The 55589-nt window shown below is 59.4% G+C and carries 52 protein-coding genes and 3 pseudogenes; 25 read left to right on the forward strand and 30 right to left on the reverse strand.

The window, feature by feature from the left end; all coding sequences use genetic code 11:
* From CQ14_RS45855 to CQ14_RS07415, 3 genes and pseudogenes are all read right to left on the reverse strand, one after another.
* Window positions 1-373, reverse strand: a 373-nt coding sequence (locus CQ14_RS45855; protein WP_283807205.1) for a TCP-1/cpn60 chaperonin family protein, incomplete at both ends; no start/stop codon positions are given.
* A gap of 106 nt (window positions 374-479) precedes the next feature.
* Window positions 480-870: pseudogene (locus tag CQ14_RS45865) on the reverse strand (TCP-1/cpn60 chaperonin family protein); the annotation flags it as partial.
* A gap of 290 nt (window positions 871-1160) precedes the next feature.
* On the reverse strand, window positions 1161-1478 hold the full coding sequence (locus tag CQ14_RS07415) for a co-chaperone GroES (protein WP_057857355.1): 318 nt from the start codon (window positions 1476-1478) through the stop codon (window positions 1161-1163).
* A 1377-nt stretch (window positions 1479-2855) separates the two neighbouring features.
* Here CQ14_RS07415 and CQ14_RS07420 point away from each other — a divergent pair.
* The 11 genes from CQ14_RS07420 (at window position 2856) to CQ14_RS45870 (ending at window position 14727) form a co-directional block, all read left to right on the forward strand.
* Window positions 2856-3047, forward strand: a complete 192-nt coding sequence (locus CQ14_RS07420; protein WP_057857267.1) for a hypothetical protein — start codon at window positions 2856-2858, stop codon at window positions 3045-3047.
* 174 nt (window positions 3048-3221) lie between these two features.
* Entirely contained in the window at window positions 3222-4154 is a 933-nt protein-coding gene (locus CQ14_RS07425; RefSeq protein ID WP_057857268.1) for a class I mannose-6-phosphate isomerase, read from the forward strand.
* Entirely contained in the window at window positions 4151-6436 is a 2286-nt protein-coding gene (locus CQ14_RS07430) for a glycosyltransferase family 4 protein (RefSeq protein ID WP_057857269.1), read from the forward strand. Before CQ14_RS07425 ends, CQ14_RS07430 begins: the two co-directional genes overlap by 4 nt.
* A 33-nt stretch (window positions 6437-6469) precedes the next feature.
* The gene (locus CQ14_RS07435) at window positions 6470-7768 is read left to right on the forward strand and encodes a glycoside hydrolase family 130 protein (RefSeq protein WP_057857356.1); all 1299 of its coding nucleotides are present in this window, start codon (window positions 6470-6472) and stop codon (window positions 7766-7768) included.
* A gap of 50 nt (window positions 7769-7818) precedes the next feature.
* On the forward strand, window positions 7819-8019 hold the full coding sequence (locus tag CQ14_RS07440) for a hypothetical protein (RefSeq protein ID WP_057857270.1): 201 nt from the start codon (window positions 7819-7821) through the stop codon (window positions 8017-8019).
* 249 nt (window positions 8020-8268) lie between these two features.
* Entirely contained in the window at window positions 8269-8466 is a 198-nt protein-coding gene (locus CQ14_RS07445) for a hypothetical protein (RefSeq protein WP_245320241.1), read from the forward strand.
* A gap of 47 nt (window positions 8467-8513) precedes the next feature.
* Window positions 8514-8648 carry a hypothetical protein gene (locus CQ14_RS47555; RefSeq protein WP_283807206.1) on the forward strand — a complete coding sequence of 45 codons (135 nt, stop codon included), beginning with the start codon at window positions 8514-8516 and terminating at the stop codon, window positions 8646-8648.
* A gap of 1396 nt (window positions 8649-10044) precedes the next feature.
* Window positions 10045-11619 carry an alpha-amylase family glycosyl hydrolase gene (locus tag CQ14_RS07450; RefSeq protein ID WP_082649755.1) on the forward strand — a complete coding sequence of 525 codons (1575 nt, stop codon included), beginning with the start codon at window positions 10045-10047 and terminating at the stop codon, window positions 11617-11619.
* Window positions 11620-11642: 23 nt separating this feature from the next.
* Window positions 11643-12650 carry a glycosyltransferase family 4 protein gene (locus CQ14_RS07455; protein WP_057857273.1) on the forward strand — a complete coding sequence of 336 codons (1008 nt, stop codon included), beginning with the start codon at window positions 11643-11645 and terminating at the stop codon, window positions 12648-12650.
* Between the two features lie 365 nt (window positions 12651-13015).
* A complete protein-coding gene (locus CQ14_RS07460) occupies window positions 13016-13228 on the forward strand; it encodes a hypothetical protein (protein WP_057857274.1) in 213 nt (70 codons plus the stop codon).
* A gap of 1310 nt (window positions 13229-14538) precedes the next feature.
* Window positions 14539-14727, forward strand: coding sequence for a response regulator (locus tag CQ14_RS45870; RefSeq protein ID WP_057857275.1), 189 nt, complete (start codon window positions 14539-14541; stop codon window positions 14725-14727).
* A 236-nt stretch (window positions 14728-14963) separates the two neighbouring features.
* Here CQ14_RS45870 and CQ14_RS43380 read toward each other — a convergent pair whose 3' ends face one another.
* The 7 genes from CQ14_RS43380 to CQ14_RS07490 all read right to left on the reverse strand — a co-directional run bounded on the left by CQ14_RS43380 (window position 14964) and on the right by CQ14_RS07490 (window position 18339).
* Entirely contained in the window at window positions 14964-15266 is a 303-nt protein-coding gene (locus CQ14_RS43380; RefSeq protein WP_156434748.1) for a hypothetical protein, read from the reverse strand.
* Between the two features lie 61 nt (window positions 15267-15327).
* Window positions 15328-16254 (reverse strand): RNA polymerase sigma factor RpoH, encoded by a 927-nt coding sequence (rpoH, locus tag CQ14_RS07470; protein WP_057857276.1) that lies wholly within the window; start codon window positions 16252-16254, stop codon window positions 15328-15330.
* Between the two features lie 192 nt (window positions 16255-16446).
* Window positions 16447-16773, reverse strand: coding sequence for a hypothetical protein (locus CQ14_RS43385; protein WP_156434749.1), 327 nt, complete (start codon window positions 16771-16773; stop codon window positions 16447-16449).
* A gap of 67 nt (window positions 16774-16840) precedes the next feature.
* The gene (locus CQ14_RS07475; protein ID WP_057857277.1) at window positions 16841-17290 is read right to left on the reverse strand and encodes an Hsp20 family protein; all 450 of its coding nucleotides are present in this window, start codon (window positions 17288-17290) and stop codon (window positions 16841-16843) included.
* 362 nt (window positions 17291-17652) lie between these two features.
* The gene (locus CQ14_RS07480; protein ID WP_245320242.1) at window positions 17653-17919 is read right to left on the reverse strand and encodes a response regulator; all 267 of its coding nucleotides are present in this window, start codon (window positions 17917-17919) and stop codon (window positions 17653-17655) included.
* A gap of 20 nt (window positions 17920-17939) precedes the next feature.
* Entirely contained in the window at window positions 17940-18125 is a 186-nt protein-coding gene (locus CQ14_RS07485) for a hypothetical protein (protein WP_057857279.1), read from the reverse strand.
* A complete protein-coding gene (locus CQ14_RS07490; RefSeq protein WP_057857280.1) occupies window positions 18118-18339 on the reverse strand; it encodes a hypothetical protein in 222 nt (73 codons plus the stop codon). Before CQ14_RS07490 ends, CQ14_RS07485 begins: the two co-directional genes overlap by 8 nt.
* 451 nt (window positions 18340-18790) lie before the next feature.
* Between CQ14_RS07490 and CQ14_RS07495 the strand changes: the two genes are divergently transcribed.
* A complete protein-coding gene (locus CQ14_RS07495) occupies window positions 18791-19102 on the forward strand; it encodes an Hsp20 family protein (protein WP_430650149.1) in 312 nt (103 codons plus the stop codon).
* A gap of 160 nt (window positions 19103-19262) precedes the next feature.
* On the forward strand, window positions 19263-19493 hold the full coding sequence (locus CQ14_RS07500) for a hypothetical protein (protein WP_057857281.1): 231 nt from the start codon (window positions 19263-19265) through the stop codon (window positions 19491-19493).
* Between the two features lie 167 nt (window positions 19494-19660).
* Here CQ14_RS07500 and CQ14_RS07505 read toward each other — a convergent pair whose 3' ends face one another.
* From CQ14_RS07505 to CQ14_RS07525, 5 genes are all read right to left on the reverse strand, one after another.
* Window positions 19661-19903, reverse strand: a complete 243-nt coding sequence (locus CQ14_RS07505; RefSeq protein WP_057857282.1) for a DUF6894 family protein — start codon at window positions 19901-19903, stop codon at window positions 19661-19663.
* Window positions 19904-20102: 199 nt separating this feature from the next.
* A complete protein-coding gene (locus CQ14_RS07510) occupies window positions 20103-21188 on the reverse strand; it encodes a trypsin-like peptidase domain-containing protein (RefSeq protein WP_057857283.1) in 1086 nt (361 codons plus the stop codon).
* Window positions 21189-21288: 100 nt separating this feature from the next.
* Window positions 21289-21615, reverse strand: a complete 327-nt coding sequence (locus tag CQ14_RS07515) for a hypothetical protein (RefSeq protein WP_057857284.1) — start codon at window positions 21613-21615, stop codon at window positions 21289-21291.
* A gap of 80 nt (window positions 21616-21695) precedes the next feature.
* Window positions 21696-22187 (reverse strand): Hsp20/alpha crystallin family protein, encoded by a 492-nt coding sequence (locus tag CQ14_RS07520; RefSeq protein WP_082649756.1) that lies wholly within the window; start codon window positions 22185-22187, stop codon window positions 21696-21698.
* An 83-nt stretch (window positions 22188-22270) separates the two neighbouring features.
* Complete coding sequence (locus CQ14_RS07525) at window positions 22271-22732, reverse strand: Hsp20 family protein (protein WP_057857285.1); 462 nt, start codon at window positions 22730-22732, stop codon at window positions 22271-22273.
* Window positions 22733-23185: 453 nt separating this feature from the next.
* Here CQ14_RS07525 and CQ14_RS45875 point away from each other — a divergent pair, with 453 nt between their 5' ends.
* Entirely contained in the window at window positions 23186-23404 is a 219-nt protein-coding gene (locus CQ14_RS45875; protein ID WP_082649757.1) for a hypothetical protein, read from the forward strand.
* 307 nt (window positions 23405-23711) lie between these two features.
* Here the strand turns inward: CQ14_RS45875 and CQ14_RS07530 are convergent, their stop codons facing one another.
* The 3 genes from CQ14_RS07530 to groES form a co-directional block, all read right to left on the reverse strand.
* Window positions 23712-24035 carry a hypothetical protein gene (locus tag CQ14_RS07530; protein ID WP_057857286.1) on the reverse strand — a complete coding sequence of 108 codons (324 nt, stop codon included), beginning with the start codon at window positions 24033-24035 and terminating at the stop codon, window positions 23712-23714.
* Between the two features lie 204 nt (window positions 24036-24239).
* The gene (groL, locus tag CQ14_RS07535; RefSeq protein WP_057857287.1) at window positions 24240-25862 is read right to left on the reverse strand and encodes a chaperonin GroEL; all 1623 of its coding nucleotides are present in this window, start codon (window positions 25860-25862) and stop codon (window positions 24240-24242) included.
* A 43-nt stretch (window positions 25863-25905) separates the two neighbouring features.
* Window positions 25906-26220 carry a co-chaperone GroES gene (groES, locus tag CQ14_RS07540; protein WP_057857358.1) on the reverse strand — a complete coding sequence of 105 codons (315 nt, stop codon included), beginning with the start codon at window positions 26218-26220 and terminating at the stop codon, window positions 25906-25908.
* A gap of 408 nt (window positions 26221-26628) precedes the next feature.
* On the opposite strand from groES, the gene CQ14_RS07545 reads away from it, so the two are divergent.
* Both CQ14_RS07545 and CQ14_RS07550 read left to right on the forward strand, forming a co-directional pair.
* Window positions 26629-27162 (forward strand): MarC family protein (locus CQ14_RS07545; RefSeq protein ID WP_245320243.1); only part of this gene is annotated, 534 nt, incomplete at its 3' end.
* Window positions 27163-27423: 261 nt separating this feature from the next.
* Window positions 27424-27642, forward strand: coding sequence for a hypothetical protein (locus tag CQ14_RS07550; RefSeq protein ID WP_156434751.1), 219 nt, complete (start codon window positions 27424-27426; stop codon window positions 27640-27642).
* 37 nt (window positions 27643-27679) lie between these two features.
* On the opposite strand, the gene rpoH (CQ14_RS07555) is transcribed toward CQ14_RS07550, so the two are convergent.
* The gene (gene rpoH, locus CQ14_RS07555; RefSeq protein WP_057857289.1) at window positions 27680-28576 is read right to left on the reverse strand and encodes an RNA polymerase sigma factor RpoH; all 897 of its coding nucleotides are present in this window, start codon (window positions 28574-28576) and stop codon (window positions 27680-27682) included.
* 351 nt (window positions 28577-28927) lie between these two features.
* The gene (locus tag CQ14_RS07560; protein ID WP_057857290.1) at window positions 28928-30061 is read right to left on the reverse strand and encodes a glycosyltransferase family 4 protein; all 1134 of its coding nucleotides are present in this window, start codon (window positions 30059-30061) and stop codon (window positions 28928-28930) included.
* A gap of 520 nt (window positions 30062-30581) precedes the next feature.
* On the opposite strand from CQ14_RS07560, the gene CQ14_RS07565 reads away from it, so the two are divergent.
* Window positions 30582-31034 (forward strand): Hsp20 family protein, encoded by a 453-nt coding sequence (locus CQ14_RS07565; protein ID WP_057857291.1) that lies wholly within the window; start codon window positions 30582-30584, stop codon window positions 31032-31034.
* Between the two features lie 163 nt (window positions 31035-31197).
* A complete protein-coding gene (locus CQ14_RS41990; protein WP_283807207.1) occupies window positions 31198-31671 on the forward strand; it encodes an NADH dehydrogenase ubiquinone Fe-S protein 4 in 474 nt (157 codons plus the stop codon).
* 683 nt (window positions 31672-32354) lie between these two features.
* Here CQ14_RS41990 and ftsH read toward each other — a convergent pair.
* From ftsH to CQ14_RS45885, 6 genes and pseudogenes are all read right to left on the reverse strand, one after another.
* Window positions 32355-34196: an ATP-dependent zinc metalloprotease FtsH gene (ftsH, locus tag CQ14_RS07570; protein ID WP_057857292.1), complete on the reverse strand. Its 1842-nt coding sequence runs from the start codon at window positions 34194-34196 to the stop codon at window positions 32355-32357.
* A 384-nt stretch (window positions 34197-34580) separates the two neighbouring features.
* Window positions 34581-35165, reverse strand: a pseudogene (locus tag CQ14_RS48135) (SGNH/GDSL hydrolase family protein); the annotation flags it as partial.
* Between the two features lie 3 nt (window positions 35166-35168).
* Window positions 35169-36254 carry an OpgC family protein gene (locus CQ14_RS07580; RefSeq protein ID WP_057857294.1) on the reverse strand — a complete coding sequence of 362 codons (1086 nt, stop codon included), beginning with the start codon at window positions 36252-36254 and terminating at the stop codon, window positions 35169-35171.
* 212 nt (window positions 36255-36466) lie between these two features.
* The gene (locus CQ14_RS07585) at window positions 36467-38191 is read right to left on the reverse strand and encodes a response regulator (RefSeq protein ID WP_057857295.1); all 1725 of its coding nucleotides are present in this window, start codon (window positions 38189-38191) and stop codon (window positions 36467-36469) included.
* On the reverse strand, window positions 38178-39022 hold an 845-nt coding region (locus tag CQ14_RS45880), incomplete at its 5' end, for an ATPase domain-containing protein (RefSeq protein ID WP_245320244.1). The genes CQ14_RS07585 and CQ14_RS45880, both read right to left, overlap by 14 nt.
* Window positions 39023-39076: 54 nt before the next feature.
* Window positions 39077-39694: pseudogene (locus CQ14_RS45885) on the reverse strand (ATPase domain-containing protein); the annotation flags it as partial.
* A 509-nt stretch (window positions 39695-40203) separates the two neighbouring features.
* On the opposite strand from CQ14_RS45885, the gene CQ14_RS07595 reads away from it, so the two are divergent.
* The 6 genes from CQ14_RS07595 (at window position 40204) to CQ14_RS07620 (ending at window position 47236) form a co-directional block, all read left to right on the forward strand.
* Window positions 40204-41613, forward strand: a complete 1410-nt coding sequence (locus CQ14_RS07595) for a Do family serine endopeptidase (RefSeq protein WP_057857296.1) — start codon at window positions 40204-40206, stop codon at window positions 41611-41613.
* Between the two features lie 143 nt (window positions 41614-41756).
* Window positions 41757-41957 carry a DUF2905 domain-containing protein gene (locus tag CQ14_RS07600; protein ID WP_057857359.1) on the forward strand — a complete coding sequence of 67 codons (201 nt, stop codon included), beginning with the start codon at window positions 41757-41759 and terminating at the stop codon, window positions 41955-41957.
* Between the two features lie 405 nt (window positions 41958-42362).
* On the forward strand, window positions 42363-43802 hold the full coding sequence (locus CQ14_RS07605) for an MFS transporter (protein WP_245320245.1): 1440 nt from the start codon (window positions 42363-42365) through the stop codon (window positions 43800-43802).
* 371 nt (window positions 43803-44173) lie between these two features.
* The gene (locus CQ14_RS07610) at window positions 44174-45355 is read left to right on the forward strand and encodes an NEW3 domain-containing protein (RefSeq protein WP_057857297.1); all 1182 of its coding nucleotides are present in this window, start codon (window positions 44174-44176) and stop codon (window positions 45353-45355) included.
* Window positions 45352-46293: an ABC transporter ATP-binding protein gene (locus CQ14_RS07615; protein WP_057857298.1), complete on the forward strand. Its 942-nt coding sequence runs from the start codon at window positions 45352-45354 to the stop codon at window positions 46291-46293. Before CQ14_RS07610 ends, CQ14_RS07615 begins: the two co-directional genes overlap by 4 nt.
* Window positions 46244-47236, forward strand: a complete 993-nt coding sequence (locus tag CQ14_RS07620) for an ABC transporter permease (protein ID WP_245320246.1) — start codon at window positions 46244-46246, stop codon at window positions 47234-47236. Before CQ14_RS07615 ends, CQ14_RS07620 begins: the two co-directional genes overlap by 50 nt.
* A 343-nt stretch (window positions 47237-47579) precedes the next feature.
* Here the strand turns inward: CQ14_RS07620 and CQ14_RS07630 are convergent, their stop codons facing one another.
* From CQ14_RS07630 to CQ14_RS07645, 4 genes are read right to left on the reverse strand one after another with little or no spacing between them, the layout of a single operon-like run.
* The gene (locus CQ14_RS07630; RefSeq protein WP_057857301.1) at window positions 47580-49913 is read right to left on the reverse strand and encodes an ATP-binding protein; all 2334 of its coding nucleotides are present in this window, start codon (window positions 49911-49913) and stop codon (window positions 47580-47582) included.
* Between the two features lie 9 nt (window positions 49914-49922).
* Window positions 49923-51974 carry an AAA family ATPase gene (locus tag CQ14_RS07635; RefSeq protein ID WP_057857302.1) on the reverse strand — a complete coding sequence of 684 codons (2052 nt, stop codon included), beginning with the start codon at window positions 51972-51974 and terminating at the stop codon, window positions 49923-49925.
* A gap of 5 nt (window positions 51975-51979) precedes the next feature.
* Window positions 51980-53512 carry a primase-helicase family protein gene (locus tag CQ14_RS07640; RefSeq protein ID WP_057857303.1) on the reverse strand — a complete coding sequence of 511 codons (1533 nt, stop codon included), beginning with the start codon at window positions 53510-53512 and terminating at the stop codon, window positions 51980-51982.
* Window positions 53513-53567: 55 nt separating this feature from the next.
* Window positions 53568-54125, reverse strand: a complete 558-nt coding sequence (locus tag CQ14_RS07645; RefSeq protein ID WP_156434752.1) for a hypothetical protein — start codon at window positions 54123-54125, stop codon at window positions 53568-53570.
* An 815-nt stretch (window positions 54126-54940) separates the two neighbouring features.
* Between CQ14_RS07645 and CQ14_RS43390 the strand changes: the two genes are divergently transcribed.
* A complete protein-coding gene (locus tag CQ14_RS43390) occupies window positions 54941-55315 on the forward strand; it encodes a hypothetical protein (RefSeq protein WP_156434753.1) in 375 nt (124 codons plus the stop codon).
* The last annotated feature ends 274 nt before the right edge of the window (window positions 55316-55589 follow it).

Consider the following 55589-nt stretch of genomic DNA (forward strand, 5'->3'; position numbering starts at 1 on the left):
AACGCGCGCCTCGATGTCGGCCTTCTTGCCGGCGCCGTTGACGATGGTGGTGTTCTCCTTGTCGATGATCACCTTCTTGGCGCGGCCGAGCATCGAGAGGTTGACGTTCTCGAGCTTGATGCCGAGGTCTTCCGAGATCGCCTGGCCGCCGGTCAGGATCGCGATGTCCTGCAGCATGGCCTTGCGGCGATCGCCGAAACCGGGAGCCTTGACGGCAGCGACCTTGAGGCCGCCACGCAGGCGGTTGACGACCAGGGTGGCGAGCGCTTCGCCTTCGACATCTTCCGCGATGATGACGAGCGGCTTGCCGGTCTGCACCACGGCTTCGAGCAGCGGCAGCAGTTCGTTCAGCGAGGAGAGCTTCTTCTCGTTGNCGTAGGCGTCTTCCATCTCAACGCGCATCTTGTCGGCGTTGGTGACGAAGTACGGCGAGATGTAGCCGCGGTCGAACTGCATGCCCTCGACGACGTCGAGTTCGNCTCGAGCGACTTTGCTTCCTCAACCGTGATGACGCCCTCGTTGCCGACCTTCTTCATGGCGTCGGCGAGGAACTTGCCGATTTCGGCGTCGCCGTTGGCGGAGATGGTGCCGACCTGGGCGATTTCCTCGTTCGAGGTGACCTTCTTGGAGTTCTTGACGAGATCGGCGACCACGGCGTCCACCGCCAGGTCGATACCGCGCTTTAGATCCATCGGGTTCATGCCGGCGGCAACCGCCTTGGCGCCTTCGCGTACAATGGCCGCGGCCAGCACGGTCGCGGTGGTGGTGCCGTCGCCCGCGGCGTCGGCCGCCTTGGAGGCCACTTCGCGCACCATCTGTGCGCCCATGTTCTCGAACTTGTCCTCAAGCTCGATTTCCTTGGCGACGGTGNATCCTTGGTGATGCGGGGAGCGCCGAACGACTTGTCGAGCACGACGTTGCGGNGGGGCCGAGCGTCACCTTCACCGCGTTGTTGAGAATTTCGACGCCGCGCAGCATGCGGTCGCGGGCATCGACGCCGAATTTGACTTCCTTGGCTGACATAATGATCTCCCTATGCCCATAACCCAAGGGCCGCGCGACTGGGCGGATTCCTGAGGGATGAGATTTCGATTGCAGGCCTCTTCCTTCGAGACGCCGGCTGCGCCGGCTCCTCAGGACGAGGGAACGGGCTAAAGCGCTTAAGCGGCCTTCTTTTTGGCGGCGGGAACGTCAGTGAGAACGCCCATGATGTCGCTTTCCTTCATGATCAGAAGCTCCTGACCATCGAGCTTGACCTCGGTGCCCGACCACTTGCCGAATAACACGCGGTCGCCGACCTTGAGGTCGATCGGGATCAGCTTGCCGGATTCGTCACGGCTGCCCGGACCAACGGCGATGATCTCGCCCTGCGAGGGCTTTTCCTTGGCACTGTCCGGAATGAGGATGCCGCCTGCGGTTTTGTCTTCGGCATCGATGCGTTTGACCACGACGCGATCGTGGAGCGGACGGAACTTCATGCGATCCTCCATGGCTTTTGTGATTATTTCTGGATTGGCAGTCGCAAGGAGCGAGTGCTAGCCGCTCTTCACATAAGCTTGTAACACTGCGGCGCAAGGGCTTTGGCCCACGAGGTTGCTAATTCAATTCCCATCGTGACCCGGAGCGGACAGCAGGGCTCGAAAGCGGTCGTGTGCCGTCTAACGTGTTCAGGAAATGTCCTAGATTTCGGACCTGTATTTTACCCGGCGGTACTGTCCGTATTTAAGCCCCGGTGTCCTAAGCTGAATTTGGAAGTGTCCTAATTCCGATTCGCGGCGCATAATGAGCAAATGGAAGAAACCCGTCACAGAGCCTGTATTTGCGGAGCGGTCTACAACCGCACCGAATCTATGGCTGCCGAACGCCAGATCAGCAGCTTCGAGTGTTCGGTCTGCGACCAGACCATGGAAAGCTGGAACACGGCCTGGGTGCCGTCCTACCGCCTAATCGCGGGTCCTGTTAGGCCGCTCCAGATCAGCTAGGAACGCTTTGGTTTCCTGACGTTCGACGTTGCTATGAAGCGATACTTTTTCGACTTGCGAGACGGTGGCGAACTGACCCGCGACGATGAGGGTCTATACCATGGAGGCTGTGCAAGAAGAGGCCGCGCATCCGCTGGCAGACATGGCGAGGGACGCGTCCCGCAGGCCCCACAATGCAGCGGGCACCTGATGGCTATCGATGTCAGGGACGACACCGGACCGGCGTTACGAGCCAAATTCACGTTCCAGATAGAAAGGGTCAAGCACTAAGGCGTCCTCGCTAGAGGATGCTGAAAAGGTAAGCCAGTTCGCGCTGATACCGCTCTGCTGATGAGCTAACCTGCAACCGCTTGCCCTCCACTCATGTGAAACCTGCCGATCTTGAGCTGAGAAATCGGAATGCTTTTCGCCCGCTGATACGGCCAGATGACGCAAAGTCGTCAGTAATTACGAACGAGTCCGCTGGATTATCGCGATCGAAAAGCTGCCGAATATTTTTCACAACGCGCGCTCAACATACATTCGAGAAGCGCGGGCAGGGGAAGCGCAAAGCTTTTGAACCCACCATTGTCATAACGATTCTGCACGATTCTCCTCGCTATTCGGCAGATAGTCACTATACTTGGCGCATCACCGCGCGCCCCGGGCTATTATCGGTGACTTAGAGCGTTGCGCTCCCGCCTTAACCAAAAAAGGCGGTCACATGTCTGATACCCTCAAATTCGATCTTCGTGATTGGCTGGTGCCTCCGGTGCTGTTGCCGATCTTTTTTGCGCTGCTGATCGCTGCCGCCGTGATTATTCAGTGGTAGTCCGCCTCAAGTGAGTTGCCGGCAACGGGAATCCGAGTGCTTAACATTAAGCAGGAGTCGGAATGGCAAATACGGCGATCATCAGAGACGCATACGGCGTTCCGGCAATGTTCGTTGATTCGAAAACCGGCAAGGATGATGCCGCCTTTGTCTTTATCAGGGTCGGCGATGAGGAACGCCGGATGCGGTGGGCCGAATGGGATGCGCTTCCCGCCTGGACTGGCGTTCGTCCGTCCTGGGCGACCAAACGCTAATGGACCCAGCAAGGTTGCTATCTGACGCCGGAGTACCCATGTGATCAGTTAGCCCAGCGGGATCGCGACAAACGCGAACATCCCGTCGCGACGCCTTAGCCACGCCAAATCAAATCAACGGTATCGACCAACGGCATATCGCTGCGATATGCGCGTTTCGGGTCAGGACAATCTATGGCCATCGAGCATGCCGCCGTGCAGATTGCGCGCAAACCGTGGGGGGTAGGCGATCTCAATCCATGGAGCAGCGTCGACGTTGCGGGCGATCCGGTTGGAGAGTTGTGGTTTCAGCGCACGCACAAGCATGCAGCCATCCCGGCCCTGCTGCTCAAATTACTGTTCACCAGCGAGCCCCTGTCGATTCAGGTTCATCCGGACGATGAATTTGCCCGCTCAATCGGCTTGCCGAACGGCAAGAATGAAGCTTGGTACATTCTCGCAGCAGCCCCGGGCGCGCGGGTTGCGCTGGGACTGAAGCGGCGACTCACGCCACAGGCATTGCGCGCAGCGATCAGGGACGGCTCGATTGCCCACCTCATGCAATGGCGTCCCGTCGCGAAAGGCGACATCATCTTCGTCCCCGCCGGCACGATCCACGCCATTGGCGCCGGTATCGTACTCGCCGAGATTCAGCAGCGCAGCGACACGACATTCCGCCTGTTTGACTATGGCAGGCAGCGCGAACTGCATGAAGAAAGCGCCGTCGCCGTTTCCGACGCCGGGCCGGTTCAGGCCCAATCCAGTCCACGACGCCTCACCGCAGCTCGAACAGCCCTGATCACAAGCCGGCATTTCGTCATTGAGTTGATCGACCTGCCGGCGAACTCGAATTGGGCACTCAATGCCGATCGGGAAACCTGGATCCTTGCGATCGAGGGCCGGGCGCGGATCGGGTCGACGAACATGTCGGTCGGTGATGCCGTCTTTATCGAGGACGATCGATCAGGCATCGAGGTCGGCGCGGACGGCATGCGCGGCCTGATGGCTTATCCGGGACCTGATCCCGTTGTTGCCTTACTTCAGGACACCGGAGAGCTGACCAAATATGCCGGCATGTCCGCCGGCGACGCGCCGAAATCAAGCGAGACTGTCGAGGTACAAACATGACGCCGCTCCGCCGCATCGCCGTTATCGGCAATTCGCTACCCCGCCGCTGCGGGATCGCAACCTTCACGACCGACCTGCAGCAGGCGATCTCGACGTCACGCCCGACTCTCGAGACCTGCATCGTGGCTATCACCGATCATGGCCAAACCTATGATTATCCCAAGGCGGTCGCTTTGCAGATTCAGGATAACAAGATCGAAGAATACATCCGTGCAGCAGACTTCCTGAATGCCGGCCGGTTCGACACCGTGTGCCTGCAGCACGAATTCGGAATTTTCGGTGGCGAAGCCGGCGGCCACGTCCTCGAACTGCTGTCGCGTCTCACCATGCCTGTCGTGACGACGTTCCACACCGTGCTTGCCAATCCGACCGCCGCGCAACGCGCGGTCATGGAGCGCATCGTCGATGCCTCGTCGAAGGTCGTTGTGATGGCCAACAAGGGCCGCGAACTGCTGCGCAGCGTCTATCAGGTGCCGGACGACAAGATCGAGGTCATAGCCCACGGCATTCCCGACGTCGCGCTTGTCGCGCCCGATGCGGCGAAGGCAAGGCTCGGATTTGACGGAAAGTCGATCATTCTGACATTCGGCCTGCTGTCCCCCAACAAGGGCATCGAAGTCATGATCGACGCCATGCCGTCGATTCTGAAGCGTCGCGCCGATGCGTTGTATGTCGTCCTTGGCGCAACGCATCCGAATCTAGTTCGAGACCAGGGCGAGGCGTATCGCAACAGACTGATGAGGCGGGTCCGCGAACTTGGCGTCGAGGACCACGTTGTGTTCCTCGACCGCTTCGTCGATCTGCCCACGCTGCTCGAATTCATCTCGATGTGCGACGTTTATGTCACGCCCTATCTCAACGAGGCGCAGATGACGTCGGGAACGTTGGCCTACAGCTTCGGACTGGGGAAGCCCGTCGTTTCGACGCCTTACTGGCATGCTCGTGAACTGTTGGCCAATGGACGCGGCGTCCTGGTGCCGTTCGGTGATGCGACGGCGATCGGCAGCAAGATTGCGGAATTGCTCACCGATGACGTTCGCCGGCAGGCGATGTGCCGGCGCGCCTATGCGGTCAGCAGAACCATGACGTGGGAACGCACCGCCGAGCACTACATGTCGGTTTTCGAGAGCGCGTCTCAGGGTCACTGGCTCAAGGTCATTGCGCCCTCCAACACAGGCGTTCCGGAGCTACGCAGCCCTGCGGCGCCGGAGATGCAAATCAGTCATTTCCTGTCGATGTGCGACGATACCGGCCTGTTCCAGCACGCTGTGCATTCGGTGCCCGATCGCTCGCACGGCTATTGCGTTGATGACAACGCCCGCGCGATGCTTTTGGCCTGCGCCCTCAATAGTCCGGGCGAACAGCCGCTGTCGGAAGTCTTGACGGCCCGCTTCGCCGCTTTCGTGCAGCATGCATGGAATCCTGACACCGGGCGGTTTCGCAACTTCATGGGCTTCAATCGAACCTGGCTCGAAGCCAGCGGGTCCGAAGACAGTCACGCGCGGACGCTTTGGGCGCTCGGCGAAACCGCGCGCAGCGACGCAACTCCGTCGCGGCGCCAGTGGGCGGCTGCCTTGTTCGCCGAGGCTCTGTCGGCTGTAGAGACCTTTCGCTCTCCGCGGGCGTGGGCGTTCACCCTGCTGGGTTTGGGCGCTTATTGCGCCGTGGCTCCCGATGATCTCCACGCCCAGGAGATCCGGCATTCTCTTGCCGACAGGTTGATGTCCTGTCTGGCTTCGGTCGAAACGCCGGACTGGGTGTGGTTCGAGGAAGGGTTGGCTTACGACAACGCGCGCCTGCCGCAGGCGCTGATGATGACAGGCGCGGCGACGCAAACGCCTGAATACGTGCAGGCCGGATTGAGGTCTCTGCGCTGGCTGATGATGCGACAAACGACGCCGGCAGGGCATTTCCGCCCCGTCGGCACCGCCGGCTTCGGCGAATTGCGGCAACTTCCCCGCGCATTTGATCAGCAGCCCGTGGAAGCGACGGCGACGATCGCTGCCTGCCTTACGGCATGGCGGGCGGATGGCGATGCGGAGTGGAAAGCGCTTGCGACCCGTGCCTTCACCTGGTTTCTCGGCAGCAACGACCTGTCGGTGGCGCTGGTCGATCCGCACACCGGCAGTTGCCGCGATGGACTGCACCCCGATCGTGCCAATGAAAATCGCGGCGGCGAGTCGGTGGTGTGCTATCTGCTTGGGCTTGCGGAGATTCGCCAGCTTGCGCGCTTCAACGCCAGCCTGACCAAACCCGCGGCACTGCGCGCCATGGGCGCCTGAATCTTGCCTCCTGCTCAAGCGATCGAGGACACCGTGTCACAGGGCATCTTCCTGAACCGACAGGCGCTTTATTTGCGTCCCGATCCAGCGCGGGTGATCGTGCGCCCGTTCAAGCCGGCGACCGAACCCCGCGATCTCAACCCGACTGACAAGACGCGTGCAAATCATATCGTCGACCGGGTTCTCGCCCTCGACACCGAAGCCGTTGCCTCCCAGCTCGCGGACGTCCTTGAAAATTTCCTCGGTCGGCATCGGAACCTGCTGGAGAGGTTCGAGGCCCGTGCGAACGAAATGGAGGAGGCTTTCGCAGCGCATGGAAGCTTTTCAAAAATTCAGCGCCAGTTGATCGGGGCCTATTTTCTCAATGAGTATTCCTTCGAAGCCTCTGCCTTGTTCAACCCCAGCATCGTGCCGCACCCCGACCAATCGGACGCGCCGAAGGGCGGCCTGCGCTTCATTCTCAGCCTCCGTGCTATCGGCGAAGGGCACGTGTCGTCGCTGACGTTTCGGGCCGGCACATTCGCAGCCGACGGCAGCGTGATCGTTGATCCGACGGCGCGGCTTGCCTCGAGTCCCCAGATTGGCCATCGCGCATCCGGACCGGACGGCGATCATGTCGAACTGGTCTTCAAGCCCGAGGAAGAGCTCAGCGAGCGCGTCATCTTTCCGGTCACCGAATCCCAGTCGAACGGCATTGAGGACGCCCGCTTTGTCGAGTTCAGCGATGGCGGCCGAAAAACCTACTACGCCACCTATACCGCCTATAGCGGGCGGGCGATCCGCTCCGAACTGATCGAGACCAGCGATTTCATGTCGTTCCGGTTGTCACCCTTGAGGGGCGCCGCGGCGCGCAACAAGGGAATGGCGCTGTTCCCGCGCAAGATCGACGGCAGATACGCCATGATCGCGCGGCAGGACAATGAGAACCTGTATCTGATCTATTCCGACGACCTCTACACATGGGAGGGCGGGCAGGCCGTGCTGAAACCGGAATTTCCATGGGAGTTTGTTCAGATCGGCAATTGCGGATCACCTATCGAGCTCGATGAAGGGTGGCTGTTGCTGACGCATGGCGTAGGCCCGGTGCGCAAATACTCGATCGGGGCGGCGTTGCTCGACAAGAACGACCCCTCGAAGGTGCTAGCCCGCTCCCGCGAACCGTTGCTGCGGCCCGAGCCGTCGGAGCGCGAGGGATACGTCCCTAACGTCGTCTATACCTGCGGGGCGATGCGGCACAACGACCAGGTCATTCTGCCATACGCGGTGTCGGACACCTTCTCCAATTTCGCGACCATCAGGATTTCGGCGCTGATGCAGGCGATGAAAAGGTGACCGCCGCTTGCGCGGCGCCAATCCGTCCGTTGGAAGGTCAGGGAGCCTGAATGAGCGAGCGACTTGAAACGCTGAAGAAAGCCCGTGAGCGCATGATCGAGGACAGGCACGCGCATGCCAAGGTGCTGGCTGCTCCTTTTGACCGGGATAAGGCCGAGCGGGCACGCAACAAGTTCATCGAGATTCAGGTGCTGGTCGATGCGCTCGATCGCGCCATCAGTGGAGAGGAAGTCATTCCGACAAAAGGCTGAGCCGCGGCGGCAGCAAGGCGCAGCATCAATTAATGCATGGCTATTCGGGGACAAAGGGAGCACAGTTGCACAATGCGAGTCTTCAGGTTGCGCCGAACGACCTTTCTGGTTCAAGGCATGGATCCTACCGCAGGAGATCAATGCAGGCTTGGCGCCATGTCCTTCCGGGCATCGGGCCGGACCTGAAGGGACGAGGTGATGCCTACGCTATCGAAACTCCTGCTTGAGAATGGTCTGCCCGATCTTCCGGTGTTGCTGATCGAGCCGCATCGCAACCACAGGGGAATCTGGCGCATCAAATTCAGCTATGAAATGGGAGAGCCGTTCTCCATGGCTGCGACCCAGGCATCGATCATGGCTTCCAGTCTGCATGAGATCGGGGAAGTCGAACTGGCCGAAGAGATCGATGACGCGATGAGAATTGCGGCGCGCTACGCGTCAATGTGAGATTCGCCGTTCAATGATGGCGTCATCATAACCCAAAGGAGATTGACATGGCCAAGGGCGAGCAAAGAGGAAATCGGGAAGTCAAGAAGCCCAAGAAAGAGAAGATCAAGACAATAGCTGCGGCGCCGAGCCAAAAGGCCGCGGGATGGCAACCGGGTTTCGCGTCTGGCAAGAAGAAATAGCAATGCAAGCGTCGAAGTAGGGCGATACGCTGGACTGACGCGTTCGAGCGCGTGCGCAAAAAAGCGCGTTCTCGCAGGGTTGCGCGATCGGGCGGCGCTGATTGGCCTATTGCTTCGTGGGGGGCGGCCAGCGCTCGCGGCCTGTTCTAATGGTGATACCACCCCAAAGGAAATCGGATGAAAATTACGCTCGCCGTATTGATGCTCTGCGCCTGCGCGCAAGGCGCTCTCGCCGCTGGACCGGAATGCCGCACGATCGAAAGCACGAGCGGGCGACTTGCCTGCTACGATGCGGCGTCTCCTCCAAGAATACAAAAGCCGGCAGCCATCGAAAGCGACGCGTCACGGCCGCCCTACAAAGACCCCTTCATCGCGGAAGACGCCCGAACCACCTCCAAGCTAAAGGGTATCTGCCGCGGCTGTTGAGATTGATGCTTTCCGGCCATGGGCGTTGCAGCAGGCCCGCTATCAAGGGGGACCGACGGGTTTGCGGCGCTTATTGGTGCCCTTGCCGGACCGAGCCCGGTAGCCCTTGCAGAACCCGATTTGAAGTTGCGCGCATCTACCGATCCGCCGCGCTTCCGTCCGCCAATGACCCGAATGTATGGTCCGGCGGGTGCGCTGCAAAGCGTGCTGAATCGGAAATGAAGATCGTGAGGTACCGCCAGTTGGTGGACCGGACCGCGGACGAGGAACTCGTGACGCGCATCAGGACTCAGATCGCGGAACTTGAGCAGAAGCTCCGGGAGATCGGCGAGTAAGGTCGCTTGATTGCCTCGGGTCGTTGAACCTTATTGCGCCTCCGCAGACAGATAATTGCCGGGGGATTGCACTGTCCGGATTCAACACAGCGCCACCAAGCATTATTCGGCTTGGGGGCGCTGTCTGCATTAGTAGCCCAGTTTGATCCAGCGATTGGCCGATTTCGGCCGGCACCGGTCGCTAGGTACTGTCCGAGTTTAACCCGAAATTGTCCTAGGCTGCGGGCAGTGTCCTGATCCGTCTTTGACAAGGGTTCGGAGCGTTAAGATCTCTTAAGTTGGCAAACGGACATAAAGGGAATCTACTCGACCTATCACCGCCCCGCCTTCGGCTTCCATCGGTGACTGAGAGTGTTGTGCTCCCGCCCGTTTCGGAGAGCCACCATGCCCCGCATCCAACGCAACCAACCCAAAGCGCCGTTACAAGACCGTCTGATGCTGGAGGCCATGCGCCTCAAGGACGAGGCGAACGAACTCCCGCCAGGTTCGTTGCGCGACGCCAGGATCAGAAAAGCTCGCCAAGCTGTAACCGCTTGCCGTGTGAATGAGTGGCTCTCGTCGCCCGGACTTAAAGCGCCGCGGTAGGGTCGCCTCAGTTGGCGGCCTCTTTCGGAGCACTCTGGTGGCGAACGGGTGTGATCTACCAGATATACCCGCGCTCCTTTCAAGATACGAACGCCGACGGCATCGGCGACCTCAAGGGAATCGAGCGGCGGCTCGACTATCTTGCCGGCCTTGGCGTTGACGCCATCTGGATCTCACCCATCTGCCCCTCGCCCATGGCTGATTTCGGCTATGACGTCACCGATTATTGCGACGTCGATTCGCGCTTTGGTGTGCTTGCCGATTTTGACAGCCTGCTTTCACAGGCCCATGCGCGCCGGCTCAAGATTCTGCTCGACTTCGTGCCCAACCACACATCCGACCGGCATCCCTGGTTCGTCGAGAGCCGCGCCTCGCGCGACAATCCGAAACGGGACTGGTACATCTGGCGCGATCCGGCGCCGGATGGCGGGCCGCCCAACAACTGGATCAGCGATTTCGGCGGCTCGGCATGGGAGTGGGACAAGGCCACCACCCAATATTACTACCACGCCTTCCTGAAGGAGCAGGCGGACCTCAACTGGCGTAATCCGGCCGTGCAGGCAGCGATGTACGACGTGATGCGCTTCTGGTTCGACCGAGGCGTGGACGGCCTTCGTATCGACGTGCTGTGGCACCTGGTCAAGGCGGCAGACTTCCCCGACAATCCGCCCAACCCTGCCTATCAGCCGGCGATGGGCGATATGCACCGCGTGCTCCAGCTCCATTCGACCGACCAGCCCGAGGTGCACGAGATCGCCGCCGACATGCGAGCCATCGCCGATAGTTACGGCGCCAGTGGACGGGGCGAACGCGTGCTGATCGGCGAAATCTACCTGCCGGTCGATCGGCTGCTGCGCTATTACGGCCGGGAACGGGCAGAGGTGCACCTGCCCTTCAACTTCCAGCTCATCGATGCGCCGTGGGAGGCGCGCTCCCTCGCGGCGCTGATCGCCAACTATGAGGCGGCGCTTCCGCCAGCCGCTTGGCCGAATTGGGTGCTCGGCAACCATGACCGGCCGCGCGTCGCAGCCAAGCGTGGGCAGGCCCAGGCCCGCGTCGCAGCGATGCTGCTGCTGACGCTCCGCGGCACGCCCACCCTCTACTACGGAGACGAGTTGGGCTTGAGCGATGTCGCGATCCCATCCGCCCTGGTTCAGGATCCGCGCGGGCTGCGCGAGCCCGCCCTCGCCTTGGGCCGCGATCCGGTCCGCACGCCGATGCCATGGGACGGGAGCGAGAATGCCGGCTTCACCACGGCTAAGCCGTGGCTGCCGCTCAATGTCGACTGGCCTATTCGCAACGTTGCGCGGATGGCGCAGGACCCTCATTCAATCCTGGCGCTTTATCGCCGATTGCTGGTCGCCAGGCGTGCACATCCGGTGTTGGCGATCGGCGACTTCACGCTGCTGGACACGGAGGGCGATGTAGTCGCCTATGAGCGTCGGCACGGCGCCGAGCGCTTGATCGTAGCACTCAATCTCGGGGGACATTCGCAGCGCCTGGAATTACCGGACTGGGCGAGCGATTGCCGGGTGCTTTTGTCCACTGTCGCCGATGCAACGCTGGCCGGAGACGGTGGCGTGCTGCTACGGGCAGACGAGGGCATGATTCTGACGGCCGATTAACGAAAGCAACGAAGGACAATCGCATGCGTATCGCCATGCTCGCTCCGATCTCCTGGCGCACGCCGCCGCGCCATTATGGTCCATGGGAGTTGGTGACGAGCCTGTTGACCGAGGCGCTGGTGGCGCGCGGCATCGACGTCACCTTGTTCGCCACGAAGGATAGCCGGACGGCCGGCAAACTGGCCGGTGTCTGCCCGGCGGCATATTCCGAGGACCCCACGATCGACGCCAAGGTATGGGAGATTCTCCACGTAGCCCATGTATTCGAGCGCGCGGGTGAGTTCGATCTCATTCACAACCATGCCGATTTCGTGCCGCTCGCATTCTCTCGGTTGGTGGAGACGCCGGTGGTGACGACGATCCACGGTTTCTCCTCGGAACGCATCCTGCCCGCCTTCAAGGCATACGAGGATCGCGTCCATTATGTCGCGATCAGCGATGGAGATCGCCATCCGGACCTGCGCTATGCAGCGACAATCCACCACGGGATTCGGCTGGAGGACTTTCCCTTCGACCCGCACGGCAGCGAAGACCTGCTCTTCTTCGGCCGCATCCACCCGGACAAGGGAGCGGCCGAGGCGATTGCGGCGGCACGTCGAGCGGGTCGACGGCTGATCATGGCCGGCATCGTCCAGGATCAGGACTATCACAACGAGCAGATCGTGCCCGCGCTGGACGAGCGCTCCGTGGTCTATCGCGGCCCAGTGGGCGGAGCGGCCCGCACGATCGCCCTCGGCTCGGCGCACGCGCTGCTCCATCTTATCAATTTCGACGAACCGTTCGGACTATCGGTCGTGGAGGCACTCGCCTGCGGCACGCCGGTGATCGCCTGCAACCGCGGATCGATGCCCGAGCTGATCGACGATGGCGTGACTGGCTTCCTGGTCAACAGCGTCGATGAAGCCGTAAATGCGATCAGCCGTGTCGGCGAAATTGATCGCGCCGTATGCCGAGCAGGGGTGTCTGAGCGTTTTACGGTCGACCGGATGGCTGATCGATATCTGGACTTGTACCGATCGGTCCTTGGCTGAGGACTTTCGGCTTCATTACTTAGCTTCGTCTGCTTGTGGGGCACAAAGCGAACATGCCTGATGTCTGAGTTGAGCCCGTTATGCGAGCACAAGCGGACAAGAATTATCCGCAGACAGTCCCGGCGGGGCTTAATTTCCCCTCCGGCATCCCCACATAGTATTGATGACGCAATGGCAAAAGACCTTCACGCGGGAACCCCCGAAGACCAAGGCTGAACTGCGCGAGATGTTGGCAGAGGCCGTCCGGAATACGCAGCCCGAGACGAAACGGCAGTCGAAGGCCAAAAGAGATCGCGACTAGGGCGGCGTCAGTTCATCATCCATTTATAAAAGAAGTCTAAGCGGCAACGATTGGGGCCGCGACTATGACTGATGTGAAACAGAGATACGATGCATCGACGGTCGCCGTCATGCGGCGGGCGTTGAACGAGGTCGTCACGGATCGTCGCTTCTTAGTACGGAAGTCTGTAACGCCGCTGGGAGTGGCGGAGCATATTCTTCAGCAGGCAGCGTCTGGCGAACGCGACCTCAGCCGTCTGAAAAGCTCTGCTTTCGAGAAGCTGAGTACCGCTGCCTGAAGCGGCGATCAAATGGTGGTGCGAAACGGCTGTCCGTTGTAGACATCGCGCGATGTCTGACTTGAGTCTGCTTTCGGGGGGATTGTGTTGCAAAAGTCGTTTTTCGCCGATGACCAAAATTCTGCGGGCTGCGGGCGCGACTTTCATGTACAGGATGTGAGGGACCTCACGGCCTTACGCAAAATACACAGGCGACTTCGGTAATGCGATTGAGGTCATACTAAGCAGCGATCGCTCGCTGCTTAGTGTTTTCGCGAAAAATTTTGAGCCCTGCAACTTTCGACTTTTGCAACACAATCGGGGGTAAAGCGGACATCACTGTCCCTTCCTAGGTCTGCTTTTCGGTGATGCGCGCAACTGTGGCGTTTTGTTAAACCCTAGGATCCCCGCAGCAACTTAAACGGCCCTTGAACTTTGAATTCAATCAAATTATTTCTGCCCGAGCTTAACCTTGAGAGGGTCAGGGTATCGAGCCCCGAGTCTGTGAGGTCCTGTGTACCACTGGCCTCTTGACCGCAGCGGCGGAGAGTATGGGTTGCGCAAGCCGCTGCAAGTATTGACATTTGATTTGGCTCGGAGCGCAGGGAGGGATTGCCGCGCCGGCAACAGAAAGCCAATAAAATCAGGCATTTCCTGCAAGCCCGATGAGGTCGTGTGTACCAGTCTTGTGCCCCGAAGTCGAGCCGCCTGGAGCTGACGCAACGACCTGCTTTTCCTGACGTTTAAGCAGCGTGTCCGGAGGCGGCCGACACGCTGGTTGATTTGGCCACAGGTGTGGAGCGGAGAACCGGAAACGCAAATTGGCTTGCAGTTGAGGTTAGAGATTCTCGGCCCAGTTCTGTAGGCTCGGACCCGCTTTGACGTCGCAAGCCGTACACATTGACGCCGCCTGATGATGACCTGCCCCTCCGACAAAGTTGCGGCTGGGTAGCCTCTTGGACGCTCGCTTGGCGGCGGATTTAGGTGCGGGCATGGCCTGCACGACTGGCTCCGCCGACCGGCTCGGGTGTTCTCACATAGGAACCATACGGGTCGAGGGGAATCGATTTTAAGCCGGCTGGCCTTGCCCTTCCTCAATGGCCGATCTGGCGAACGGCCTCGGCCCGTGTCACGTACCAGCTGGGGCGTCTCGATGTCGGCGAGCCCTACGCTTGGGTACGGGAGGCTCTTTTGAGCCGGCGCGCCTGTTAGGTTGTCACCTTACAAGTAGGGGGGCCGCGCCTCTCTTCCGGACCACGTCAACAAGACCGTCCAAAAGTGAACTCTTTCGCGCCTCGTTCCTTGGTCTTCGAAGTAGGGAGGTGTGCCAAGTGCCAACCTTCTTTGTCGTAGAAGATGAGTTTTTGGTCCGCGAAGTCATCCAGACTGAACTGGAGGATGCCGGCTACGAGGTTGTGGTTGCGGAAAACGCCGACGTTGCCATTGGAGCCCTGGAGGCGCGTTCGGATATCCATCTCGTGTTCACCGACATTGATATGCCAGGTCGATGGATGGTTTGAAATTAGCCGCCTATGTGCGCGATCGATGGCCACCGGTCCATAACAATTACGACCGGCAAACGATAAGCCCCGGGAGACCCCCGCCAACGCACTCTTCATTCCGAAGCCGTACGTCGTTCAGACGGTCGTGGATGCCGTCCGCACCTTTGAGCATATGTAGCTCCTTAAGGACCGGAACGTCCCGGAGCACCACAGCTTACGTAAGCGATAGCGCTCCGTGTCTGCGGCTGTGACTCTCATTCAGCTTTCGTCCCGCCCAATGGTGTTTCAACCTTACTATTTGCAAAGGCCGAGTTCCTCGATACGGGCGAAAAATTTAAATCAGGAAGCAGCAGCGTATCAATTCTCGGTCCCCTCAATTCCGATCCAAAGTTTATCCAAGGCATCGTATCGAGATGGGGAATCCGTGGGAGCGGAAGCTTTTCTGAAACTGAAGCTTGTCGCTCGCCATCATTATTGAGCTTGCTTTCGCTCGCTCGTCCGAGCTGGGGTGCCACGAGAGCGCCCGCCAGCAAAAGTGCCAACAGCCTTTCCGTCATGTCATCCTCCGTACAAGTTGAAGTCTGGTTCATTCCGATGTTGCGCACTCTCCCAAGTGGCTCATGAGCCGGCAGGTACTGCTTGCCTTTTCGAGTTGTTGGGTTGCGTAACACGTGTCGGCTGACCTGCCATCGCCTGCACCGCAGCCTTTACCTTTTGGAGCGCCCGCAGCTCTATTTGGCGGATGCGCTCACGAGATATTCCGTACTGGACCGCAAGCTCCTCGAGGTTCGGGGGATCGTCTGTTAGATGACGCGCTACAAAAATATGGCGTTCACGGGGTTTAAGCGTCTGAAGGGCAGCTCTCAGGGCTTGGTGGCGATGGGCGGATTCCTGCTCGTCGGCCAACCTGGTCTCCTGAGTAGGCGCGGGATCAACAAGCCAATCCAATGCTTCTCCGCTCTCACGCTCGTCATGGGTGGGTACGTTCAAGGAGACGTCGCCCTGTAGGCGGCGGTTCATATCCACGACTTCTCGTTCAGCTACCTCAAGGCGCTCGGCAATTAGCTTGACCTGCTCGGGCCGTAGCTCGCCATCCTGAAGCGCGGCGATCGCGCTTTTTGCCCGTCGCAGTTTGAAGAACAGCTTCTTCTGAGCGGCGTTTGCCGCAATCTTCACGAGTGACCATGATCGAAGGACGTAGTCTTGGATCATCGCCCTGATCCACCACATCGCATAGGTAGCAAGGCGGACACCCCGGTCGGGATCAAACCGCTTCACGGCCTGCATCAAGCCAACATTGCCCTCGGAAACGATGTCAGCGATGGGCAGCCCATAGCCGCGATACCGCATGGCGATTTTCGCAACGAGTCGCAGGTGGCTTGTCACCAAACGATAGGCGGCGTCACGATCGCCTTCGCAACGCCAGCGCCTGGCATATGTGGATTCCTCCTCGGGTGTAAGGATCGGAAATTTTCTGATTTCAGTCAGATAATGCGCCAATCCAGTCCCGATGGACGGCAGGGAACGAGAGACGGTCTGGTACATTTCAGCTCTCCAGAAATTTAGATTCTGAGCCCATAAGCCTGACTTGTTTCGATCACTGCAGAGACGGCGTACCTGTAAGGATGACCGTCAAAATAACCCCCATGCTGAGAAGGCAACCTGACATCCCGAGCAGCTTCGCAAGGTTTAGTCGTTCAAACAGCATTGTTGCTCGCTCCTCATCGCTGGCGACGATTACAGCGGTGGGGCCCCTCCGGATTCTTGAGCACTTGAGTGCTGTCCAGAGCCTTGAATAGGATTGACTCTCCGCTCCAGTTCAGAATCCAGGACGCGCAGCGCGTCCATGATGTCGTCGAATTTCACCGTGGCGGCGGGGAAAGGCTGACGCAGTTCGGGAACGTCCTCAACTGCGCAAGCATCTGACGCCCAAGACGACAAAATCGCCCTTTTTTCGTACAGCGTCAGATCACAGTCCCGGACAACGTCCATCGGATGACTAAATGCACGGGCTGGGTGTAGGAGCGCATCAATTTCCAGGGTAGGTGTTCGTCCAATAGCCATCGTCTCCTCCATGGGGATGGAGGGGCGGTCTTGAGCAAGAGGCACAACCGCCCCGTACCGTTCGTTGTTAGGCCGCGTTGAGAGATTTCATTGGCTTGGAGCCGCCGCCAATCGCAATCTTCCGAGGCTTCATAGCTTCGGGAATCTTGCGGACCAGATCGATCTGCAGAAGGCCGTTCTCGTAATTCGCTTGTTCGACTTCAACGTGGTCTTCCAGATTGAAGCGACGCGTAAAGGCTCGGGCCGAGATGCCTCGATGCAGGTATTGCTGGTCATCCTCGTTTGCCTTACGGCCTTCCACCGTCAGGAGATTCTGTTGGCTGGTGACCGTAATCTCCTCGGGGGTGAAACCGGCGATCGCTACCGCGATGCGGTAAGTGTCTGGGCCGGTCCGCACGATATCGTAAGGCGGATAACCCCCCTGATCTTCGGTCAACTGGGGATTGTTCAGAAGATCGAACAAGTGGTCGAAGCCGATGCTCGACCGCGAGAAGGGAGTAAAGTCGAAAGTCCTCATAACCACATCCTCCGTTTGAGCAACATGGATACAAGCAGCGCGCCGGACATCCGCCGACGCCCGCACCGGACCATTTAGCATCCGGCGACAGCGAAATATTTTAGGTTCGAAAAAGTTTCAAGAGGCTGCAAAAATTTTTCTGAAGGTCCGGACCGGCTGGTTAATCGTGCCGTAACCGAGTGGACTTCGCCGCCCCGCTAGCGGCAGACCCGTAGGCAAGGGCATCGCGCCAAGAGGGCCCCTATTTCGCACGTGCAAAAAAGAGGAGCCAAAGTCCCTGGGTATCTTTTACCAGCGGCCAACGCTTCATCGAAAAAGGCGCCCCGCCATTGGAAGAAATCCTTTTCGGGACCGCTCTAGTTTCAGGCCTGGTCCAGTACGTCGCGGACCTTGGCGGCCAATTCATTGAAGCTGAAGGGCTTGACGATCAACTGCACGCCTTTATCGAGACGGCCATGATGGATAATTGAGTTGCGGGCATAGCCGGTAGTGAACAGGACTTTCAAGGAGGGGCAGATGGCTTTGGCTTGAGCGGCGAGCTGCGCGCCCGTCAGGCCGCCCGGAAGGACCACGTCGGTAAACAGGAGATCCACTCGGGGTTGACGGTCGAGAATCCGCAGCGCCCCCAAGCCAATCAGAGCGAGACTGATTACGCGGCCCGTTGCGCGCCGCGTAATCGCTCTTCGATATATTGGTCTAGTGCATCGCGCTCTTGGCCGATGCGTCGCTGGAAGCGTTCGCGCTCCACGTCGGATATCGTGGAGTCGCGCAGCCAGCAGTAATAGTCGATGACCTTCTGGTGGCCTTGGATAACGAAGGCGTCCACGTCAAACATGGCAGCCCTCTTTGGCGGCTGCTGCAGCCGCGGCCGGCGGCAAGGTGAAGGGAAATGTCTCTTGGGAAAGAGCTGCCATAGCGGCCTGCTCTTCACTCAGGCGGCGCTCAATATAGGCGCGTTCAAGGTCCGTGAGCTGTGTTGCAAGTAGCCTGCGGTAGCGATGGACGTTGTTGCGGTGGGCGCGCAGGCGGGCCAGATTCTCATCAATCATGATCGTCGTCTCCTGACGGTCGTCGTGCGTTCCTTTGCGAATTTGGGGTAAGCCCCGGCGAAAAATTGGGAGGCTATCCGGCCCAAGTCAAGACCCCCGGGGCGGCCCAAGAAACGATTAACCAACCGGCCGCCGTGGCCACAAAAATTTTCTGGTCCCCTCTTGAACTTTTTTTCCGGTTGCAGATTTTCTTGGTCGCCGCAGACGTTGCGGCCGGGGTGCCCAGTCGGGCCCCGGGACATTAAGGCGGGCGCCGGAAGGTGTCCGGCGCCAGCTCGTACCCAACTTGCTCTTTGGAGGATTTGGCTATGAGGTATGATNTGGACTCCCCTGTGGAGGTCGACCATNCGGCTTCGACCGCCTGTTTGATGTTCTCGACGAGGTCCAGCGGACCACCGACGAGACCTATCCCCCCTACAATATCCAACGGCTCGACGAAGACCGGTTCCAGATTTCGGTAGCGCTCGCCGGCTTCACGCCGGACGAGGTTGCTCTGACGGTGGAGCACAACGTCCTGACGCTGGAAGGCCGCAAGGCCGAGAAGGAAGAGAAGACCTTCCTGCATCGCGGCATCTCGACACGCTCGTTTAAGCGCCAGTTCACCCTGGCCGACCACGTCGAGGTCAAGGGGGCGCGCTTCGAGAACGGGCTATTGATCATCGAGCTACAGCGCGAGGTGCCAGAGGCCATGAAGCCGCGCCGCATCGCCATTAGTGGCGCCGGCCCAGGCAATGTGAGCCAGATCGAGGCCAAGGCCGCCTGACCGACCTGCGGATTGGGACCGATCGCTGCCGCGCGGGTCTGCCCGCGCGGCAAAGCTCAACGCGAGCGCGCCGTCTCGGCGCGTCCTTGCCCCTCGCTGCTGCGCGCCGATTACTCGATGATACACAAACGGGGCTGTGTACAAGATTGGGGCTGACTCCATGACTGACATCGCAGAGTTGAATCAGGGTCGCTTCTATTGGGTCCTCGTGCGCTCGAGCACGAAAGATCCAGAGTGGCAACCCGCACGCTTCACCGGCATTGCCAGCCACGGCGCCGGCGCGAGCTGGGACTTCATCGGATTCAACGGCGACATCGGTCACCACTTCATCGAAGTCGTCGACATCGGCCCCGAGATCACCGACGATCACGCGTCGCTGGCTTCCACCTGACCTCATCCCAATGCTAGCGACTGAACCGGCGCTCCACTTTTTAGCAGCCGCTGCCGCCCGAGCACAGAGCCGAAAGCAGGACCGCGCCCGAGTCGCCCGCAGACAGAACTACGAAATCGGATACGAAACGAAGAAATCGATGACGTCGCGTGCTGCCGATTGAGCGTCTAGTGTTTTCTATCGATTTCGAATGCCAACCGAACGTTCATCACGGGGCCGACATCGTCGCGCACTTCGATTGCCAGTGAATGACTATCAGTGCCTGCAGAGCACCGTGCCGCATCCCAAGCGAAGCCCGCCAGCGCGCGTGCAGCTTCTTCCTGCACGGCCCCAACATCCAAGAGCTCCAAACCTTCCTCATCGACGACTAGAACGTCGCCGTCGCGCAAGTCGAAATAATAGCGTCGCATTCGCGCCGCTCGCTAGACCCTGCCCCGACTGAACACAAACGATAGGCCTTTGTTCCTATCGGCCGCCCACCTCCGCAGCGCCTCGCGATCTCCCTGTCACCTGGCGTCGCGGTTCAATCGTCACAATTCTCGCCGGCTAGACGTAACTTACTATGGTTCATCGACCGCCAGCATCTTTCCCGGCACCATCAGCGCGCACTCACTGGATGAGTGACGTCGACGCATTATTCGACTTCTGTTGCGGGGCGACTCTAACCATCACATTCGACAGCGAGCCATTGCGTTGTACAGCCAGTTTGAGCTCTTGGCCAATCCGGGCGAGGCCCACAGTATTACGCAACTGCGCCGCAGAACGAACTGGATGATCATCGACCATGGTGACTACGTCCCCCTTGCGGAGGCCAGCTTTTTCAGCAGGAGAATCCGGCGAGATGTCAGCGACAACAGCGCCGCCGTTGCGTCCCTTCTGAACATCTTGCAACGATATGCCGATGCGGCCGCGCTCGACGCGCCCTGTCTCGATGATTTGTTCCATCACCCGCCGCGCCATATTAACCGGGATCGCAAAGCCGATCCCGACATTGCCGCCAGCCGGTGAGATAATGGCTGAGTTAATACCTACCAGTTCGCCACGCAGGCTCACCAAGGCACCTCCAGAATTGCCCGGGTTGATCGCGGCATCGGTCTGGATGAAGTCCTCATAACCTTGCTTGCTGAGGCCGGTGCGCCCTAGCGCGCTGACGAGTCCGGAGGTAACTGTCTGGCCGAGGCCGAAGGGATTGCCGATCGCAAGCACAAAGTCACCGACTTCGAGCGTGTCGCTGTTTCCAAAAGAAATCGCCTGCAGTCCAACGGGGTTCTGGATCTGAAGTACCGCGACATCCGTTGGCGAATCCCGCCCGACTACCTTTGCTGAAAACTTTTGGTTGTCCTTCGTCGTCACCTGCACAGTCGAAGCGCCCTGGACGACGTGTGCGTTCGTGAGTACGTAGCCGCGTTGCGCATCCACGATGACACCCGAGCCGGTGGCACTGATCTCTTTCTCGAGCTGCTTCGGAACGTCAAAGAACTCGCGAAATATTGGATCACGGTAGAGTGGATTTTCCTCACGCACTCGGCCATGCACGGAAATATTCACAACCGCTGGAGTCACCTGGCGAACCAACGGCGCGAGGGTGGGGACCGGGCTGCCCCTCTTCAGATCAGGCATCTGCGCGGTCGCAAGATGACTTCCCGTCAGCGTCAGTACGAGAAATCCCAACAACAGAATGCGGATCGTTCTCACGACGTGGGCTCCGGCTGCACTTGCAGGGCGATGATCGGGATAGCCCACGCAGCAACCGCGTGGCTGAGCAACACGAGCGCAAGCACCGTCTGCGTGAACATCAGAAGTACCTCCGCAGCGCGGCGGCCGAGGGCCGCCGAAGCCGCATCGGGACGCCGCCGCCACGGGGCGGGTCGTCGTCATCGCCGTCGAGTTGGCGTAACGCCGCCAAGATGTCGGCGAGCCGAATGGTGTGACCCATACCCGGTATTTCTCGCAAAGCGGGACAGGATTCCACCGCGTACATATCGGAGGCCCAGGACGACAGGATGATTCGCTTCTCCGGAGTGGAGAGCGTGTCGTCGTTCAGGACCTCACTCGGAGAATCGTAGTGGGCTGCCGGGTGGAAAAGGGGATGAATACCATTGTCGGTGTTGATGTTAGCCATGCTCGTTCCCTCCTTACACTCCTTTCCAGGGGACGGGTTCGACGATGGGGCGGCGCGGTTGGCGCCGCCCCTATGTTGCTTCACTGGGTGTGGATCGCGATGCGCTTGACGCCTTCTCGCGGCTTGTCGGACTTCGGCAGTGACACCGTCAGAACGCCGTTATTGAACGACGCCTCAGCCTTGTCCTCCTGCACGTTGTCCAGCGGTATCTGGCGCTCGAAGGCTCCATAATAGCGCTCGGTAAAATACTTGCCTTCACCGTTGCGCTCAGCCTTCTTCTCGCCGCGGATCGTCAGGACGCCATTGGCGATTTCAACCTGGACGTCCTTCTCCGTCATGCCGGGCAGTTCAGCCGAGATGGTCAGCATCTTTTCATCGTCGCTGAGCTCCACCTTCGGCCAACTGAATCGCCCCTCCATCAGCGGTGACAGGCTCGTGCTGCCGAAGCCACGAAACACGTCGTCGAAAAGACGATTCATCTCGCGGTGCAACGTGAGGAAGGAATCGAAGTTGTCGCGCGCAGGCGCCAGCTCCTGGTTCTTTGTCCACGGAATAAGATCACGAATAGCCATGGTTCTTCTCCTTCGTTCATGAGGTTGGAGGCGGGCGCGCGGTTGCACGCCCACGCTCTGTCCTTGCTGAGTCGACCGAGCGTCTAGGCCGCTCTCTTCTGGTCGATCAGCGGAGAAGAAGAAGTGCCCGCGCCGATCTCGATACGACGCGGCTTCATAGCCTCCGGGACCTCGCGGACGAGGTCGATCACCAACAATCCGTCCTGGAAGGACGCTTGCTTCACCTGCACGTAGTCGGCGAGATTGAAGACCCGCCGGAACGGCCTGGCTGCAATGCCCTGATAAAGGTACTCGTGCGCATTGCCGTCAGGCTTCTTGCCTTCGATGGTGAGCGCGTTCTGCTCCGCCGTCACGGCGATATCGTTGACGCCAAATCCGGCCACGGCCAACGAGATCCGGTAATGATCCTCGCCGGACCGTTCGATGTTGTAGGGAGGATAATTGTCCTCGTTGGTGTGGCGTAGCGAGCTGTCAACGAGATCGGCCAGGTGGTCGAAGCCGATGGTGGAGCGCCACAGGGGCGCGAAGTCAAAGTTAGTCCTCATAACCAAGTCCTCCAAAGAGCAAGATGGATACGAAGGAGCGCAGGACACCGGTCCGGCGCCCAGTTCAGTCGCCGGACCCGATCTGGCGTCCGGCACCGCGGCTAGCGGTAAAACAGAACTAGAAAAATCAACTTGAGTTTCAAGAGGGCCCCAGAAATTTTTTGGCAGCCCCGAGCCGGCATCCTCCCTTCCGGCACGGGGGCGAGACGACTGGCGCGCGACGCCTCCTGCTCTAGTAGTTTTCCGCAGTGCAAAATCAAAGGCCGGTCGCGTTCGATCAGGAGGCGCAGACGCCAACGTCCGCGCAGAGGCGGGTCTGGACCCGATGGCCGTGCCCTAATTTGTCCGGCCTGTGTCCAATATTGAACTCACAGCTGAGCGTCGCCATACTAGGATTAATGCCATCGAGTGCTGAACCCTACGGTTAGGACCCGTAAGCACGGAGGTTGCGCCATGGAACGTCGCCGTTTCAAACCGACCGTATCCCTTGAACTCCGTCTAGCCGAAGAAACGAAGCGCCTACGCGAAGAAGCGAAGCGCCTACGCGCAGAAGCCAAATTGCTTCCCCCTGGTGCCATACGAGAAGCGCTTTTGCGCCGAGCCCGCCAAGCCGAAACCGGCTCGCATTTGAGTGAGTGGCTGCGATCTCCCGGGCTACAACCGCCGAAGTAGTTGGCTTGAAGCAGCAGGTAAGTTTGCCGGCCGGAACAACTTGAAGCACGAGGTCGCGCCAAACCTCCTTGGTTACACGCGGACCGTCGACCTGCTGAGCCTCCCCCTTCGGAAGACCCTGCTCTGGCGACAGCGCCATGAGCCGCTTTCGTTTCCACGTCGGAGTGCTACGGCTGCTCAGTGGGCTGCCTCTTCCGATCGCCTTAGGCACAGCGCCGTCGGCGGGTGGCGAGAGCGCCGATTGGCATATTGCGCTTACTTCGGCGGGCGCGACCCGCGCCACGTCAGGTCGCGCCATATTGCAGGTTCAGCTCACTCTCGGCAGGCCGCGCTCATGGCCGGATGGAATTTGGAAAAGGCCCGGTTGAGGAACGTCTGGCAATAGCAGGGTATCGGTCTTGAATACCGGAGCGCTAGGTTTCCAGCTCATCCAGCGCATCGATTCCAGATAAGGAATGGGCGGAAGCGGCAGCAGGTTTCCAGATCTGTCGAACGCTAGCTTGGGCGTGCTATCCATGCCCCAGGCACCCAGCGGCATAAGCATGGTCGCCAAGGCGACGGCGCCTGCGACAATTCTGCGGATGCGGTTTTGGCACTTCTCGGCGGAGCCGAGTACGGGATTGCTGATCATCTCATCCTCCTATCGTTGAAAAACCGATCCAAGCGATCGTCAGAAGGCTGAGGGCGAACATGAGCCAATGCAGTACACTCGCCCCGCTCTTGCGCGATCGTGATTGCATGCGTGTGCTCATCTGAGACTCCTTTGTGTTTGTGCGTCCTTTCTCCTGGTTGTGGGTAGGAAAGCCCGGCCGCTGACGGCCGGGCCCGGTGTCGATCAGAAGTCCATCGGCGGCGCTGCGGCAACCGGTTCGGATTTCTTCGGTTTTTCGGCGACCAGCGCCTCCGTCGTGATCAGCAGAGCCGCGACGGACGCCGCATCCTGGAGCGCGGTGCGGACGACCTTGGCGGGATCGATCACGCCGGCCTTGACAAGATCCTGGTATTCGCCAGTCGCCGCATTGAAGCCCCAGTTGTAGCTGGAGTTCTCAAGCAGCTTGCCGACCACCAGCGAGCCATCTTCGCCGGCATTCAGTACGATCTGCCGCGCTGGCACCTGGATGGCCCGACGTACGATGTCTATGCCAGCCTTCTGGTCGGCATTTGACGTTTTGATGCCGTCAAGCGCCTTCAACGCGCGCAGCAGCGCGACACCGCCGCCGGGCAGGATGCCTTCTTCAACAGCCGCCCGGGTCGCATGCATCGCATCATCGACCCGATCCTTGCGCTCCTTGACCTCAACCTCGGTCGCGCCACCGACGCGGATCACCGCCACTCCGCCAGCGAGCTTGGCCAGCCGCTCCTGCAGCTTCTCGCGATCGTAGTCGGAGGTGGTCTCCTCGATCTGCGCCTTGATCTGGGTGACGCGCGCCTCGATGTCCTTCTTGGCGCCAGCGCCATTGACGATGGTCGTGTTCTCCTTGTCGATCACGACCTTCTTGGCGCGGCCAAGCATCTTCAGCGTGACGTTCTCGAGCTTGATGCCAAGATCCTCCGAGATCGCCGTGCCGCCGGTGAGGATCGCGATGTCCTCCAGCATGGCCTTGCGGCGATCACCGAAACCAGGCGCCTTCACGGCCGCGACCTTCAGGCCGCCGCGGAGCCGGTTGACGACCAAGGTCGCCAGCGCCTCGCCTTCAATATCCTCGGCCACGACCAGCAGCGGTTTGCCGGACTGCACGACGGCTTCGAGCAACGGCAGCATTGGCTGCAGGCTGGACAGCTTTTTCTCGTGGATCAGGATATAGGGCTCTTCGAGCTCGACCCGCATCTTTTCGGCATTGGTTACGAAATACGGCGATACATAGCCGCGGTCGAACTGCATGCCTTCCACCACCTCGAGCTCGGTATCGAGGCTCTTGGCTTCCTCCACCGTGATAACGCCCTCGTTGCCGACCTTCTTCATGGCATCGGCAAGGAAGCGGCCAATCTCCTTATCGCCGTTGGCGGAGATGGTGCCGATCTGGGCGATCTCCTCGTTGGAGGTGATCTTCTTCGCATGCGCCTTGAGGTCATTGACGATCGCCTCGACCGCCAGATCGATGCCGCGCTTGAGATCCATTGGGTTCATCCCGGCGGCGACGGATTTTGCGCCTTCCTTGACGATGGCTTGGGCCAGCACGGTCGCGGTCGTCGTGCCGTCTCCCGCGAGGTCGCTGGTCTTGGAGGCGACTTCGCGCACCATCTGCGCGCCCATATTCTCGAACTTGTCCTCGAGCTCGATTTCCTTGGCGACGGTGACCCCGTCCTTGGTGATACGCGGCGCGCCGAAAGACTTCTCGATCACGACGTTGCGCCCCTTAGGGCCTAGCGTCACTTTGACCGCATTCGCCAGCGTATCGACTCCACGTAGCACCCGCTCGCGGGCTTCGGTGGAGAATTTCACTTCCTTGGCAGCCATTTTCCTGCTCCTTTCTTTTAATGACTGTCAGCTTGCAATGTGATCAGGCGGCCTTCTTGACCGAGCCGGTCTTGTCGAGCACGCCGAGAAGATCGCTCTCCTTCATGATCAGATAGTCCTGGCCGTCGATCTTCACTTCAGTGCCGGACCATTTGCCGAACAGGACCCGGTCTCCTGGCTTGACGTCGATCGGGACAAATTGGCCCTGCTCATTCCTGGAGCCCGGCCCGGCAGAGACGATCTCGCCCTCCTGAGGTTTCTCCTTCGCGGTGTCGGGAATGATGATGCCGCCGGCGGTCTTCTCCTCGGCATCGATACGGCGCACGAGCACGCGGTCGTGCAGTGGACGGAAATGCATGCACATCCTCCTTGTCAGTTCAGCGATGTCCAAAACCGGGTCCGGGAACCGGCCCCCGGGCGGAAAACCACCTAGGAAGCAGGAAAAAGCCCTTCAAGAGGCGGGCGAAAAATTTTTGTCACTCGTGGCGCCGGAGTGCCAAGGCATTACCCCACGATCAAACGCCAGCTTTCACCATCCGTCTTCAGCCTGGCCAAGCACCCTACCCGTCTCAGCGTGGACCGCATGAAACCACCCACAGGCCGGACATTGCACGGAACGGTAGGGGTCGCCGCTCGGTTCATCGTCGGAAGGACCAGACAATAGCGTATCGGCCTTTTCTCCCGTCTGAGGGTAGGTAAAGGTGATTCGCCTGATCATCTGCGCTGAACGTGAAAACTCAAGCAAGGTTTCAAAGATGGTGCTCTGATGTCTGTCGCTGAATTTGCAGTCACGACCTTTGCCACGCTGTTTGTGGCGATCGGGCCCGTCGACACGGCGATCGTGTTCGGAGGTTTGACGGGCGGCGTACACCGTCCAGAGCGGTTTCGCTTGGCGGCGCGAGCAACGCTGATTGCGGGCGGAGTTCTATTTGGATTTGCCCTCTTCGGGAACGGGTTGCTTCGTGCCCTCCACGTCTCGCTCGAGGCCTTTCGCTTTGCGGGAGGGGTGCTTCTGCTATTGCAGGCGGTTCAACTGATCTTCGGCCATTCGGCCGGCCTTTCGACCCTGACAGCCGGAGAACGGAGGGAAGCCCTTGAGCCCGGCGATATCGCAATCTTTCCTTTGGCGTTTCCGGTGATAGCAGGTCCAGCCGGGCTGACAGCCGTAGTCCTGCTTATGGGCCAGGCAACCGGCGATCTTACAAAGTCTATTGTCGTTCTCGCGTCCATGCTTCTGTGTCTATTGCTCACGTATCTCGGAATGATTTTCACTGATCTCCTGCATCGCATCCTCAAGACGNACCGGCTCGAATGTCATCGCCCGACTTGCTGGCGTGATCCTGGCAACCTTGGNCGTCACAGTTCATCTTCGACGGGATCAGGGACGCACGCCTCTTCTGCGGCTAGTTAAGAAATACATCCTCAGTTCGTAGAAATGCCCGATCTTCATCTCGCTGGTACAAGGCGATTGAAATTAAGCGGCATCGCTCCAGGTTTATTCGCGGGGACCCTGGCGTCACGTCCGGGAGATCGTGAACGAGGATGAGCTATGAGAAGATTCTTGGTAATCGCCATCGCGCTTTGGATGGCTTCTGAATTGCACGCTAAAGAAGGGAGTTCTCTGCGCAACGCGCGCGGGTCGGCGGGGACGACGCAGCAGGTCGTTGTCGATTCCGGCGAGTCGTCGCGTGGCAGTGCCCGCAGGACGAACCAGGAGAACCGCAAGAGTCGTGACTTCTCGGCTGAGCGGATCGTACCCGACATCTGCACCGGCTGCTGACCTGCGTTACAGCCAATCAGCAGCCGGCGAGCTTCTCCTACAATGATGCAGGCCGAACTGCATCGGATGCCGGCAAGCGAACGCCGAGCTTCGCCCTGAGGCGCTGGAGCGCACGCTGTTCGATCTGCCGGATTCTTTCGCGCGAAACATGGAAAACCGCTGCCAACTCATCGAGCGTTTTTGGCTCTTCGGTGAGAAACCGAGCTTCGAGAATGGAACGCTCGCGCGCTGACAATTCAGCAAGCGCCTGATCGAGAGCCGTCTTTTTCTGCTCACGATCGCTCCCCTCCACCAGCAGGCTTTCGGGGTCTGGACAGGGATCGGCAAGCCAATCTTCCCATTCATCCCCTTCGCCGGCCACGCTGAGTGGGGCGTTCAGTGAGATGTCGCCACGTATCCGGCCGTTCATCTCCATGACCTCAGTTTCTCCCACCTGGAGATGATCAGCGATGTAGCTGACCTGTTCGGGTGAAAGATTTGTGTCCTCCGACGCGCCGATGCGACTCTTCAGCTTCCGGAGATTGAAGAACAGCTTCTTCTGCGCCGAGGTGGTACCTAGCTTGACGAGCGACCAGGATCTCAAGATGTACTCCTGCACCGACGCCTTGATCCACCAGGCGGCATAAGTCGCCAGCCGACACCCCTTTTCCGGATCAAATCGCTTGATGGCCAGCATCAGTCCGACGTTGGCCTCCGAGATCAGGTCCGCGATTGGCAGGCCGTAACGTCTATACTGCAATGCAATCTTTGCGGCGAGCCGCAAGTGACTTGTCACTAGCTGGTAGGCAGCATCGCGATCGCCGTCATCCCGCCAGCGTTGGGCATACCTGATTTCTTCCGATGCCGAGAGCAGCGGAAACTTATGAATCTCCGTCAGATACCGAGAAAGACCGCCCTCCGATCGGATGGCGGGAAGCGCTGCGGCAATTGACATGGTCAGCCCTCCTCAAGCGTGCACGCCCCTGACGCGGTCTTGATCGAAGCACGATCCGGCTTAGGACGTGGTTGGCAGTAGTCGGTGCTTGAGATGAGCCGGGCGAGTCGCCAGGCGCTAAAGCGATCATGTTCCATATCCAATTCCTCCTCTGAGCAAAATGGGCAGAAACTGCCGGCAACGTGACGCGACTGGCCCCAGAACGGGCGGCCAGTCGGCCCAAGGTCGGCGGCGCCTTAGGAATGAGAAACTCGCGAAAATGTTCCAAGCCTGAATGCACGGCGCCGGTCCCGGTAGAAAACCGATGGCTCCTTCCGGGCGCCATGAGCGGACGAACGGCGGTGCCCCTCTTCACGAGGGTTCGTGCGGGGCCGTAGCCGCTGCTTCAGCTTGGCGGCTGTAGGCGTGCGCATTGAGTGCACGCGCCGCAACGACTGGCGCCCGCTTCGCCCCTGCCGGCCTGATCAGCAACTTCTGGTACAGTTTGACGTACTGCGCCGCCATCTGCGCCGACGAAAAGCGTTCCTCGAAGCGACTGCGGATGACCCTTCGATCAAGGGCCAGAACGGCGGGAAGGGCGGCGACCGCCTCCTCGACACTTGATACGATGTGCCCGGTCGCTCCCGTATCAATGATTTCAGGGACCGACCCGCAGCGGAAGGCGAGGACAGGCGTACCGCAGGCCATCGCCTCAATCATCACCAGACCAAAAGGCTCAGGCCAATCGATCGGGAACAGCAAGGCGGCGGCCTGGCCCAAAAATTCGCCCTTGGCGCTCTCGTTGATCTCTCCGATATATTCGATCTGTCTTCCGTCGATCATAGGCTCGATGACCTCACGGAAATAGGCCTCGTCCACCTTATCAACCTTGGCTGCAATTTTCAGTGGAAGGCCAGCCTTCCGCGCGATCTCGATGGCCCGGTCAGGCCGCTTCTCCGGCGAGATGCGGCCCAGGAAGGCCAGGTAGCCCCCCTTGGAATCGAACGTTGGTCTGTACAGATCGAGCGGCAGGCCGTGATAGACCGTGTCAACGAAGTTTCCCCTCGGCAGTGGAGCCCGTTGCGCATCCGAGATAGAGACCAACGGCATCTCCGAGAACCGGACATAGAAGGGCATGTGGTCGGCCAGATCCTGTCTGCCGTGCAGCGTCGTCAGGCTGCGGCCAGCATCCGCCCGGAACAGCGGAAAATGCAGATAGTCGATATGGAAGTGCAAGATGTCGAATTCGTCAGCGCGCTCCCGGATCTTGTCGAGCATGACCATCATATGGGGCATTGCGTCGCGGACATTCGCATCGAGACGTAGCGCCTGCGGCGCACAGGCGACAAGTTCGGCGGAGGTCATGGAGTCCCCGCTCGCAAAAAGCGTTACCTGATGTCCCTGCTTGACCAGCTCTTCCGTCAAGTACGAAACAACCCGCTCGGTCCCGCCGTAGAGCCTCGGCGGCACGCTTTCGAAAAGCGGAGCAACTTGCGCGATCTTCATCCTTCCGCTCCTTTCTCAGTGAGTTGCTCTGAAGTCGGCCGGCCCGGCACTTTCCTTGCGCACCTCGGACGCGACCTCTGCATTCGAATGCCGACGCCGCTAGCGCTTCGAGCGTCGGCGGACCCCAAGTCATAGAAAGTCTTCCTTCGAAACGGCCGTCCGATCGCGACGCCGCCAGCGACGAATGCCGGCGGGTCGCTCGCAGGAAATGAGTCCTGCAGAGCCACATCGACGAGATCATCCCTCGCCGGCAATCCCGGCATGGTCATGCCTCCTTTATTCCTGAATCCGTCATGGTCCGAGGAGCGCGGCCTTGCGGGCCGCGAGGAGTAAATTGGTTTGCTTCACATCCGGCGCAAGAGCTTGAACACGCCTCTTGAAACGCCGAAAGCCGCTTCTAATTTGATTGGCGCACGCGCAGGACGCGCTGCACCGGGCGCCTTTCTATAGGGTCCGGTGATCGGGCGCCGGACGCGGTGTCCGGCGTCGTAACCATGTTGCTCAAAAGGAGGATGTGGCTATGACCACCTTTGATCTTGCTCCCTTGTGGCGTTCGACTGTTGGTTTCGATCGCCTGTTCGATCTGCTGGAGGATTCCGCCGAGTGGGCGGGCGGTAACTACCCGCCCTACAACATTGAACGAGCCGGTGACGATTTCTACCGGATCTCGCTCGCCCTGGCCGGTTTCTCGCCAGACGAAGTATCCGTTGTGGCGGAGCAGAACGTGCTTACCGTGGAAGGTCGCAAGACCGAGAAGGGCATGCACCAGTACCTTTACCAGGGTATCTCTGCGCGTCCGTTCCGGCGGCAGTTCAATCTGGCCGAATACGTCCAGGTAAAGGGCGCCTCGTTCGAAGACGGTGTGCTGAAGATCGATCTCGTGCGTGAGGTCCCCGAAGCCATGAGGCCTCGCCAGATTCCGATCAATGCCGTCAACGACAACAAAAGACTCGAGCACACGCAGACGGCCTGATCATCTGGCTATCTGCTGACTTCGGCCCGCGGCGCGGCTGGCGCCGCGGCCGAGATTGCTCGTGCACGAAGACATCGCGGGAGGCAATTGTCGCTCACCCCACGCCATAGGCATGGAGGTCTCAATGAACATTGTCCATGACACCTGTTTCGAGTCGCCAGCGATGCCCGTCACCCGGTCCGTGTTTCCGGCTGATGCCCATGCGTTGATCTTCAGGCCTGCTCATTCGGTGACGATGTCAGCGCCCAGGCGAAAACATCAATGGAAGCTGCAGTTCGAGCGCCGTTCGCCTCTGCGGCTCGAACCGCTCATGGGGTGGACGGAAGACGATGACCCCTTGACCCAGGTGGAATTGTCCTTCGATTCAGCGGAGGCCGCAGTCGCTTATGCTCGCCGTCAAGGGCTGCAATATACTGTGTTGGGACCGCCGGGATACGACCCAAAGATTCCACCCGTAGCCCATGGTGAGGCTCCATCCACGCCGCGTTCGCTACGGCCGCAGGACGGAGAGCTTCGATGCTCCAAGAAGGCTCGAGCAGGGCCGCGACTATCCAACCGCCTGCCTGCTCTTCCGCCTAATCGCCGCAACGTCCTATCCAATCCGACGCCCGGTTACTCCGGTCGCACTGCTGCCTAGGAGGACATGAGATTAGATAGAGGGTCCTATGAAGAACCTGCCCTTTGATGACGTGGGGGCGATTGAGCAGAGATTACTTGCGCTGTTCGAGCGACATGGACTCGACGGCCGAGCTATCACGATCGATAGCCTGGCCGCCAATGTCGGCCTGCCGAAACACGCGCGAAAGCTCGCCGTTGCCTTGCAGAATCTCGTCGCAGAGGGCGCTATTCAAGTAGCTGGACAAGATCCCTTGCCAGGAGCGCCCTTGGCGTTTCGACTCGCGAAAGCATCATCTCGGCACGAGAACGTTGAAGCGATGGGAGACCTGCCCAGGCGACCGAGCCCACCATTGATTCCGCGCCGGCGTACGGATCGATCCATGACCGCCGTCAACGGCGAATCTCAGCGGAGCGCACCTCTTCGCGCGCCTGAGACGTCGGCTCACTCCAGAACCTCCCACTAGGAAACGGGCTTTGTTCAACAGCCATGGATGATTATCGTGATCTCGTGACCGCTGGTTTTGCCCTGCTCTGCGCGGCACTCATGTTGGTTGCCGGCCTGCTTTTCATTCTTAGCACTGGGGATTCCAAACCAGCCAGCGAAATCGAGCCAAGCAAGAGGGCCGCCCCCGTTATCTCAGAGAGTTCGCAAGTACCCATTCCTCGAATTCCATGAACTACTTTGACCGCTAAGACGAACGACTAAATTGCGCGTAGGCCTTCCTTGGGCATCTCCGCGATCAGCATGTTGATATCTGCCTGCTCCAGTGTCTCCTTCTCCAACAGTTTTTTCGCCGCACTGTCCAGGATTGATCGGCGCGTGTTCAGGATACCTTGAGTACGCTGAAAGACTCGATCCACAATATCCCTTACTTCCCGATCGACCGAGGCTGCCGTCTCTTCCGCATAATCCCGCTCGCGGACAGGGTACGGACGCTCTGCGCCAGCAAGAAAATTGCCGGCATCGCGCTCGTAGGCGACACTGCCTAGCTTGTCTGACATGCCGTACCGTGTGACCATGCTCCGTGCAATATCGGTCACGCGCCGCAAGTCGTCGGCTGCGCCAGTAGATAGGTGGCCGAACACAATCAGTTCGGCTGCGCGTCCGCCGAGCAGCACCGCCATCTTGTTCTCTAATTCCTCCTTGGTCATCAGGAAGCGATCTTCGATGGGCCGCTGAATGGTATAGCCAAGGGCTCCTACTCCTCGTGGGATGATGGAAACCTTGTGCACAGGATCGACGCCCGGCAATGAGAGAGCAACCAATGCATGGCCCATCTCGTGATAGGCCACGATCTCGCGCTCCTTAAGATTGAGCAACCGATTGCGCTTTTCAAGGCCAGCAACCATGCGCTCTATCGCATTATTGAAGTCGCCCATTCCGACCGCGTCGGCGCCGCGGCGAGTAGCAAGAAGCGCGGCTTCGTTGACGAGGTTGGCAAGATCGGCGCCAGTAAAGCCAGGCGTCAATGCCGCAACCGCGTCCGGCTCGATGTCACTTGCGAGCCGCACTTTCTTCATGTGAACCTTTAGAATTTCGACTCGGCCCTTCTTGTCGGGTCGGTCGACCAGAACCTGGCGGTCAAACCGGCCAGCACGCAGCAGAGCAGGATCAAGAATCTCTGGCCGGTTAGTTGCCGCGAGGATCACCAGTCCGGAGCGTGAGTCAAAACCATCTAGTTCAACCAGGAGCTGGTTCAGCGTTTGCTCCTTCTCGTCGTGCCCGCCGGCAAAGGGGCCAATTCCTCGAGCGCGGCCGAGCGCGTCCAATTCATCTATGAAGATGATCGCAGGAGCCTTTTCGTGCGCCTGCTGGAAAAGGTCGCGCACCCGCGCCGCGCCGACGCCCACGAACATCTCGACGAATTCTGAACCTGAAATAGAGAAAAACGGCACCTTGGCTTCGCCGGCCACGGCCTTGGCCAACAAGGTCTTGCCGGTACCGGGCGGGCCGACCAGAAGCACGCCCTTTGGCATGCGGCCGCCAAGACGACCATAGTCAGTCGGATTCTTTAGAAAATCGACGACCTCTTGAAGCTCATCCTTGGCCTCATCGACGCCGGCGACGTCGGCGAAAGTCACGCCGGTGTCAGCCTCAACGTAGATTTTCGCCTTGCTCTTGCCGATCGCCATGAGACCACCGCCAAGCCCGCCTCCTTCCGCCATCCGGCGGCCGATGTACCACCACAGGCCAAAGAACAAGAGCACGGGCATGACCCATGAGAGGAGGTCACGCAAAAAAGTGCTCTCGATCTGTCCCGTAAAGCGGACATTGTGTTTTTCCAGCTCCTGTGCAGTTTCCTGATCGACGCGGGTAGTCAGAAATTGCTTTTGACCACCTGGAAGGGCCTCCTTCAGCGTACCCTGCAGCGTGCGGTCGGAAATGCCAACGGATTCGACCTTACCTTGGCGCAGCAATTGCTGATATTCGCTATATGGAATGACCGCGATCTGACTAACGGATGTGATTAGATGTTGAATCACTAGAACTGCAAAGACCGCAACAAGCGCGTATCCCAGATTGAAGCGTGTTTCCTTGGTCATGGAAAATCTCTCACTTACCTTGATTGGTCCCCCATCGGTTTAGTGACCTCAACCATCTGCGCTAAACCGGGCACCCGTCGTTCCGTTCTGCCGCGCGGACGACTTCGATAATCCAATCGGAGCCGACTTGGTTCCTGAGGTAAAGGTCTACGTCGTCGTCATCTTATTTAGGATGTCCTGTGTCGGGTGATGGACGCGTATCAGGTGGCACAGCCGATCTCGCTCCGTGAATGCCCATCGCAATCGCTCGCGCCAAATACTGCGCCAAACAAAGATAGGCAGCTTCACTTCGTTCAAATTGATCCGACAGGGCGACAGCGCTCCCCGGGGNTATCCACCAAGAAACGGGACGACTCATACCGTTGAACGATCATGACGCCTTCNCTTTGCGGCAACCCGTTTCATCAGCTCTCGAACAGCGCGATAATTCTCATTCCTTTCCATTCCTTCTACGAACTGGAGCCCAACCAGAACGACATCTACCTTATGGGCCTTTAGCCACCGAACTGCTTCGACAATTGTCGTCTCCAGTTCTTCAAGCGGGATATAAGCCAATGCATCGTCAGTCCCAACCTGCCAAAGAATGAGATCGGGTTGATTCAAGGCGACTTCGTTTTGGATTCGCTCGACCGCTTGTGCCGATAATTCGCCGCCTACTCCGCGGTCGATCATGACAACGTCGAGGCCCTTGATGGCATTTTGCAGGATCTGTTTGGTTTCCTCTGTGTGGCCTCCACGTTTCATCCCTCGTCTGACCGAAGACGAGGTACCGATTGCCAATATCTTGATCTGTTTGCGGTGTTGCAGAGCAGTTGCGACGTTGGTGAGGGAGGAAGCATTCTCAACTGCGATGTCGCCCACCTGACACTCCTGCGAGAAGGGCACGGATAGCGATGGGACTACTTGCTCATCGCGGGCCCAAGCCCAAGAACTCAAAAATAGAGCAACCAGCGGAATGAACCGTCTCATGAGTCAGCGCTCCTTCCAGCTTTTTCGCCAGTCAACTAGCCATGCGGTCATCATCATACAGCCGACTCCAGATATGATAATAAGCGTGTCGGCGTAGATATTTCCTTGGTAGAAGAAACGGACGATCTGGCCCGCAAGGCTCAGGATGGACGCCACACAAAAGACGTACAGAGAGTTGCGCCCAAGAAGCGCTAGGGACTCAACCAACAGCGATACGTAGCGCTTTAAGTGGGGATACGTGGCTGAGATGACGGCAACCAAGGCCAAAAACTGAATAATCCTGCCGGGTGTGGCGTACGTCTTGCTAAGCACAAAGAAAAGCTTCGGCGCTGGAAGTCTAGTCGGATCAGGCCACAAGCCGTACCGAGCCACGAAAATGCCAGCGATCACTATCGGTATTGCCGCGATCCGAATTGTGACTATGTGCCGTCGCACTAGCCCGCCGAGGCCATCCTCACGGGCGAGCACGAAACCAAGTACGAAAATCAGCTGCCAAGCGAGCGGATTAAAGAACCATTCTCCTTCCACCGGCCACGTGGGTACTGAGATTTGAAATCCTAGGGTCATGACATAGATGGACACTGAAAGCGGCAAGACCAAGCTCGGTGCATACCTGTCGAGAAGCGCGAACGCCGGCGCAAAAAGCAACAATCCAATGTAAAGCGGGAGAATGTCGAAATAGCCAAGATGATGACTAATTACTGCCAATCCCAGCAGGGTCGGTACGGGATTAAAAAATACGGACGCGGCGTTGTGCCACTCAAGAAAAAGCGGGTTGTTGCTCCGCAAAGCGACGCCTGCAAGCATGGCAATGGCAATCACGCTTATCAAGATTTGGGCGGCATAAAGCTCAAATGCCCGGCCTCCAAGGCGAACTACTACCTGCCATGCCGTCGATTTTCGACCGGGACTGCCGACCACATACCGCAACGTCCAGCCGGCCAAAAATACGAAAAGGTCGGCGGAGTCCGAAATGGAATACGAGGCGTGGGTGAATCTACTATAGTAGATTCCGGGAATATGGTTCACGAATATCATGACCAGCGCAAGACCGCGCCAGAAGTCAACGGGATTGGCTTGTCGGACCATCCAACATCCCGACATCAGGATGATTGAAGAGCGCTAATTCGATTACGCGAAGGGTAGAAAGTCAACCGCGCTAGGCGCCGGGGAAGGTTGAAGCGGCAGACAGACACTACGGCCACGCGGGGCCAATTTCGAAAATATTGCCGTTCGAAACTTTAGCCGTCGCTCAATTGCTATACGATATTGTCGGCTACTGGGAGATATCCTTCCTATGATTAGCCATTTAACCCAGCACTATGATCGGCATTCGACGCTTTCACGAGGTCAGCATCGGGACCGTGAAGCATTGATTGGACCTTGGCCGAAAGCTCTCGCGACGAATAGGGTTTGCTGAGAAGCAGGTTACCAGTCATGCGTTTGCTGGTTGCTTCAATGAGATCAGGATAGCCGGAGCAATACACGATCGGCAGGCCAGGCTGGCGCCGCTGCAGCTCCAGCCCGAGATTCAGCCCGGACATGCCAGGCATCGCGAGATCGATAACTGCCAAATCGACATCTTGCTGAGAGAGCGCCGCCAGCGCGCTCTCCGCGTCGCTGGCCGCGATCGCCCGATACCCGAGATCATCAAGCATGCCTCGCGTCGTTTCCAGCACGCTAGGATCATCGTCAACCACTAGAATAACCTCCTTTGCGCCTGCCTCCCCGGCGTCCGCTTCGCGAGCTTCCTCGCTCACTGCAGCCCCCTCGGCGCGAGGCAAAAAAATGCGTACCACGGTCCCATGGCCAAGCTTGGTTTCGATCTTGGCTGTGCCGCCGGATTGACGCGCGAAACCGTAAACCTGCGACAGCCCCAGGCCGGTGCCCTTGCCCGGAGGCTTGGTCGTGAAGAAAGGGTCGAATGCGCGGCTCAGCACCTCGGGAGCCATGCCGGATCCGGTGTCTCTCACCGCAATCGAGACATACTGGCCCGGCCTTAAGTCTTCTTTCAGCTCATCGGGGACGCTGTCGAGCTTGCCCGTCTCGATAGTAAGCAAACCACCCTCCGGCATCGCATCCCGTGCGTTGATGGCAAGGTTGATCAGCATTAATTCAAGCTGGGTCGCGTCTACTAACGCGGGCCAAAGCTCATTATGCAAGACGACATCTACGCGAATGGCGTTGCCCAACGTTCGTGACAGCAGTTCGGCAACAGTTGAAACTAGATCGTTAGTATCAACCGAGGCTGGGGAAAGATGTTGCTTGCGGGAAAATGCCAGCAGCTGCCCGATGAGCTTGGCTCCGCGCTGCGCGGCATGCATGGCGTTGCGCAGGTAACGATCGGCGCGCTCATCACTGACGCGCATCGAGATCAGTTCGAGGCTACCCATGATTGCCATCAAAAGATTGTTGAAGTCGTGCGCGATGCCGCCAGTGAGTTGACCGATGGCTTCCATTTTTTGCGCCTGACGCAGCGCCACTTCAGTCCGTTCACGTTCCGCTATTTCAGCCGTTAGCCGCCGATTGGCCTCGGTGAGTTGCTCAGTCCGCTCTTCCACGCGCCGTTCTAGGGTCTCGGCTAGGTCTTGCAACTTTCGAAGATAGGATTCGGACTGACGCTGCCGTACGCGGCCGCGTACCGCAGCCCTTACGGCACTCTTGAGCGAAGTTGCAGCCAGCGGTCGCTCTAACACCGTGACGTTGCCCATCAGGTCAATCAGCTCGGAAAGAGCCAAACCGTTTTGGCCGGTTCGCAAAGTGAGCAGCACAAAGGGGAAATCTGACCATGGCGGCTGACTGGCGATCCACTGTGCCAATGCGCCGCGATGCTCATGTGCCAACGCTTCCTCGGCGATCACCGCTGCACCCGCAATGTGCAAATTAGTCACTAGTTCGGCTAGGCTTGGCTGCTCTAACGCTTCGATTCCGGTCTCACGCAACGCGGCACAAACTACGGTGGAATCGCGGCCAAATGGCGCTAGCACGAGCGCCGGCCCGCTTTGAACTTGCTCAGGGCTGTGCATTGGCCTTCGCCTCGAGCAGCGCGCCATGCTGGCCGGTATAGGTCGGCGATCCCGACAGCACACCTTGAAATTCGGAGAGCGGCGGACCGACGCGAATTCCGCGGTCCTCGAGCCGGTATTCCCTGATCTCGTCCTCGTGACGGCCGGTACGCTTTTTCAGCACCGAGATCGCGCGGCGAATTCTTCCGGCGGCTTCGAAGAAGCGCAACAACAGTACCGTGTCGCTGAGATAAGTTAGGTCGACGCTGGACTGCATGGAGCCGACAAGCCCATGCTGCGCAAGCGTGAGGATAGTCACTACTCCGCGATGATTGAGATAGGTTAGCATTTCATGCATCAACAGCAGCATGAATTGTTCGGCAGGAATCGCATTTTGGTATCCGCTAAGGCTGTCAAGCACTACGACACGGACGTTGTCCGTCTCGACTCGCCTGCGAATCATCCCGGTCAGTTCTCCCGGGGAAAGCTCTGCTGGATCGACCTGTTCGAGGATCAGCTGTCCCGACGCGATCGGCTGCTCCAGACGAAAGCCCATGCCCACTGCGCGTTTATTAAAAATCGCCTTGATTTCGTCGAACGTAACGAACAAAGCGCGCTCCCCGGCTCGAAGGCCAGCCATGACGAACTGGAGCGCCAGCGACGACTTTCCAGAACCCGACGGTCCCATCAGCAGTGTACTGGTGCCGCGGTCGAGCCCCCCGCCAAGCAGTTCATCAAGCTCAAGGATGCCGCTCAAAAGCGGTGAAGCAGCTTTGCCCTCATCCGCGTATTCGGCGGCGATCAGGCGCGGGAAGAGGGCTATCCCGCCCTTTCGGATGACGAAGTCGTGAANACCCGCCGCGGAAATTGCGCCCTCTCATCTTGAAGATGCGCATCCGGCGGCGNCTCTGCCCCGTATTGCAGAGCGTAATGCTCGAGCCTTATCACTCCGTGGACGAGGCTATGCAGGTTGAGGTCGTCACTCTGGTCGGTGAGATCGTCAAGAAATAGTGCGGTGCAGCGCTGCTGCGCCAGGAAATGCTTGAGCGCGAATACTTGGCGACGGTAGCGCAACGGGTTCTGAGCAAGAAGTCTGATCTCAGATAGACTGTCAAAAACCACGCGGGCCGGGCCGACTCGCTTTACCTCCTCGAACGTCATCCTGGTCGTTTCGCCAAGCTCCAGATCGGAGGCATAGACGACGGTCTGCTGCTGCTTGGGATCGAGGCTAAGCTCAGCCGGAACGAGCTCGAAAATATCGATCCCTTTCAGGTCCCAGCCGTGTGTCTCGGAAACCTGCTGTAATTCGTCTTTGCTCTCCGAGAGAGTGATGTAAAGGCAGCGCTCGCCCCGACGCGCGCCGTCGAGCAAGAATTGCAGAGCAAGCGTGGTCTTGCCGGTACCAGGCTGGCCCTCGATCAAGTGCACGCGGTTCGACGCATACCCGCCGTCGAGAATGCCGTCGAAGCCAACCATACCGGTGGAAATGGCTTTGGTCTTGCTGGTGCTGTCCGCGATATTCATGTCCTGTCCCGGTCGTAAGACGCGCGCCAGCACCCGCAGGCTCAGCTTGCCCAACCGGCATGGCTCGACTGGTTGCTTGTGGTTTTCGCGGAGCGCACGCCAAGGCCCTTGAACAGGCACCTTGGCTCGAATAGCTCCCGGAGGGCTATTTTGGCACGAATTTCGGTTGCTCTGTCAAGCCCGTGTCAAGGCGCTCCCTCGCTCGAAGGAGCGACCGGCGGCACTGGGATCGTAGCACTGGAAGAATGGACTACTGTCCAAAACTGAACATACAGGCATTTTGTCAGTGGCCAAATGGCGCTGCGGTCGATTCCGCCGGCACCGTGCTGAAATTGCTGTAGTTGCTCCCTGTCCATCGAAACGGCGCCAGTGTCTTGCCCCGACCTCAAACGCAACTGTCCGTGCGGAGCAACGTTACTTGTTGAGCGACGCCGCCGGCTACGTTTTCCAACCGTACGGATCGGATCAGATGAAGGCCACGGTCAATCGCAACACAAAAGGAGCGCCACATGGCCTGCCATCTAAGGACACACCTGTTCGGCATCATGGTTGCATTCACCCTCGCGGTGAGCTCGCTTACATCGATAACGCCGGTTCTTGCCCAGCCAGCTGCGGTTCCACCTGACTTTACCGCCGTGGTGCGCGAGAAGGCGCCGGCAGTCGTTGCGATCCTCACGAGGCGGATGATCGAAGACGAGGCACGCGGCGTGCCGGACGATCTGCCGTTCGGCGACCTCTTCCGGCGTCGCTTCGGCGAACCACGTCCGCAGGCGCGGACCGCCCTCGGCTCGGGGTTTATCGTCAGTCCTGAGGGCCATATCGTCACGAACAATCACGTTATCGACAACGCCAGCGAGATCCATGTCCGCTTTACTGACAGAACGGATGTTCCGGCGAAGCTAGTGGGTCGTGATCCATCAACCGATATCGCGGTGCTCAAGATCGAGCCGCGGCCCAATATGGCCGTCGCGACCTGGGGCGACTCCGACAAGATGGAGCCAGGCGCGTGGACGATCGCGATTGGCAGCCCTTTCGGCCTGGGTGGCACAGTCACCGTCGGGGTCCTCTCGGCGCGGGCTCGCGACATTCAAGCCGGCTCATACAATGACTTCCTGCAGACGGATGCGTCGATCAACCAAGGCAATTCAGGAGGGCCGCTGTTCAATGCCGCCGGCGAGGTGATCGGGGTAAACACGGCAATCTTTTCGCCCGTAGGAGCAAACGTGGGCATTGGATTCGCGGTTCCGTCGCGGACCGCACAGATGGTGGCGGATCAGATCATCCGTACCGGCGAGGTTCAACGTGGCTACGTCGGCGTGAGACTGCAGGAACTGACGACCGGGATCGCTCAAGCGCTGGGGCGCCCCGACACGAAGGGCGCCCTTGTTGCCTCAGTGGAGCCGGGCAGTCCCGCGGACAAGGCCGGGATCAAAACCGGCGACGTAATCACCCGCATTGAGAACCAGAATATCGAGGGACCCCGCGACCTGTCTCGGGCGGTTGCCGGTATGAAGCCGGGCGCGCGGGCGCCCCTCACCGTGGTCAGAGACGGCAAGACGCAGGATATCACAGTCACCATTGACCAGCGTCAGGAGGATCGGTCGACCCGGACAGGCGCCTTGGAAAATCCCGATAAGGACGGCAAACGGCTTGGACTAAGGGTCGCGCCGATTCAGGAAGCGGAGCGGCGGCGCCTAGGCTTGAACGGCACCGGGCTTTTGGTCGGCGAAGTGGAGCCCGGCAGCCCGGCTGCCGAAAGCGGTATCCGGCCGGGGGACGTAATCGTCGCGGCCAATAGTCGCGAGGTCGCGCAACCGTCCGATTTGACAGACGAATGGACGAAGGCCCGCCGCGAGAACAGGCCTATCCTCCTCCGCGTCAACCGCGACGGCCAGTCGTTATTTGTCGCGATCTCCTGAACGGGCGGCAACGATGATTGCGCGCGAACTCGTATTCTTCAGGATAAGCCTGCAGAGGTGAGGTCGCGGCCGGAGCTATACAGCGCAAACAGGCTAACGATCCAACCCTGTGTTCGGACATATGAAGCAGGACTTGTATGACGATGTCTCGCTTTCTCATCACCCTGGGCATTGTCATTCTGGCTATTGGACTGTTGTGGCCTTACCTGGGCCGAATGGGGCTGGGACGGTTGCCTGGCGATATCGTTATTGAGCGGGAAAACATGACGCTCTATTTCCCGCTGATGACATGTTTGCTGTTGAGCGTCTTGCTCAGCCTGGTGTTGTGGATCGTGAACCGCTGAACGCTATTGCATAGTGACATCCCTCTGCGGATTCCGAGATCCCCTTGGTCGGCAAGGCCGCGGCCATCTCCGGCAAATGCAACCAGGCATGTCGCATCGGCATGGTGTTGATAGGTTTCCGGTACATCGGTCCAAAAGCGCTTCTCAATGACACAAAATGTCTTCAGTGACGGAAATCAGATCCTCCTTGCTAACAATACTCCCCAACCGCGCGTATCTCCTTCCGGCCGGTCTATCTTTTGGCATGGAGCAGGTGCTGCTCGCGGTCCCAAGCAAAGCGCGAATTACTAGATCTTTGTTCGCAAAGGTGCTCGTTCGATTCAGGAACTCGTCGTCATGAGTCAATTCAGGCCGCAGCCCCGAGGGACACTGGGTAGGACGATCATAGAGGCGGCGACGACGCGCTTGCCCAGCCTGATGCGACCGATACTGGGCTTGCGCCGCAGCTACCTGCCTCTGCTGATGGTCTACTTTGCTTACGGTTCCCTAGGTCTCATCGACGTCAGCCGCGACATGTGGATCAAGGAACGTTTGACCCTCACCCCTGCGCAGCTCGCCGGAATAGGTGTCTGGCTCAGCCTGCCCTGGACGGTGAAGATGGTATTCGGCGAGTTCGTTGACAGTCTCCCCATCTTCGGCTCGCAGCGTCGCTCCTACATCCTGATCGGGGCCGCCTTTACTGCCTGCGGACTGCTAATGCTGGCGGGCGCGGCTGGCGGATGGATCGCATTCGCATCGCCGGACCAACTCTATATCCTCGGCGCGATGCTAATCGTGATAGGTACCGTGATCCAAGACGTAGTCGCGGACGCCATGTCGACGGAAGTCGTCTCTCGCGTGGATGCAGCTGGGAATACGCGTGCGGAGAGCGAGATCCGAGCTGAATTAGGCATGGTTCAGGTCCTCGGCCGTCTTGCCCTGGGAATCGGAATTCTTGCCGTGGCAGGACTGTCCGGATGGCTTGCCGAGCTCCTCGACCGTGAAACCGTTTTTCTCATCGGTCTCGTCATTCCCGCCATTTCGGCTCTGGGAGTGTTGTTGATTCGAGCGGAAGCGGCTGAACGACGGCAGCTCGACTGGCGCATCGCCGGCGGCGGCATCGGCTTTGGGCTCGTCATCCTTATTGTTGCACTGGCCGGCCTGCCATTAGCCCAGGAGTTAATCTTCGTCGTATCGATGCTCGTCATATGCGCGATGTTGTTCTTAGTAACCCGCGAACTCGACGCCGGGACGAGGCGTGCGATTCTCTTTGCCAGCATCATTATCTTCGCCTTTCGCGCCACGCCCTCAGTTGGAGACGGCTACTTCTGGTGGACCCTCGACGTGCTCAAGTTTGACGAGGCCTTCTACGGTAGCCTCCGACAAACCTCGGCCATCATAGCCATCGTCGCGATGTGGGCCTTGAGCAAGCAACTCACGGAGTATTCTGTCACAAAGGTCCTGTTCTGGCTTGCCATCGCTGGCGCGGTCCTCTCGCTACCAAATATTGGCTTGTTCTTCGGTCTCCACCATTGGACTGAGCAGACGTTGGGATTCGGCGCGCGCACTATCGCCGTTGTCGACGCGGCTGCTTCCTCGCCCTTCACACAGCTCAGTATGATACCACTGTTGACGCTGATCGCGTTCTACGCGCCGGCAGGCCATCGCGCGACTTGGTTCGCCCTTATGGCCTCACTGATGAACCTGGCGCTTGTAGCGGGCCAGCTGCAGACCAAGTATCTCAACGAAATCTTCGTCGTCGAGCGCGGCGAGTACTCGCAGTTGGGTCCATTGCTTATTATTGCGGCCTTGCTTGGGCTCATCCTTCCGATTGGCGCGATCGCCTTGTTCGGCCGACGCCCATGATGGAAACCGCCTTTCTCCTAGTCTGATGCGCAGCCAATTGAGCGTCAGCGCCAGGGGATCTTGCGGCCAACCATCGCGCTGAGGCGCTTCGTCCCTTGTCCATAGCTGGTGTTGGCAGGGTGCCTCGGGCAGCGGATCGGCAGGACCGGGTGCGACAAAAAGCGCCGCCTGTCTTGACGACGGTGACTTGTCCCCTAAGTCGTTTTTCGCCCGGCGGTATCCCGTCCGGGCCGCTTACGACATTGCCGATCGGATCACGGGGTGCGTTTCTGCGCTCCGAGCAGTGCGGCCTGCAAGAGGAGGGAGCCGCTTGATGCTCGATGAGTCCGCCGGACCGGGTTTGTCGGAGGCCGAAGGACAGAGAGGGTGTCATGGAAACGTTTACACGCAGCGCGCGCGTTGTTCTTCTCATAGTACTCGCGACTTTGATCGGACCGGCCAGCTCTCTGGCCGAAGAGGCATCTCCGCGTCTCACCGGCTTTTGGATCACCACTCCGCATCCCGAATTCTCGCTGAAGCCCGGCGACACGGGTTCGATCCAGCTCTCATTCCGAAATGCCCATTTGCCACCGCAACGCCTCGCGCTTGATCTCGAAGGCCTGCCGGAAGGGTGGGAGGCAGCATTCAAAGGCGGCGGACGGCAAGTCTCGGCCGTAATGGTTGCACCCGACGAGACCGAGCGCCTTACGCTCGAACTGAAGCCGCCCGCTGGCGTTTCCGCCGGAACTTTCTCAGTCAAGATCAACGCCAAGCAGCATAGCCAGACAATTACGTTGCCGCTGAGCGTCAAGCTGTCGGAAACTGCATCCGGAAAGCTCACGCTGGAGCCTGAGTTGCCGGCTCTGCGCGGCACTGCCCGTTCGACGTTCAGCTTCCGGATGAAGGCCACCAATGGCGGCTCTGATCAGGCGCTATTCAACCTGTCGGCGCGAACGCCCGAGGGATTCCAGGCAAAATTCAAGCGAGGCTACGGCTCTGAGGAAATCACCGGCCTGCCAATCAACGCAGGAAGCTCCGAAAACCTCACACTCGAGGTGGCGCCCTCTCGCACCGCGGCGGCGGGGCGCTATCCGATTTCGGTGCGGCTGTCCGGCGGTGACAAGTCGGCAGAGGCCATCTTGAGCGCGGAGGTCACTGGCGAGCCGCAGTTGCGAATGGTCGGACCGCAGGAGCGACTGTCCGGCGATGCCGTCGCGGGACAGGAATCGAGCTTCACCTTCACGCTGGTGAATGGTGGATCGGCGCCTGCGACTGACGTCGAGATGTCCGCTTCGCCGCCTTCGGGCTGGAGCGTCGCCTTTGAGCCGAAGCAGATCGCGAGCATTGGGCCGAACGAGACACGAGAAGTGAACGTGAAGATCAAGCCTTCCGAGCGGGCGGTTGCGGGCGACTACATGGTCACCCTGCGCAGCAGCGGCAGCGGGCTGTCCGAATCGGCGCAATTCCGCACGACGGTGCGAACGTCAACAATCTGGGGCGCAGCCGGGATCGGCGTCATCGCCGCTGCCGTGCTGGTTCTTGGCGGCGCGGTGATGCGGTACGGGCGGCGATGAGCGACACGGTTGTCATCGAGGCACAAGGGCTTGCCAAGCAATATGGACAGCATGTCGCCGTGGACGGCGTCGACCTGCGGGTCCGCGCGGGTGAGGTTATCGGCCTGCTCGGTCCCAACGGGGCCGGCAAGACAACGACGATCCTGATGTTGCTGGGACTGACCGAGCCCACACGAGGAAGCGTCCGCATCCTCGGCAAGGATCCGTTGCGGGAGCCGCTCGAGCTGAAGTGCGATGTCGGCTATCTGCCAGATGCCGTCGGCTTCTATGAGACCATGACCGGTCGCGAGAACCTCGCCTACATGGCTCGGCTTGCCGCGATTCCGCGCTCGGCAGTGGAGGAGCGAATCAACAGTGCGCTCAGCGCCGTTCACCTGCTGGACGTCGCGGATCGCTTGACCGCCACGTACTCGCGCGGCATGCGGCAGAGGCTCGGTATAGCGGAACTGCTGATGCGCCAATGCCGGATCGCCATTTTAGACGAACCGACGTCGGGCCTTGATCCGCAGTCGACCCAGGAATTGCTTGACCTGATCCAGAAGCTCAGCCGCAGCGGCATGACGATCCTGCTTTCATCGCACATGCTCGACGTTGTTCAGACGATCTGCCACCGGATCGCGCTGTTCAACAATGGCAGGATCGGCTTCTTTGGCACGATCGAGGAACTGGCAGCCGAGATCGGCGGCGGGACCTACGTCATTGACGTCGAGGCGGATGGAGTCGATCTGTCCACGCTCGCGACTGCCGTCGACGGCGTCAAGAGCGTCAAGCCGGTGAACGGGCATTGGCAGTGCGAAGCCGTGCGGGACGTCCGGCCGCAGCTCGCTCAACGGATCGTCGCTGCGGGCGGCGCATTGCGCAATCTCGACCTACGCCGCGCGAGGCTCGATGAAGCCTATGGCCGGTACTTCGGGAGGATCACTAATGACAGCACGTGAGGGATCTCCGTTCCGCGGAGTCGGCGTTATTGCGCTTAAGGAAGCTGCCGATCATTTGAGCAGCGCTCGCATGCACCTCATTATGGCACTGGTGCTGCTAACGGCGATCGGCGCTGTCTATGCTGCGATCGGCCGGCTCAGGGATACCACGGCCGAAGATCCTTATCTGTTCCTGAAGCTCTTCACGGTAGCGCGCGAGCCACTGCCGTCATTCGCGGCGTTTCTCGGCTTCTTGCTGCCGCTAGTGGCCATCGCGCTCGGCTTCGATTCGATCAACGGCGAATATCACCGTCGCACCATGAGCCGACTACTGGCGCAGCCGATCTACCGCGATGCGGTGTTATTCGGAAAATTTCTTGGGGGTTTGCTTGTCATCGCCATCGCGCTGCTCACACTGTGGCTGCTGATGATCGGGCTCGGCATTCTCTTTCTCGGACTTCCACCCTCGGTGGCCGATATAGTTCGCAGCTTGGCCTATCTCGGAGCGACGCTTGCCTGCGCCGGCGTTTGGCTTGCGCTCGCCATCGCATTTTCAGCGGCCATCCGTTCGCCAGCGACCTCTGCGCTCGCCGCCTTGTCGGTGTGGCTTATTCTTACCATTTTTTGGGGAATGATCGCCCCGTTGCTGGCTGGAATGATTGCGCCGGTCGATCCACTCGATCCGTTTTCGGTGCTCAAGCAGTTCGAAGTTCAGCAATCGATTGCGCGGCTTTCGCCGCAAACGCTCTATGCCGAAGTCACAGCGGTATTGCTCGACCCCGGGGCGCGGTCAGTTGGACCCCTCTTCATGTCGCAGCTACAGGGCGCACTGTATGGCGCGCCGTTGCCGACGCTGGAAAGCGTGCTGATTGTCTGGCCGCAATTTTCGGCACTGGTCGCTGCAATGATCCTGTTGTTCACGGTCGCCTACGTCGTCTTCCAGCGTCAGGAGGTGCGCGCGTAACGTACATTTCGCAAACGGGGTCGACATGGCTCTTCAGGGATGTCCGCTTTCGGAATGGTGATCGCGTCTGCCATTGGCAATTTGATCAAAGCGAGATCTATTTCGGCTAACGCTGCCGTTATGCACGACCAAGCCTTCCTGCATTCCCCAGCGCTTCATCCTGACGGGTGTGGCTGGAGCAAGCGCCTCTTCAAAAAAGACGGCCCTTTCAGGCTGCCGCCAATCATCGCATTGGAGCGCGAACTGTCTTTCGCCTGGTAAGCACCGGTCCGGCCACCTGGCTAGTAGCGATCCCGTTGCCTTTTAATCGTCGAGTTTGATTGAGCCTTCGCCACGGTCGGAATCAACGCAATAATGCGCGCGCTTTCCACCACGCACTCCAAAAATCGTGATTATCGGCGGCCCAGAGCTGCGAAATTGCCGCCCATAGATCGCGGAACGAGACGCCTGTCTCGATTGCTCGATCGCGAAGCGCCAACGCCAGTTCGTTGATCGGGTCACCAGCCAGATGCAGGAAAGCCGACCGACGGGCCTTTCCGTTCTCGTGGACACAGTGGATTTCCGCAAAGATCAATCGAACGCGACCCACTGCCTCGCGGCGATGCCAAGCTGGCGGCAGTTGAGGCGTCCCTTCCTCAACTTTGGGTGGCGACAACAGAGAGCGGCACAAGGAGATGGCGTCGGCAACCCAATCCAACCCCAAGATACGCCGCACCTGTCCAATAGTCGTTGCGTTCGAACTGGAAATCGCGGCGCTCAATTCGAGCAGGCGACGCGGCACCCCGTTCGCCTCTGCGACGAGAAGGTCTATTGCCCGCTCATCCGTCGAAATGCAGGGTTCCAGGAACCGCTTGCCGAGGTTCTTGGCGCTCTCATTATCCAAGCGAGAAAGCCGGTAGACGTCGCATCGGGACTTCCCAGTATCACTCATGGCCCTGATATCGGAGACCGTGAAGATGAAGCGCGTGAGCTCGGAATGTGTTTCGAGCGTCTTCAGGCACATATCGACCAGCCGCGGTGATTTGTCGGGATTGGATACCAGCACCGGCCGGTGCCGGGAGAACGATGCATACTGCAGATTCTTCAAGAGATTTTTTCGTACGTAATCCGCTGCATGCGGGGCGCCGGCGTCGAATTCGATGTAATCGAGCACCTCGCGAGCCTCGAACTGCAGGCATGACTCGCAGCGTCCACACGGTCTCGGGTTTCCGCTTGAAACACCATCACATAACAGCCCTTTTGCGTAGAGGCGGGCGAGCGTCCTCTTTCCCACGCCTTCCGGTCCGTAGAGAATCAGCGGGGTGCTGTCGTTGTGCTGAAGTCGCCGACGAAGTCCTTCGACTGTCGCCTGCTGCCCGATCACGTCGGCAAACGTTCGAGGGTTGCAATGCCGCGGCAGCTCCGGTCGCTTGGCCGTTTCAGCTGGCGAGTTGTTCAGCCGAACGGCAGCCGCTGCCCTGTCGTCGGCCAAGATCATCCGTAGCGATCCGATCCAGCGAGGCTCGTTCGGGGATCGCGGCTCCATCTGGAGCTTGAGGAGCTGTTCTAGTTTCCCCTGTACGGTGATTTCTTTCTCATCCTCCTTGCGGGCGCCCAGGATAACCTCTTCCAGTTCGGGCCAGAGCCCGGAGAGTGGATCGCCTTCGTCTTCCTGGGCTATGCGTCGCAGGAATTCCCTGCCCATTTGATCGACCGTAACAAGACTCAGGTCTGCGACAGGCCTCCGCCCGGCCTCCTGCAGTTCGATACGAAATAGCCGGGGTGTGAACGCCAGGACAATCGCCGCCCAGAGCCAAACATTGGTCTTGGAGGTGTCATATCCGGGCAAGGCGGAAAGACCGCGGCGGCCAGCGCGATTTCTCAGCCGAAACTGACGGTCTACTCCTGGCTTGAAAAGCGTTTGTGCGTGCTTCGCCAACTCGTCCGCGACTTCGCGGCCCGTGCGCCCACTGGGAAACCGAACCGCAAGACCGCGGAGCAGGTCGGATAGCTGGAGCGGATCTCTCCGCTCGACCAGACCACGTAGAGGCTGCACGATTCTGTTCGGGTTGACCTGCTGTTTCCTGATCGCTCCGCAACCGAGAAATCTGCCCGTCTTGGGGTCGACATGAAGCAAGACGGTCCTGTCGAACTCCTGCGCGAAGTCGGGCAACTCCATGCTATCGCGTTCCGCGATGAGTTCGTCGAAGTAACTCCGAAATTCATCCTGGTTCATTAAATCGCGATTTCGGACGAATTCGCTCTGTCGCACCAGATATTCTAGAACCGGTGCGACAGTGGGCGCGGTAATCACGGGCTCTTCAACAACCAGGGACGCTTGTTTGGCAATCAGCCACTCGGGGTGCTTCAACAGAGCATGCCCCTCCTCAACGAACAGGATCGCGGTCTTGGCACCCTCGGTGCTCAGCGCTTGCAAGGCCAGGATGTCATCAGGGTTCGACCGACCATTCGAAGGCGCTGGCAGATCGCAGAGCGCCACACTCGGGAAAAGACTTCCTCCAGCACAGAAAGACGGCAGCTCAACAGCCGCGCATTGGACCAACACGCAATGTTCCTGCTCTGCGAGAGCATGCATGACCTTCTTCAGCGGCGTTCGCAAATAGCCGCTGCGGTATCGATAAATCAGCGGCCGGTCGAAGGATGATGGGGGGTCCAGGAGAAATTCGACATCCAGCATGCGCGTGTCCTAAGCCAGCCACCAGCCGCGCCATTGCCGCGCGCGATTTTCCGGTCCGCCTGCCCAGCTTGCGTTGAGCGCCTCGATCTCGACCCGCCGTCTGTCGTCCTCGCCCCATAGCCGTTCGGCTTGTGACAACTTTTCCGCTCGGTGCCGGATCTCTTGCTGCCTGTCGATGCATTCATCCCGCTCCCAGCCTTTTCGGATCCAGGACCAGGCCTGCGCGTCAAATGCCGAGAGAAAGGCCATGTGATTGGCGGAGGCCTCCTTAATCGCGCTCGTGGTCAAGCATCCCGAGAATTCCAGGACTGGATGGCCAACCGGTCCCGGAACGCGGCGAAGGGATTTTCTTAACCGCAAATTGTCGAGAAGCCGACGGGCACCTCCCGGCTCGTTTTCGCTGTCCTGCACTGCCGCACAGAGCTCGACGACGCTGTCCCAGTGGAACTTCAGGGCCTGCCTGTTCGACAAGCCAACATTTGTCTTGAGCTCAACCAGAGCTTGGTCGTCATCCTCTGCTCCGAGATTCCGGCACCACCGAGCAAGCTCCGTTTCGAATGCCGGGACTTCGGCAAGCCGGGGAATATGGGCGAGCAGGCGCGCCAACACGCCATTCTCGTCACGTTCAATCACGGTGATGCCGGCAAATAGTTTGCCAGCCTGCAGACACAGCTTGCTCAGATCGCCCTGAAATTTCCTGATGGCCTCGACTGCGGTGACCTCGGACAACCTTGCCTGGTACGAAGGATAGACGATGAAAGCCGCATTCAGCGTCCTACCATGATGCTGCATGAAGAACGAGGACCGGTTGATGATTTCGCGGACGTGCTCCGGTGTGAGATACTTGCCGTCAAATCTGGCACAGTTAGCAGTGGCTATACCGCCGCTTTTCGACGACTCGTCGCGTTCTGGCCCCGCATTTCGAAGGAGGTAGTGTGGAGCAGGAACGGTCTCGTTCGTCTGCAGAACTGCTTCCCGAAGGCGGTTGTTGACGAGGTCTTCGAATAGACAGAGCTGGAGTTGCAGGCCCTCCTCGCCAGTGGCAGGCGGCCGCGACCAGAATTCCAGCATCTTCCGCCAGTAAGGCTCAAGACCGATGGGCTTGTCGACGCCAAGCCGGGAGCAAAATGCCGAGACAATTTTCGTGCGCTCACTGGTCAGCGTATCGAGGAAAGCGTCTATGATGATCTTTCGACCCTGGATCTCGTTATAGAAGATCGAGGTGAGGAGCGTTTGCACGCCCTTCAGCTTTGAACTGAGCGGCTCGTGCCATCCGTCCATTGCCGAGATGGCTCGACCGGCATCGCCAGCACCCAGCGCAAGAAAATATTCGACCAATGCTTCGGCGTCATGAACAGCAAATAGCAGCTTCACAGCCTCGGTCGTCACATTCTTGCCAAGCGCTGCCACCTGTCCGAGACCATTAAGCAGATCTCGCGGATGCCCCTGCTTCACCCAGGCAAGCAGAACCAGAGCGTTCAGATCGTAAATGTACTTTTCTTTCTTTGCGATCGACTCCATGAGCGCTACAGCATCGGGTACGCTGAGCGGGCGAACCTCCAACGGCAGCGTTCGCGACTTCAAGGTAGATTTCAGTTTCCAGGGCTCGGTGGTCGCAAAAGCGAAGACCACACGAGGCTGCGGTTCCTCCACGACCTTGAGCAAGCCCTCCATTGCGAGAGGCTGCAGCGCATGCGCTTCATCCAGAAACAGGATGCGCCACTTCGAGTTGGGCGGCTCGCGGTTGTTTGCCGCAACCCATGCCAGGACGCTTTCCTTGTCACCGCCGCGGCCGGGAACGTCATACTCGACGAGGCAGTCCTGATCGGCGGCCTCACACGGGCCGCATGCGCCGCAAGGAGAGCCGTCCTTGGCGGGATTATCGCAATTCAGCGCTTGCGCAAAGATTCGGACTAAGGTCGTCTTTCCCGCCCCATACGCCCCCGCCAGAAGCAGGTGGCTGCCCTGCCGCAACTGAGCCAACCTGGACAGTAGCGCCACTGCTGCGTCTTGGCCGCGAACATCCCCGAAGCGCCGAGGGCGGTATTTGTCGGCAAGCATCGCAGTCAGGCCCCCACCTTGCCGCCCACGTCGGCCGACGACCCTGACGGACCTGACGAAGCTGACGAAGATGACGAAGATGACGGACCTGACGAAGCTGGTGCACTCATTTGCACCTCGGCTACTGTCATCCGCTGGCCGACATCTTGGTGAATGGGGTTGCCGTCCGGGACTTTACGCTTCAGGCGGTACAGTGCGCCGTGCTCGGTCCTGATTTTGTCACCGAATGGCGTGTCAGGCCGCAAGAGATAACGCTGCATCTCGCTGGCGAAGCGCTGGGCCGACATTTCGATTCCGGTTTGCACTTGGAACAGGTCACGCAGTTCCTGGGCTCTCAAACCTCTCAGGGTCGTAAGGTTGCGGACGGCCTCGGATTCCAGGTCAAGGCCGATCAGCCACCCGAGCATGCCACCTTTGCTGGATGCACCGTCTTCGTGGCGCTGAAGGTCGGCACGATACGGCAGCAGCGGGCTTGGGGCGAAGGCATCGATCGACCGCCACAGCAGTTCATAGTTTATGGCGTTCACCGTATCCCACACCGTGGCGTCGCCGCCCTTGGCGACCGCGCCGTTGCGGAACGGCAGCATCGCGAACCGGCGGTGGCCAGTGTCGTCTTCAACAAGTTCGTGGATCATCCGGTTGGAGGTGCCGATGGGAATGCCGGCCTGCCGGATCGAAACCGACAGGGATGTACCGAGCTTTCGTCGCTGGAGATGGTCAGAAGTCAGAACCTGCTTCAGCACCGGCACCATTGCGGCTGGAATACTCTCCATGTCATCCAGCAGGATGACGGGAAAGCGAAAGATTTCTCCGCTGCGGCGGTCCGCTAGGTCCGTAAACAACGCCGTGTCGCTGGCGAGCTCGCGCAATGGCGACAGGAATTTCTTGACGAAGACAGTCTTGCCCGTGCCTTGTGTCGTGCTGAAGATGATCGGCATGCAATGGTGTAGGACCGGCCGGCCGAGCTGCTTCTGCTTCACGCTCCAGCAGAAGTGTTGTAGGACGGCAATGGCGAGTTCGTTCTGCATATCGAATAGGTCACCGATACGGCGCCACACCGTCTTGGCCTGCGCCAATTCCTCTGGCGAACAATTATTGAGCAGTGGCCGAAGGACTGATATCTGGCGGCTCTTCCGTTGGGCTCGAACAACTTGGCGCAGGGCCGACGAAAGCTCGGTTCGCTTCAGGCGGCTGCCGACATCGCGAGCGGCCAGGACCATTTCGTCGAGCAGGTCTGCGAAACTGGGGGGATCTACTGCGAGGACGTCATCGATGTCATCGGGCGTCATCGCTTGCAAGGAGCGCCCGTGCAACGACAGGGTTCCGTTGAAGAGCACCTCGATGCCCTGCACATTCATGTAGTTGCGGACGAACCCAGTTGCGTTCTCGACATCAACGTCGTTGTCAGTCAGAACGCCGAACCGAGCTAGGGAAGCTTGTTGATGGGCTTCCTCGGCGTGCGAGATCGCGGGGATGGATGCGGATGCGCGAACATTGGAGGGCGCAAGCAAAGCGGGGGGCACTGGGATTTCGCGCATGGGGGAGATTCACTGCCGCCGCGGCTAGCGCGGCGGCATATCGGGTCCTACTAGTCTAGATCAGGCCGGAAGCACGGATGAGCTGCGAGTGAAAACCGTTGCCTAAGGCCGCCCGTCGGAACAGCGCCTCGATGCGGGGATCAGAATGGGGTGCGAGACCAGAATGCCGGAGGTTGTGCGCAAGCTCCTCCAAGTCAATGATCTCCTCAAGATTGGACAGGCCTGCCGATTCTTCAAGAATCGCCTCTTTCTCCAACATGTCGACCTGCAGTTCGCCGCGTCCGTCATGTTCGCAAGAGGTGAGCGCAGGCACATACGCCTGGAACGCAATCTGTTGCTCGACGAGCTCAATCGCACTGTCGGGACTCATGACCACATCGGCCCCGTTCACCTCAACGCTCGCCGCGTCTGCAACCACGGTCGTGCCGGTCGCGAGTGTGGCTTGCGCTGATGAAGCGGACACGCCACTCGTCGAGTTGATCGAGGCTTCGGCACGCTTCATGATCAGCGTGGTCAACGCCTTCCAGTCAGGCGTTTCAGCTTGCTCGGCCCGGGAAGCGCGCGCGTCGCCCTCCAATTTCGAATTCGGGCTGGGTAAATTAGTCAAGTTCATGTGATGGCCTGTAATTGGGGGAAGTCGGAGCGACCCCCCTTCGTGTGGGAAGCCACGCCGAAAGATGGCGAAATGCTTCCTCATTTGGCTCATCTGGAAACTTTTACGGCGGTATCAAGCATTATTTTTCGGCACCCCGGGAACCTCACATTTAGTGGCCATAGCGCCTGAAACCACAATAAATTGTGGGTTATGGGCGACCTTTACTTGCAGATGGAATCTCTTGGTGGCGCTGCTGCGTATTGACATCGCTAGGGGGCAGGAGCCGATCTCGAACCCACATTTTCCCGAGCAGGCGATAACGTCGCGATAAGCGACGATACATAGCAGCCCCTTATGGGCCCCGCGCCTCCGGCTAGCCAGGCCGAGCTAGGACATCACGCGGTGATCGTCGAACGGCATCGACACCTCCATCAAAGCGGCCAACCTAGTGTTGTTCGCAGGAGCGGGCTCCGTCACTTCGCGACCCGCAGCTTTCGCGCAGCCGGTCGATCTGTTGCGCGAACAAGCCCCGCCATATGAAGCGGCGTGTAAAGGCCAACCGAATGACCCTGGCCTTCCCGTCACAGGGTTGCGCAGATCGCCCAGACGACCGACGGCGTGGCTCCGGGTTTCGGAAACACACGCAATCGCCGACAGCTTCGCCCGCTTGGGCGAAGCTGTGCCCTTCGGGCACACTCCCTCGGGCGTCCACCAGGTTTCGGAGACACGCCCCGCCGCCGCCCTGCCGACCTTCCCTCTGCCCTTGCTTCCAAGCCTCCGCTCAACCTCCATGACCGCCTTTATATATACTCAAGCTTGCCAGGAGACCTTCCATGATCGCGGGACACAATCACCATCGCTTGGAAAAACGCATCGCGGCCGCGCTTCTCAGTGGCATTCCCAAACGCCATGAGATCCCGTTCCTGTACAAGATGTCCGAGCGACTGCTTCGTCGAGGCCGCGATGGTTGGCTGTCCGACCACCAGGCCCAATGGCTATTTGCGATTCTTACCCGTTGTGAAGGGACGACGCCAACCGCACCGCTGCCTCGTGCGCGTCCGCCGTCCGGTCGGGATAAATCCGAAACACTCGAGCAACCCTTCGTCCACAACCGCATCAACCTTTCTGACTGTCTCGAAACGCCAGAGGCGACATCGGACGATTCATCCCCACTAAACATATCCTCCTTCGCCAACACCTCCCGTTAGTCGATCCTTCGCGTTGCGATCAAGGTCGCTCTCGTGCTCATTGGACAATTGGAATCCAGATCGTTCATTCGATGCGCGGCGGCCTTTCCGATGCCGCGCTCTCCACAATACGAAAGGCGTTCCCGATCGCTCTACCCACGACGCAAATTTGCGTCTGAAAATCGGTGCAATGATCTGCTGAGATTCCGCTATATCGCTTAGGCTTCCCCCTCAGCCACCACCACCCACCACCACCCACCACCACCCACCACCACCCACCACCACCCACCACAAC

The sequence above is a fragment of the Bradyrhizobium lablabi genome (genome assembly GCF_001440475.1).
Taxonomy (GTDB): Bacteria; Pseudomonadota; Alphaproteobacteria; order Rhizobiales; family Xanthobacteraceae; genus Bradyrhizobium; species Bradyrhizobium lablabi.

Coding starts and splice junctions, on each gene's coding strand:
- CQ14_RS07415 (WP_057857355.1), bottom strand. CDS start 1,478: ATGAAGTTCCGTCCGCTCCACGATCGCGTCGTGGTCAAACGCATCGAT.
- CQ14_RS07420 (WP_057857267.1), top strand. CDS start 2,856: ATGGCAAATACGGCGATCATCAGAGACGCATACGGCGTTCCGGCAATG.
- CQ14_RS07425 (WP_057857268.1), top strand. CDS start 3,222: ATGGCCATCGAGCATGCCGCCGTGCAGATTGCGCGCAAACCGTGGGGG.
- CQ14_RS07430 (WP_057857269.1), top strand. CDS start 4,151: ATGACGCCGCTCCGCCGCATCGCCGTTATCGGCAATTCGCTACCCCGC.
- CQ14_RS07440 (WP_057857270.1), top strand. CDS start 7,819: ATGAGCGAGCGACTTGAAACGCTGAAGAAAGCCCGTGAGCGCATGATC.
- CQ14_RS47555 (WP_283807206.1), top strand. CDS start 8,514: ATGGCCAAGGGCGAGCAAAGAGGAAATCGGGAAGTCAAGAAGCCCAAG.
- CQ14_RS07455 (WP_057857273.1), top strand. CDS start 11,643: ATGCGTATCGCCATGCTCGCTCCGATCTCCTGGCGCACGCCGCCGCGC.
- CQ14_RS07460 (WP_057857274.1), top strand. CDS start 13,016: ATGACTGATGTGAAACAGAGATACGATGCATCGACGGTCGCCGTCATG.
- CQ14_RS43380 (WP_156434748.1), bottom strand. CDS start 15,266: ATGACGGAAAGGCTGTTGGCACTTTTGCTGGCGGGCGCTCTCGTGGCA.
- rpoH (WP_057857276.1), bottom strand. CDS start 16,254: ATGTACCAGACCGTCTCTCGTTCCCTGCCGTCCATCGGGACTGGATTG.
- CQ14_RS43385 (WP_156434749.1), bottom strand. CDS start 16,773: ATGGCTATTGGACGAACACCTACCCTGGAAATTGATGCGCTCCTACAC.
- CQ14_RS07475 (WP_057857277.1), bottom strand. CDS start 17,290: ATGAGGACTTTCGACTTTACTCCCTTCTCGCGGTCGAGCATCGGCTTC.
- CQ14_RS07485 (WP_057857279.1), bottom strand. CDS start 18,125: ATGTTTGACGTGGACGCCTTCGTTATCCAAGGCCACCAGAAGGTCATC.
- CQ14_RS07490 (WP_057857280.1), bottom strand. CDS start 18,339: ATGATTGATGAGAATCTGGCCCGCCTGCGCGCCCACCGCAACAACGTC.
- CQ14_RS07500 (WP_057857281.1), top strand. CDS start 19,263: ATGACTGACATCGCAGAGTTGAATCAGGGTCGCTTCTATTGGGTCCTC.
- CQ14_RS07505 (WP_057857282.1), bottom strand. CDS start 19,903: ATGCGACGCTATTATTTCGACTTGCGCGACGGCGACGTTCTAGTCGTC.
- CQ14_RS07515 (WP_057857284.1), bottom strand. CDS start 21,615: ATGGCTAACATCAACACCGACAATGGTATTCATCCCCTTTTCCACCCG.
- CQ14_RS07520 (WP_082649756.1), bottom strand. CDS start 22,187: ATGGCTATTCGTGATCTTATTCCGTGGACAAAGAACCAGGAGCTGGCG.
- CQ14_RS07525 (WP_057857285.1), bottom strand. CDS start 22,732: ATGAGGACTAACTTTGACTTCGCGCCCCTGTGGCGCTCCACCATCGGC.
- CQ14_RS45875 (WP_082649757.1), top strand. CDS start 23,186: ATGGAACGTCGCCGTTTCAAACCGACCGTATCCCTTGAACTCCGTCTA.
- CQ14_RS07530 (WP_057857286.1), bottom strand. CDS start 24,035: ATGATCAGCAATCCCGTACTCGGCTCCGCCGAGAAGTGCCAAAACCGC.
- groL (WP_057857287.1), bottom strand. CDS start 25,862: ATGGCTGCCAAGGAAGTGAAATTCTCCACCGAAGCCCGCGAGCGGGTG.
- groES (WP_057857358.1), bottom strand. CDS start 26,220: ATGCATTTCCGTCCACTGCACGACCGCGTGCTCGTGCGCCGTATCGAT.
- rpoH (WP_057857289.1), bottom strand. CDS start 28,576: ATGTCAATTGCCGCAGCGCTTCCCGCCATCCGATCGGAGGGCGGTCTT.
- CQ14_RS07560 (WP_057857290.1), bottom strand. CDS start 30,061: ATGAAGATCGCGCAAGTTGCTCCGCTTTTCGAAAGCGTGCCGCCGAGG.
- CQ14_RS07565 (WP_057857291.1), top strand. CDS start 30,582: ATGACCACCTTTGATCTTGCTCCCTTGTGGCGTTCGACTGTTGGTTTC.
- CQ14_RS41990 (WP_283807207.1), top strand. CDS start 31,198: ATGCCCGTCACCCGGTCCGTGTTTCCGGCTGATGCCCATGCGTTGATC.
- ftsH (WP_057857292.1), bottom strand. CDS start 34,196: ATGACCAAGGAAACACGCTTCAATCTGGGATACGCGCTTGTTGCGGTC.
- CQ14_RS07580 (WP_057857294.1), bottom strand. CDS start 36,254: ATGGTCCGACAAGCCAATCCCGTTGACTTCTGGCGCGGTCTTGCGCTG.
- CQ14_RS07585 (WP_057857295.1), bottom strand. CDS start 38,191: ATGCACAGCCCTGAGCAAGTTCAAAGCGGGCCGGCGCTCGTGCTAGCG.
- CQ14_RS07595 (WP_057857296.1), top strand. CDS start 40,204: ATGGCCTGCCATCTAAGGACACACCTGTTCGGCATCATGGTTGCATTC.
- CQ14_RS07600 (WP_057857359.1), top strand. CDS start 41,757: ATGTCTCGCTTTCTCATCACCCTGGGCATTGTCATTCTGGCTATTGGA.
- CQ14_RS07610 (WP_057857297.1), top strand. CDS start 44,174: ATGGAAACGTTTACACGCAGCGCGCGCGTTGTTCTTCTCATAGTACTC.
- CQ14_RS07615 (WP_057857298.1), top strand. CDS start 45,352: ATGAGCGACACGGTTGTCATCGAGGCACAAGGGCTTGCCAAGCAATAT.
- CQ14_RS07620 (WP_245320246.1), top strand. CDS start 46,244: ATGAAGCCTATGGCCGGTACTTCGGGAGGATCACTAATGACAGCACGT.
- CQ14_RS07630 (WP_057857301.1), bottom strand. CDS start 49,913: ATGCTGGATGTCGAATTTCTCCTGGACCCCCCATCATCCTTCGACCGG.
- CQ14_RS07635 (WP_057857302.1), bottom strand. CDS start 51,974: ATGCTTGCCGACAAATACCGCCCTCGGCGCTTCGGGGATGTTCGCGGC.
- CQ14_RS07640 (WP_057857303.1), bottom strand. CDS start 53,512: ATGCGCGAAATCCCAGTGCCCCCCGCTTTGCTTGCGCCCTCCAATGTT.
- CQ14_RS07645 (WP_156434752.1), bottom strand. CDS start 54,125: ATGAACTTGACTAATTTACCCAGCCCGAATTCGAAATTGGAGGGCGAC.
- CQ14_RS43390 (WP_156434753.1), top strand. CDS start 54,941: ATGATCGCGGGACACAATCACCATCGCTTGGAAAAACGCATCGCGGCC.